Source organism: Blautia sp. TF10-30 (assembly GCF_003481245.1).
Taxonomy (GTDB): Bacteria; Bacillota; Clostridia; order Lachnospirales; family Lachnospiraceae; genus Fusicatenibacter; species Fusicatenibacter saccharivorans.
In genome coordinates this window covers 118,062-175,732 of sequence record NZ_QUKM01000002.1, presented here as the reverse complement: position 1 = coordinate 175,732, position 57,671 = coordinate 118,062, and the positions used below count along the sequence as shown (strand labels likewise).

Genomic DNA, 57,671 nt, shown 5'->3' with positions numbered 1-57,671 from the left:
GGCGTGAGTTGAAATCACAGTAGTCTGCTATCTGGTAGGCATGATGATGGTCGCCCTCCGTGAGGGCGTGAGTTGAAATGAGAAGCCCGCCTTATAGCCGATTTGAGATAATAGTCGCCCTCCGTGAGGGCGTGAGTTGAAATATCTGAAATGAAATTATCATGTACGCCAGTTTCGTCGCCCTCCGTGAGGGCGTGAGTTGAAATAAAAGTTACCCGGTCGCGAAACAGGTGGCGCGGATGTCGCCCTCCGTGAGGGCGTGAGTTGAAATAAGTTCACTTGAAAAAAGTGTCGGCGGAGTTAATGTCGCCCTCCGTGAGGGCGTGAGTTGAAATGGCTATGCAGGGCGGCAAAATGGTGTCTAAATCCTCGTCGCCCTCCGTGAGGGCGTGAGTTGAAATGCTGATGCATAAATCCTTGCCTGTTCCAGAAAGGTGTCGCCCTCCGTGAGGGCGTGAGTTGAAATATGATGAGGAACGGATCAAGGATCCTGAAACTGAAGTCGCCCTCCGTGAGGGCGTGAGTTGAAATTCGTCGCGGTTGTGCTTGCCCTGGGAAGCGTTGGTCGCCCTCCGTGAGGGCGTGAGTTGAAATATTTTGGCGTTGTTATAACCGTCAAGTTTTCCTTGTCGCCCTCCATGAGGGCGTGAGTTGAAATATGGAAGTCTGCGTCACTTCCGTTCCGACTGCAATGTCGCCCTCCGTGAGGGCGTGAGTTGAAATGCAGAATAACTCGGAGAATGAACTTGAGGTCATCGTCGCCCTCCGTGAGGGCGTGAGTTGAAATGCGTCAAATGCTCTGAACAAGCTGAACGTCAAAATGTCGCCCTCCGTGAGGGCGTGAGTTGAAATACAATTCTATATATATCGGAACGATACACGTACCGTCGCCCTCCGTGAGGGCGTGAGTTGAAATTAAAGAAAATGAACGAAAATTACTTTTCAGTAGCGTCGCCCTCCGTGAGGGCGTGAGTTGAAATATATTCGGCTTAACTCGCGTGTGCGCGATTGGGAGTCGCCCTCCGTGAGGGCGTGAGTTGAAATGATGTGGGATCGGGCTATGCGTTCCAGGACCAGGGGTCGCCCTCCGTGAGGGCGTGAGTTGAAATTTCAGTATCCGAAAATGGGTGGAATATGGCTGTGTCGCCCTCCGTGAGGGCGTGAGTTGAAATGTATAATCTGCATAATGGTTGGGGCTGCCGCTGTCGCCCTCCGTGAGGGCGTGAGTTGAAATGCGCTGTTCTGCGGTACATTCCGGGCAGTACCGCGTCGCCCTCCGTGAGGGCGTGAGTTGAAATAACCGGGAGTGGGCCGGAAAAGTAAAAGTGGCAGAGTCGCCCTCCGTGAGGGCGTGAGTTGAAATATATAAATTGATGAATAACTATGTGTATGAGATGTCGCCCTCCGTGAGGGCGTGAGTTGAAATGGCTAACCTATGCTTGATATAAATTTGAAACCACGTCGCCCTCCGTGAGGGCGTGAGTTGAAATAATGAGGGCGCAGCGCCAGTTTCCGATAAAAGAGTCGCCCTCCGTGAGGGCGTGAGTTGAAGTACGTAAAAAGGTGGGATAACGCAACCACCAGTTTTGTCGCCCTCCGTGAGTTGAATCTTCAAACATTGGCGGAATTATTTAGGGTATGATGTATCACACTTCGTGAGTTGAAATAACAGCAGTTATTCTGCAAGCAGAGGAGCGTTCTCTCAGGAGTGAAATGTGTTTGACACGAAAGGCAAACAATGTTAATCTATAACTAGCGTAAGTGATAACTAACCGCTCATGTATTCGCCAAGAACCATGGGCGGCTATTTTTCTATTTATTATTCGATAAGAAAGGAGGAAAATTATGAAGAGTCCATTTAAAATATTTTGGATCGTACTCGGCTTTCTGTGCCTGGGATTTGGCACCATCGGCATTGTGCTTCCGATTCTGCCGACAGTTCCATTCTATATGGCGACCCTGTTCTGCTTTGCGAAAAGTTCGGAGCGGCTGCACAGCTGGTTTATTGGAACTCAATTATATAAGAAGCATCTCGACAGCTTCGTACAGCATCGGGCGATGACGGTAGGAACGAAATGTAAAATTATCGGGATGGTAACGGTTGTGATGGCGATCGGCTTTTTTGCTATGAAGAATGTGCCGATCGGAAGAATCTGTATTGCTGTGGTATGGATGTGCCATATTTTGTATTTCTTCCTGCGGGTCAAAACCGTAAAAACAGAAGATCATATCCTAGGAGAAACAAAATGAACAAAGTAGAAAAAAAGCGGCAGAAAGAACAGTACGTCGTGGAAGAGATGATCCGCCTGTACTGCCGGAAGAACCATGGAAAAGAGGGGCATGCATCCGGCGGAATGTGTCCGGAATGTCAGAAATTAGCGGACTATGCAAAACAGCGGAGCCAGAAATGTCCCTTCATGGAACAGAAAACATTCTGCGCAAACTGCAAAGTACACTGCTACAAGCCGGAAATGCGGGAAAAGATCCGCGCCGTTATGCGGTTTTCGGGGCCGAGGATGCTGCTGTATCATCCGATTTTAGCTATCTGGCATTTGATTTGCAGCATGAGAGAGAAGCGAAAAGCAAAAGCATAAAAGAGAGGTACTTATGATTAAAACAAGACTGGTGGGGCTGCTGTCCCACGCGAAAAAGTATATCGTGTACACGATTCTGTGGCAGTGGGCGGCGCTTCTGTCGCAGGTGATCGCGGTATTTACGGTCGCCGATCTGCTGGAACGGGTCGTGTATGGTGCGGTAACGGCAGCGGCTGTGAAACGGACGATTTTTACACTGGCAATTGTTGTTGTGATCCGCTTTTTCTGCGAGCGGATGGGCGCGCGGTCGTCGTATCTTGCGTGTGTGGATGTGAAACGGATTCTGCGTGAGAAAATTTATGAGAAAATGCTGAAACTGGGGGCATCCTACAGCGAACAGGTATCATCCTCGGAGGTCGTACAGGTATCCACGGAAGGCGTGGAGCAGCTCGAAACCTATTTTGGAAAGTATCTTCCGCAGCTGTTCTACAGCCTGATTGCGCCGCTCACCTTGTTTGTGATCCTCTGCCGGGTGAGCATGAAAGCGAGCGTGATTCTTCTGATCTGTGTGCCGCTGATCCCGATTTCGATTGTGGTTGTGCAGAAGATTGCGAAGAAGCTGCTGAACAAATACTGGAGCATTTACACCGGCCTTGGCGATTCCTTCCTTGAAAATCTGCAGGGTCTGACGACATTAAAAATTTATCAGGCCGACCAGCAGAAAGCCGACGAGATGGATGTGGAATCCCAGAACTTCCGCCGGATCACGATGAAAGTTCTGACGATGCAGCTCAACTCAACGAGCGTGATGGACATCGTAGCATACGGCGGCGCGGCGGTTGGCATGGCGGTGGCGGTATCGGAATTTCTGAAAGGAAACCTCACCGTGTCCGGCACGCTCTGCATTGTGCTGCTGGCGAGTGAGTTTTTCCTGCCGCTGCGTCTGCTCGGATCGTTCTTCCACATTGCGATGAACGGCATGGCGGCGAGTGACAAGATTTTCAAAATCCTTGATCTGCCGGAGCCGCAGGCGGGAGAACGGACGCTGCCGGACGGACCGCTGGATGTTGTGTTGGAGGATGTGCATTTTTCCTATGAAGAAGACCGGGAAATCTTAAAAGGCATTGACCTTACACTCCCGGCGGGCAGTTTTGTATCGCTGGTCGGCGAATCCGGCTGCGGAAAGAGTACGATTGCGGGTATCCTTGCGGCAAAGAACCGTGGATATACAGGGCGCATCACCCTGGGCGGTGTGCCGCTCTCGGAAGTCGCTGAGACGGATCTGATGAAGCACGTTGTTCTGGTCCGCCACAACAGTTACTTATTTAAAGGAACCGTAGAAGAGAACCTGCGCATGGCGAAACCGGATGCGACGAAGGAGGAGATGGAGGCGGTTCTGCAGAAAGTCAATCTGCTGGGATTCTTACAGACACAGAACGGACTGCAGACAGAGCTTCTCGAAAAAGCGGGAAACCTCTCCGGCGGCCAGTGCCAGCGTCTTGTGATTGCGCGGGCGCTGCTTCGGAGCGACAGTGCGGTGTATATCTTTGATGAAGCCGCATCGAATATTGATGTCGAGAGTGAAGAGCTGATCATGAATGTGATTCATGAACTCGCAAAGACGAAAACGGTATTGCTGATTTCCCACCGCCTTGCGAACGTCGTACAGTCAGATCAGATTTATTTCCTGAAAAACGGTACCATCTGCGAGCGTGGAACGCATGCGGAACTGATGGAACAGAACGGCGCATACCGTCATCTGTACGACAGCCAGATGGTACTGGAAAACTATGGAAAGCAGGGGAATGCATGATGAACGAGAAGAAAAATACAGCAAAACGCAGAAGCGCCCTCCGGATTATGGGAAGCCTGATCGGGCTGGTGAAGCCATTGCTTCATATTATGATGGCGGCAATTATTCTTGGAACAATGGGATATTTATGTGCGATCTTCCTGACGATTCTGGCAGGACAGGTCATCATGCACGGCTTACTGACGGGCGTGGCAGGGACGAGCCTTTCGGTGCAAAACATGTGGCTTGTACATACCCCGGTAAAAACGATACTCACGGTGATGATCGTGATCGCGGTGCTGCGCGGCATTCTGCATTATGCGGAGCAGTACTGCAACCACTTTATTGCTTTTAAACTGCTGGCGATCATCCGCCATAAAGTGTTTGCAGCTTTGCGGAAGCTCTGCCCGGCGAAGCTGGAAGGACGGGACAAAGGAAATCTGATTTCGATTATCACAACCGATATCGAACTTCTGGAAGTATTCTATGCGCATACGATTTCCCCGATTGCGATTGCAGCATTAACTTCTCTGATTATGGTATGCTTCATTGGAAGATACCATGTTCTGACAGGGCTGCTTGCACTTACGGCGTATCTGACGGTCAGCGTTGTGATCCCGATGTGGAACGGAAAGCGCGGAAGCCAGAAAGGAATGGAGTTCCGGACAGGCTTTGGCGAGCTGAACAGCTTCGTGCTGGATTCCCTGCGTGGCCTCGACGAGACGATTCAGTACGGACAGGGCGAAAAACGGAAAGAGCAGATGTCAGGGCGGTCGAAAGAACTGGCTTCTGTGCAGGAAAACTTAAGCCGCATGGAAGGCTCCCAGCGGTCTGTCACCAACATGGTGATTCTTCTGGCATCGTTCGGCATGCTGGCACTGACGATCTATCTTTACACGAAAGGCGGGATCGGATTTGAGGGAGTCCTGACCTGCACAGTCGCGATGATGGGTTCCTTCGGCCCGGTCGTGGCGCTGTCCAGCCTGTCGAATAACCTGAATCAGACGCTGGCAAGCGGCGAGCGCGTGCTTTCCCTTCTCGAGGAAGCGCCGCTGGTGGAGGAAATTCCGGGAGATACGGCATTCGGCGGTGACCACGCATTTGCAGGAGCCGAGGCGCAGAATGTAACGTTTGCCTACGAAGACGAGACGATCCTGGATCAGTATTCGCTGAAACTGGAACCGGGAAAAATCACCGGCATCCACGGCGCGAGCGGTTCCGGAAAATCGACGATCTTAAAACTTCTGATGCGCTTCTGGGATGTCCAGACGGGGCGCGTTTCCGTGGACGGAGCCGATGTCCGCGAAATCCCGACGAAGCATCTGCGCGATATGGAAAGCTATGTGACGCAGGAGACACATCTGTTCCACGATTCGATTGCGAACAATATCGCTATTGCAAAACCCGGCGCGACGCGGGAAGAAATTATGGAGGCGGCGAAGAAGGCGTCCATACATGATTTCATCATGACACTGCCAAACGGCTACGACACCGAAGTCGGAGAACTCGGCGATACGCTGTCCGGCGGAGAAAAACAGCGGATCGGTATCGCGCGGGCATTCCTGCATGACGCATCCATGATCCTGCTGGACGAGCCGACATCGAATCTTGATTCCTTAAATGAAGGAATTATTCTGAAATCCCTGAAAGAATCGGCAGAAGAGAAAACCATTGTGCTCGTATCGCACAGAGTGTCCACGATGAACGTCGCGGATGTGGTATATGAAATGGAAAATGGCCGGATTTCCTGATTTTACAGCACTTGACAGAGAAAAGACGATGTGCTACACTAACAGTCGTTAAAGAAAAGACAATTAAATATCGATGTGTAAGGTGTCGGACATACGTGTCCGGTGAAAAGGGAAGCAGGTGTGAATCCTGCACGAACTCGTCACCGTATTTTGCAAGCAGGGGAATGATCCACTGGGAAACCGGGAAGGAGACCGATGCGCTGGAGTCAAATCCTGAAGCAATGAGCCGGGAGACCTGCCTTTCGCAGTACAGGAACGTTACGTTCGTGCCACGAGGAACTGGCAGTACAAAACAGGAAAGCGGACATTTGCCCCACAGCGGGTGAGATGGTTTTCTTTGTGATGAAAATACTGGAAGCCCCTCGTTGAAAAACGAAAGGGCTTCTTTCTATTTACGCGGGCAACGAGCCAAAGTCCGTGCTTGCACGAGACCTTAGCGACTGCCGCGATAACTTGAGAAACTCGCGGAGCGTGTTTCTCATAGTTTGAAATGTAAGACGTCCCCGATATTGGTTGTTGCAAAGATACCAGCAAATGGGAGGAAAACAAAAATGAAAAAGAAACTTGTAGTCGCTTTAATTTCAGCAGCTATGGTAACATCTATGCTCGGCGCATGCGGAAGCAGCAACGCATCCAGCAGCAGCGCAAGCAGCACAGCAACAAGCAGCGTAAGTGCATCTTCCGCATCTGAGGAAGACACCACAGCAGCAAGCAGCAGCGTAAGCGCATCTTCTGCATCTGAAGAGGTATCCGCAGATGCAGACCAGGAGGCAGCAGATAAAGTGGCAGCTTTGATTGACGCAATTTATGTACAGGAAAGAAATGATAACACCGACGAGCAGTGCAAAGAAGCAAAAGAGGCATGGGATGCCCTGACAGACGCGCAGAAGGAACTTGTAGAAGGAGAGAACGCAGATCCGGATTACTTCGGAAGAGACACAGGGGATGCTTCCAAGGATGATCCGTTAAACGGAGACGAGATCGGCGAGAATGAGCTTCTGGTTGTAAGCTTTGGTACTTCCTTCAACGACAGCCGTGCTGAGGATATCGGAGGCGTTGAGAAAGCTCTGCAGGCTGCATATCCGGACTGGTCCGTAAGACGTGCCTTCACTGCACAGATCATCATCAACCATGTACAGGCCCGCGATGACGAGAAGATCGACAACGTAGATCAGGCACTGGAAAGAGCTGTAAGCAATGGCGTGAAAAAACTGATTATTCAGCCGACTCATCTGATGCACGGCGCAGAGTACGACGAGCTGAAAGAAGCAGTAGATAGCTATAAAGATAAATTTGAGTCCGTAACCATCGCAGAGCCGCTGCTTGGCGAGGTTGGAAGTGACGCTACCGTAATCAACGAGGACAAACAGGCCGTTGCAGAAGCAATCACGGCACAGGCAGTAAAATCTGCAAATTATGACAGTCTGGATGCAGCAGCAGAGGACGGCACTGCTTTCGTATTTATGGGACATGGTACTTCCCACAATGCAAAAGTAACTTACAGCCAGATGCAGACACAGATGGATACTCTTGGATACAAAAACGTATTCATCGGAACCGTTGAGGGCGAGCCGGAAGAGACCGCCTGCGAGAATGTGATCGAGGCAGTAAAAGCAGCCGGATACAAGAAAGTAATTCTTCGTCCGCTGATGGTTGTTGCAGGTGATCACGCAAACAACGATATGGCAGGCGAGGATGAGGATTCCTGGAAGAGCCAGTTTGAGGCATCCGGTGCATTCGATGAGATCAACACTCAGATCGAAGGTCTTGGAAGAATTGATGCTGTTGAGCAGCTGTATGTACAGCACACCAAGGCAGCTATGGACGGCAACGGCGTTCAGGACGATGCTGAATAATTAGGGGTTGTATTCCGAACGTAAAATAGAGTAAAATAAGATCCGGCAGTACGGCTGAAGAGACTCAGTGTGCTGTCGGATTTTAAGTTGAGCGGATGAAAAAGATCCGCTTCAAGGTGATACAAGGAGGAATTTTATTATGAGAAAAAAATTGGCAGTTCTTTTTCTTGGAGCAGCACTGACTGTATCCATGCTCGGCGCATGTGGCGGAAAGGATGCAGCGTCATCTTCTGCATCTGCAGTATCTGCGTCTTCTGCGGCAGACGCATCTTCCGCTTCTGTACAGGATGCATCTAAGGCAGAGAGCAGTACATCCACATCAGATGTTTCAGCAGAAAGCGCATCGGCAGCGGAGACTGCAGGAGAAAGCAGCGCATCAGAGCTGGAAGACGGTACGTATACGGCAGACTTCAATACAGACAGCAATATGTTCCATGTCAATGAAGCAAAAGAAGGAAAGGGTGTCCTGACGGTAAAAGACGGAAAAATGACCATCCACGTCAGCCTGGTATCCAAAAACATTGTCAATGTCTTTGGGGGAACAAAAGAAGAAGCACAGGCAGACGGCGCAGAGCTGATCGAGCCGACCACAGATGAGGTAACGTATTCTGACGGAACCACAGATGAAGTGTACGGCTTTGATATCCCGGTAGAAAAACTGGACGAGGATTTCAATGTTGCGATCATTGGTAAAAAAGGAACCTGGTATGATCATGTAGTCAGCGTATCCAATCCGGTACCGCAGGAGTAATCCCGGAAGAAAACAAAAGATATCCACAGAAGGCGAACCATTTTGCACCGTCTGTCCACAGAAATTGTGGAAAGAGAGGGGAAAAGCGGTTCGCCTTTGTGGATATCTTTTCTTATTTTTCCGGAAACAGTTTGCGGAACAGAAAACGGATGAAGGGTCCGCAGTACATGAGCTGCCAGAAGAAGGCAACCGGGAAGTTTAAAAACGTGGTCTGGAGCCAGACAGCAACGAATTCCTTTCCGGCATTTTTAAACAGCAGCGTTGCAATAAAACTCATAATCGGACACATAATAGCAATAATCATAATGGAAATTGCCAGCGTGATTACGATCGGACGATCCTGCGGTGTTACCATGCAAAAAGCTAATTTGTGAGCCAGATGATCCACGAGGAAAAACTCGAGGATAAAAGCGGCCGGCCACATGATTATCATCTCGTGAAACGCCATCAGAAAGACCTGATTTGTCATTCCGCCGATGTTCATGGAAATGTTGTAGCAGATCATGGCATAGACCATCAGAAAGGACATCATGAGGGTAAATACAATGTTTTGAAATTTTGTTTTTGGCATCGATTGTTCTCCTTTTCTTTGCAATTTTGAAAAATGGGCGCAAAAAAGACACATGTGTTGTTCGTTAACCAAGCAATGCACTTGTGCCGTTTCCAATCTGATACCAATCTTTTCTGCAGTTTTTAATTTTGAACCGTCGATTATTATAACGTCTCCGGCGGCGTTTGGCAAGAGGAAATTGAGAAATTTTTAAAAAAGACAGATAAACAAGAAAATTCGATGCGTGCTGGAAGCACGGTTTGGCGAATGGTGCGGGGAACGGCACCGGCGGGAAAAAGAATGGATTGCGAAACGGGAGCGGGATTGCTACAATAGAACATAGTGAAAACAAAGAGAAAACGCAAAAGGAAATCAATATTATGTCAGAGATCAGAAAAATCGAAAACTTTGCGGAGCCGGAGCTCGACGTGTATGCGCGTCTTTCAGAACCGCAGTTATTGCACTATTATGAACCGCAGCCAGGCCTTTTTCTTGCGGAGAGTCCGCGTGTCATCGAGCGTGCGCTGGATGCCGGATATGAACCGGTTTCGTTCCTTGCCGGAAGCGCAGAGCTTGCCGCAAACGAAGCACTCTTTGCGCACTGCCCGAACGCGCCGGTCTATACAGCAGAGACGAAGGTGCTGGAACAGCTCACAGGCTTTGCCCTCACGCGCGGCATGCTCTGCGCGATGCACCGCCGCACGCTTCCGGCTATGGAGGAAATCTGCCGGAATGCCCGCCGCGTGGCGATTCTGGAAAATGTCGTGAACCCGACGAATGTCGGTGCGATTTTCCGTTCTGCCGCCGCGCTTGGCATCGATGCCGTGCTCCTCACATCAGGCTGCAGCAACCCGCTGTACCGCCGCGCCATCCGCGTGAGCATGGGAAATGTCTTCCAGGTCCCGTGGACCGTGCTGCCAGGCGGCAGTTACTGGCCGGAGCAGGGAATTGCTGCACTGCAGGAACTTGGATTTTATACCGTTGCGATGGCATTAAAAGAAGACTCCGTTCCGATGGATGATCCGTCGTTGAAAACGCATGAAAAGCTCGCCATTCTGCTCGGAACCGAGGGTGACGGACTGGCAAGTGATACGATCGCTGAAACAGATGCAACCGTGCTGATTCCGATGACACACGGTGTGGATTCACTGAACGTCGCTGCGGCGAGCGCTGTCGCATTCTGGGAGCTGGCGGGAAGAAGATAAAGATGTTCCGTCGGTACCGGAGATTACGGAATAAAAATAGGATCAGAGATAGATTTTCGGGATGCATATTTTGATGCATCCCTTTTTGAATTTACGGATTTTGAAATTCCTTCCGATACATCTGCGGCGTACATCCCACTTTGCTTCGGAACTGCCGGTTGAAGTTGGAAAGGTTGCGGAAACCATTGTCGTACGCGATTTCGGACACACTCCGCGTCGTACTGCGCAGCGCCTCGCAGGCGGCTTTGATCCGAAACTGTGTCAGATATTCAACGGCCCCGAGTCCGAAGGTCTGCTTAAAACAGCTCATAAAATAGCTTTTGCTCAAATGCGACAGCCTGGCAAGTTCCTCTATGGTAATCGGGTCGGCGAAGTGCTCCTGGATATAGGCGAGCACAGGCCGCAGGTTTTCAGCAGACGCAGGCATGGCGGGACGATCGGTGCAGAGTTCTGGCGATGCGGCGAGCAGATAGAAGAAGCGGAGCAGCTCACTTTTCAGCAGAAGATCGGAGACAGCAGAGTTTTCACGGATGCAGCGGAAAATCTGCTGGACGGATGCAGAAAGTGCAGCATAACTGGAATGTTCGGGTGAAATCGGTGCCTGGATGCGGCGCCGGGCGGAGAAAAACGGCTGCAGAATTTCCGTGTAGCTGCGGTCGTCATACCCGCCGATCAGCATATTCTTGTGGAAAACAATCGTATCATAAAACATCGACTCCTGCTCGGCGGGCAGAATGGCATGTACGAGGTTCGGCTGAATCAGAAAAATATCACCGGCATGCGCCGTAAGCAGACGGTCCTCATACTGAAAATACCCCGTTCCGCGTTTGATATAATTCAGCTCCATCTCCCCGTGCCAGTGCAGCGGTACGCCGGGAAAATAGTCGGGCATCCGGCAGTCATAATAACTGTAGGGAACCTGCATGGAGCCGTGCTGGCGTTTTTCTTTCGCAGCAGAAAGCATCATAAAATCCTCCTCCAAAAAGCATGTCCGTAAAATGCCGGAAATGGCAGAGCGCGGCATGCATAAAATCATAGAATAGTATTAGAATGAAATAGGAAATTACTGGTATTTCAGCGGATACAGTAGTAATATATCATATAGAAACACTTGCTGCAACGACGAAAATACAGCAGAAATAAGAGCGAAAGAGGAAAAGAAAAAATGTCAAAATGGTTAGATAACGCAGTATTTTATGAGATTTACCCGCAGTCCTTCAACGACACCAACGCCGACGGAATCGGAGATTTCCAGGGTATCATTGAAAAATTAGACTACATCAAGGAGCTGGGCTGCAACGCCATCTGGATCAACCCGTGCTTCCTGTCCCCATTCGGTGATGCAGGATACGATGTCGCAGATTACTGCCGCGTTGCACCGCGCTACGGAACGAATGAGGATCTGAAGAGAGTTTTCGAAGAAGCACACAAACGTGACATGCACGTTCTGCTCGACCTGGTTCCGGGCCATACATCTGTTGAGCATCCATGGTTCAAAGAATCCATGAAAGCAGACCGCAATGAATTTACAGACCGCTACGTATGGACCAATAACGTATGGGAAGCACCGGAAGGAATGGGAAGCCTGCGCGGCATTTCCGAGCGTGACGGCGCCTGCGCCATCAACTTCTTCTCCAACCAGCCGGCCCTGAACTACGGCTTTTATCAGCCGGATCCGGAAAAACCGTGGCAGCAGTCCTTTGATGATGAGGGACCGCAGGCAACGCTGGCAGCGATGGAAGATGTCATGAGATTCTGGCTGAACATGGGCTGCGACGGCTTCCGTGTCGATATGGCGGGCTCCCTGGTAAAGAACGATCAGGAAGGCAAAGGAACCATCCGCCTGTGGCAGCAGGTACGGAAATTCCTCGACGCCGAGTTCCCGGATGCAGCCATGGTATCCGAGTGGGGCGAGCCGGACAAATCCTTACAGGGCGGCTTCCACATGGACTTCCTGCTTCACTTTGGACCGTCCCATTACAACGATCTGTTCCGCTGCGATGAGCCATTCTTCTCCAAACGCGGAAAAGGAGATATCTCTGAGTTTGTAGAGACCTACAAAACCAACTACAATAAGACCGCACAGAAAGGCCTGATCTGCATCCCGTCCGGAAACCATGATATGGACCGTCTGGCACGCCGTCTGCAGGGGGATGAGCTGAAAATTGCTTTCGCTTTCCTTCTTTCCATGCCAGGTGCGCCGTTCATCTACTACGGTGATGAAATCGGTATGCGCTACGTCGAAGGCCTGAAATCCGTTGAGGGCGGATACAACCGCACCGGTTCCCGTTCTCCGATGCAGTGGGATGACAGCACCAACGCAGGATTTTCCAGCGCACCGGCCAGCGACCTCTACATCACCATGGATCCGGGCAAAGACCGTCCGACTGCAAAAGCACAGATGGCCGATCCGGATTCCCTGTACCACGAAGTTAAAAAACTCATCCAGATCCGCCAGAGCAGCAAAGCACTCTTAAGCCGCGGAACCATCGAGTTCGTTTATGCAGAGAAAAACCAGTATCCGCTGGCATACGTCCGTGAGGCTGAGGGTGAAAAAGTCCTCGTCATCATCAACCCATCCGACAAAGAGCAGTCCTTCCCATACAGTGCAGAGCTGAAGGATGCCCTCTACACGATCGGAGGAAAAGCAGAATCCAAAGACGGAACCATCACCATCCCGGCACAGTCCGCAGGATTCTATCATATCTGATCGAAAATAAAAATGACAGGGAGATCCAATCGAATTTTTTCGGAGGATCTCCCTGTTTTTAAATATGATACACTCTCAGCTCATGCAATGCCCTGGTCGCTGCAATATACTGCGCCTGCATCATTATCTCCCGTTTCTCGTCCTTCGGGAAAATCGAGAACACCTGATCAAACTCCAGCCCTTTCGCCAGATAAAATGTGGTAACCGTCAGTCCTTTCTTAAAACTGGAGCTGTCACGGTTCAGCCAAGAAAGCCGCTTCTCACAGTCAAAATCTTTTTCCGACAGAATCTCCCGCAAAATCAAATAAGCCCGTTCCGCCGTCTTCTCATCCGGGACAATCACCGCCGCCGTCTCATACGTTTTCTCATCTGGAAACAGCGTATCCACTGCCTCCCGCAGAGCCGCCTCAAGATCCGTGACATCCCGTTCCAACACCGGCATTCCGTGCCGTTCAAACAGCTCCAGATCCGTCACGCCAATGAGATTTGCCGCATACGACGCAATTTCCACCGTATTCCGGTAACTCTTCCGCATCTCAATCCGCCGCAGATCCTTCCCGAAAATCCCCGGTAAAAACTGCAGTACATCCTGCTGCTGATCCGCCATCGTCTGCACCCGGTCGCCGAGAATCGTCATCTTACAGGAAAACATCCGCCGGATAATCAGATACTGGAGCCGCGAATAATCCTGCATTTCATCAATCACCAGATGCTTAATATTCGACCGCTCCGCCTGCCGCGACAGGCGGTACTTCAGATACAGAACCGGATACACATCCTCATACCGCAGTTTCCGCTTCTCCAACGGCCGCCGCGGCAGCGTCTGATATCCCTCTTTCTTCAGAAAACGATTGTAGAGAACATAAAAATCCATCGTCTCATACATCTTCCGGAATTTTTCGATGAGCGGAATCCGCTCCTCCTCCGGCAGATCCCGGTTCAGCAGCGTCTCGATCTCGTCAATAAACGTCTCCGCCACCGCATCCATCCGCGAGAGCAGCGGAATATCCGCAAACTTGTCATAAAACAGCGTAATAATCTCCGATTCTGACTTCACAAACGACTTATACGAAACGTCTGAGAAATTCATCAGCTCGTCCTCAAGCTCCAGCGCAAATCCCTCCATCTGGTCCACAAACGCCTGCGACTGTTTTAAAGCAAACCGTTCTGCGGCTTTTGGATCCCGCATCTCCCGCTCAATCTGATCACAGCGGTCCTCACAGTCCGCCGCCGTGTCCTGTAATTTGCGGTAAGCAAAGAGATCAAAACTCATCTCCTGAATATTCTCCTCACCGAGCTCCGGCAGAATATGTGAAATATAATCCGAAAATACCCCGTTCGGCGATAAAATCAGAATATTCGAAGACTTCAGATTCTGTCTGTCATGATACAAAAGGTAGGCAATCCGATGCAGCGCCACCGATGTCTTGCCGCTTCCCGCCGCTCCCTGAATTACCAGAATCCGGTCCTTCGTATTGCGGATGATCGCATTCTGTTCCTTCTGAATTGTGCGGATAATATTCTTCAGCTGTACCTCGCCGTTGCTGCCAAGCTCCGCCTTTAAAATATCATCATCAATTTTCACATCACTTTCAAATCCGTAAATCATCTTTCCATCCCGGATCTTATACTGCCACTTGGAACAGATTTCCCCTGTCATCTCGCCGCCCGGCGCCAGATAGGAAGCCGGCCCGCGGTCAAAATCGTAGAAAAGACCGCTGACCGGGCTTCTCCAGTCGTAAATCAGCGGCAGCTCGCCCGGCCGCTCCGCAAAATTGCCGATGCCGATATAGAAAATTTCCGGCTCATCATCCCCGTCATAGCGGAAATCCACACGCCCGAAGAACGGAGAATCCAGCATTTTCCGGAAGCGGCTCCGCAGAAGAAGCTGCTCCTGATTCGCATTCACCTGATGCAGCAGCGCCTGCTGATTGTCGTAATCCTCATATCCGTACTGGTCCATCTCGGTATAGTTCTGCCAGTAATAATCGTGCATATTTTCAATTTCTTTCTGTCCGTCCAGCAGAGACTGACTAATCTCGGCAAGACGCGCCTGCAGCTTTTCCAGCACAAAAGAAAGATATTCCTGTCCGTTTTTCTGGTCTGTCATAAAAGGAAACCTCCTCTTAAAAATATAATGTCGAGTGCCGGAAAACCCGGCTGATTTTATCAGTATAGCAGACAGGCACGTTTCCTGCAATTCAAACATAAAATAAAGAAAAATCCCCTTTGAGGTGCCGCTTTTCTTGGAAACCTTTTTAAAACCACTGTCTGCACAGGAAGAAAAAAGCTGTCTGGATGCGTATCAGAGGGGCGATACAAAAGCCAGAGACATTCTGGTCGAGCGGAATCTGCGCCTGGTCGCGCACGTTGTGAAAAAGTATCAGGGCCTGCCCGATGATCTCGACGATCTGATTTCCATTGGAACGATCGGCCTCATCAAGGCGGTGATGACATATGATTCGAAAAAAGGAAACCGGCTGGCCGCATACGCCGCCCGCTGTATTGATAATGAGCTGCTGATGTATCTTCGGAGCAAAAAGAAAACGGCACGGGAGATTTCCCTCTACGAGCCGATCGGAACCGACAAGGAGGGAAATGAGATCCATCTGCTCGACATCGTGGAGGGCGGCGGGGAGGATATCGCGGAACAGTACAACCGGAAAGAGGACGCGGTGCGGCTGTATTGTTATCTGGATTCGGAATTAAAAGAGCAGGAAAAACAGGTGCTTCTTCTCCGGTACGGCCTTGGCGGAAAAGCAGAATACACACAGAAACAGGTCGCTGCCCGGCTCGGCATCAGCCGTTCGTACGTGTCGCGGATCGAGAAGAATGCAATTGAAAAGTTGCGGTTACGGTTTGCCGCTTCGTAAATGCTTGACATTTCAAACGGACTGCTTCTATAATAAAGGGTAAGGAAATCAGGTGCAGAAAAGGTTTCCTTATCCTTACTTTTTCGAATAAAAATCAAAGATAATATCTTCCCGGTGTTCTTGCCGGACATTTTCCCAAAATGAAAAATAAATAGGAACTATACGACCTGCTACTGAAAGAAAAGGAGGTTTTCTTTGTATTGCAGTGTATTATCAGCCACCGTCTCGGGCATGGAGATGATTCCGGTGCAGGTGGAGGCGGATGTCAGTGACGGCATGCCGCAGTTTACGATGGTCGGCTACGTGAGTGCCCAGGTAAAGGAGGCGCAGGACCGCGTGCGGACAGCCCTCAAAAACATGGGAATTTCCCTGCCTCCGAAACGAATTACGATTAATTTATCCCCGGCGGACGTCCGAAAAGAAGGATCGCGTTTCGATCTTCCGATTGCAGCGGGCGTTCTGATGACGCTCGGCCGGATTCCGCCCGGGTCACTCCGGAAAACGATGGTGCTCGGCGAACTCGGCCTTGACGGCCATGTGCAGGAGATCAGCGGTGTGTTTCCGGCAGCGGCGAAGGCGCGGGAGCTTGGATGCACAACGCTTCTTGTTCCGGCCGGAAATGCCGCGGAAGGGGGTCTGGTCGGCGGGCTTCACGTCGTTGGAATCCAGAATTTACAGGAGCTTTTGAACTACTGCTGTGAAGGGAAAATGCCGTCGCTTCCGTCTATAGAAAATCAAAAGAAGGAGGACGGAAAAGAGCCGGACTTTTCCGAAGTGCAGGGCCAGACGGCGGCGCGGCGGGCGGCGCTCATCGCTGCGGCCGGATTTCACAATCTGCTGATGCTGGGGCCGCCGGGCAGCGGAAAATCCATGATTGCAAGGCGGATTCCGACGATCATGCCTCCGATGTCTGAGGAGGAGCAGATGGAAGTAACGCGGATCTACAGCATCGCCGGAATGCTTGCCAAAGGAGAGGGTGTCCGCCGGGAGCGGCCCTTCCGTGCTCCGCATCACACGATGTCGCCGCAGGCTCTTGCAGGCGGCGGAAAACAGCCGTCCCCGGGCGAAATTACGCTGGCACACCGCGGTGTTCTCTTCCTTGATGAACTCCCGGAGATGACGCGCACAACCATTGAGATCCTGCGCCAGCCGCTCGAGGAGCACCGGATTGTGATTTCCCGTGTCAGCGGAAACTATGTGTTTCCGGCGTCATTTCTGATGGTGGCGGCAATGAACCCCTGCCCCTGCGGCTTTTACCCCGACTTATCGCGCTGTACCTGCGCACCCGGCGACATCAGCCGGTATCTCTCGAGAGTCAGCCAGCCGTTCCTCGACCGCATGGATCTCTGCGTGCAGGTGGAAGCACTTTCCTACGAGGATCTGCACGGCGAGGAGCGGTGCGAATCCTCGGCCAGGATGCGGGAAAAAGCGACGGCAGCGGCGCAAATTCAGGCGGCGCGCTACCGGCAGGAGTCGATTCATTTCAATAGCGAACTGAAAGCAGGCCAGATCGAGAAATACTGTATCCTGGAAAAGGCAGCGGAAGAGCTTTTAGAGGATGCCTTCCGCCGCCTGCGCCTCAGCGCGCGTTCCTACCACGGGATTATCCGCACCGCGCGGACAATTGCGGATCTGGACGGGGCGGTCAAAATCGGCGTGCCGCATATCAGCGAGGCGATCTGCTTTCGGAGCGCCGACAAAAGTATATGGAGGATCTGACGTATGGCGATGGAAATCTTTACAGTCGGCCGCGGGCAGGAGGGCTATCCGGAGCGGCTTATGCCGTTCGCGGACATGCCGTCCCGCCTTTTCGTGCGGGGCGCGCTGCCGGTGGATGAGCAGAAAACAGCGGCGATTGTGGGCGCGCGGATGTGTACGGCGTACGGAAAGAGCCAGGCGGCCTTTTTCGCGCAGGTGCTGGCGGCAAACGGCGTGGCGGTGATCAGCGGACTGGCGTGTGGAATCGACGCGGCGGCGCACGAGGGGGCACTGCGCGGAAAGGGAAAGACGTTTGCCGTGCTTGGCTGCGGCGTGGATATCTGCTATCCGAAACAGAATTACCCGCTGATGCGGCGGATGCTGGAGAACGGAGGCGGTGTCTTAAGCGAATTTCCGCCGGGCGCAGAGCCGCTTCCGTGGCATTTCCCGATCCGCAACCGCGTGATCAGTGCGCTGGCAGATGTCGTTCTGGTAATTGAGGCAAAAGAGAAGAGCGGCTCGCTCATTACGGCGGACTACGCGCTGGAGCAGGGAAAAACGGTATTTGCCCTGCCCGGACGGACAACGGATGCGACAAGCCGCGGCTGCAACCGCCTGATCGCGCAGGGAGCGGAAATTGCGATTTCACCCGAAACGATTCTCGAGGAGCTGGGCGTGAAAAAGGCCGGAACAAAAAGAGCCGCACCGCGTCCGCGCTATGGAAAAGAGGCGGAAATGGTTCTGAAAACACTCGCGGCAGAACCGCAGAATCTTGCACAGCTTGCCGGCAGCACCGGAATCCCGCTGCAGGAGCTGACCGGCATTCTGCTGGCACTCGAAATTGACGGCATTATTGCGGAAAATCCGCCGGGCGTGTACATGGCGTTATCGTAAAAGGGACGAGGAAAAGAAAGGTTTTGTGATATTCCGCCCGGTGCACAATTATAATAGAAGAAAAAGAAAAAAGGGGGCTCTTCTGCGCCGCGTGCATGTCTGAAAAAGGAAAAAGAAAAGAAAAAAATCAGGAAAAATCGTTAAAAAATTGAAAAAATCCTGTTATTTTGTCGGGAAACATCGAAAAATGGTACATTTTAAAAATGGAAAACACTTGCAAGAAAAAACTTTTTGGTGTATAGTCAGTGGAAGTTACGACTAATTTAGGAATTATTCTGGAATTTGTAATGATGCAGAACTATGCGATATGAAAAACGCAATATAGATCTGGACAGTTATAAAAATATGTATTCAGGAGGCATCAGAGGTGGCAAAATATCTTGTAATAGTGGAATCACCGGCAAAAGTCAAGACGGTGAAAAAGTATCTCGGGGCAAATTACGAAGTTGCAGCATCTATGGGCCATGTGCGCGATCTGCCGAAAAGCCGGCTTGGAATTGATGTAGAACATGACTTTGAACCAAAATATATCACCATCCGCGGAAAAGGAGAGCTTCTGGCATCTCTTCGAAAAGCCGCAAAAAAAGCAGATAAAGTTTATCTCGCAACTGACCCTGACCGCGAGGGAGAGGCAATTTCCTGGCATCTGTCGATTGCGCTGAATCTCGATGAGAACAAGATGCGCCGCATCACTTTCAACGAGATCACAAAATCAGCAGTCAAAGCGTCGATCAAACAGGCACGCGACATCGATATGAACCTGGTGGACGAGCAGCAGGCGCGCCGCTGCCTCGACCGTATGGTAGGTTATGAAATCAGCCCATTGTTATGGAAGAAAATCAAACGCGGACTTTCCGCCGGCCGTGTGCAGTCCGTTGCACTGCGCATCATCGGCGACCGCGAGGATGAGATCAATGCGTTCATTCCGAAAGAATACTGGACACTGGAAGCAGATCTGAAAATTCCGGGCGAGAAGAAACCGCTCGTCGCAAAATTCCACGGCAAAGGCAGTGAAAAGATGGCGATCGAGACGAAAGAGCAGCTCGATGAAATCTTAAAGGGACTGGAAAATGAGACCTTTACCGTATCCGAAGTGAAAAAAGGAGAGCGTTCCAAGAAAGCACCGCTTCCGTTCACCACGAGTACCCTGCAGCAGGAAGCATCGAAGGTGCTGAACTTCTCCACGCAGAAGACGATGCGTCTGGCGCAGCAGCTCTACGAGGGCGTGGAAGTAAAAGGAAAGGGAACGATCGCTTTGATTTCCTATCTGCGTACCGATTCTACACGAATCAGCGAGGAGGCCGATGCGGCAGCACGTTCCTTTATCCAGGAGCAGTACGGCACAAAATATACCGCAAGCGGGGACACGACGGAGAATAAAAACAGCAAGGCACAGGATGCGCACGAGGCCATCCGTCCGACCGATGTGACGAATACACCGGTAATGGTAAAAGAATCCCTGCCAAGAGATCTGTTCCGCCTGTATCAGCTGATCTGGAAACGCTTTGTGGCAAGCCGCATGCAGCCGGCCGTCTATGAGACAATTTCCGCACGGATCAATGCAGGAGAGTATCTCTTTACAGCAGCTTCCTCCCGTCTGGCATTTGATGGTTTCATGTCCGTTTACACCGATCCGGATGAGGAAAAGAAAGAGAAAAACGCCGCTGTCCGGAGCCTGGAGGCAGGAACGGAGCTGGCACTGGAAAAGATGGATCCGCAGCAGCACTTCACACAGCCGCCGGCACACTACACCGAGGCATCCCTTGTCAAAATGCTTGAGGAACTCGGCATCGGCCGTCCAAGTACGTATGCGCCGACCATCACAACGATCATCAACCGCCGTTACGTGGCAAAGGAGAACAAGAACCTTTACATGACAGAGCTCGGCGAGGTGGTCAACAACATGATGAAAGAGGCATTCCCGAGCATCGTGGATGTCAACTTTACGGCAACGATGGAAGCTCTGCTCGACAGGGTTGGAGATGGCAGTGTTCCGTGGAAGACAGTAGTCGAGAACTTCTGGCCGGATCTCTATGAGGCGGTCACAGAGGCAGAAAAGAACCTCGAAGAAGTTAAGGTAGAGGATGAGGTGACGGATGTCATCTGCGAGAACTGCGGCCGCAACATGGTGGTCAAATACGGCCCGCACGGAAAATTCCTCGCCTGCCCGGGATTCCCGGACTGCAAGAACACGAAGCCGTATCTGGAAAAGATCGGTGTTCCGTGTCCGAAGTGCGGAAAAGAAGTGATCCTGCGCAAGACGAAAAAAGGACGGAAATATTATGGATGCGAAAACAATCCGGAATGCGATTTCATGTCCTGGCAGAAACCGTCTGCCAAGAAATGCCCGCAGTGCGGCGGCTATATGCTGGAAAAAGGCAATAAGCTGGTCTGCGCGGACGAGCAGTGCGGCTATGTAGAAGCACGCGAAAAGAAAGACGAAGACTGAGAATGACAAAGCGGTCTGTACTGGTGAAAAACTGGTGCAGGCCGTTTTTTTTGCTTATCGAGGCGGAAAAACAGGAAGATCCGAAAAAATTTAGCATGAATTTTTATAAAATTTATAGTTTTCTGAAAAATATATTGATTTCCGGAAAACTACATGATAGAATGAGCTTAGTTTTAAGGGTTGTCTGAAAAAGGCATCAGTGTGCATTTTTTTCGGCGGATACGCCAAAAAAATGCAGAAAATAAAGAAAGGAGAAGAACATGAGCGTACAACTGCTGGATAAAACCAGAAAAATCAACAAACTGCTTCATAACAATCACTCCACGAAGGTCGTGTTCAACGATATCTGTGAAGTCCTGATGGAAACGTTAAGTTCCAATATCCTGGTGATCAGTAAAAAAGGAAAAGTGCTGGGCATCAGCCTTTGCCCGGGCGTGGAAGAAATTACGGAGCTGATCGAGGATAAGGTGGGCGGTTATGTCGATGCCGCATTAAACGAGCGTCTCCTCGGCGTACTCTCCACAAAAGAGAACGTCAATTTACAGACCCTCGGCTTTGAGCGGCCTGGTGTAGAGCGCTACACCGCAATTATCTGCCCGATCGAGATCGCCGGAGAACGCCTTGGTACCGTATTTATGTACCGCTGCACCCCGCAGTACGATATCGACGATATCATCGTCAGTGAGTACGGCACAACCGTTGTCGGACTGGAAATGATGCGTTCCGTCAACGAGGAAAATGTGGAGGAAAACCGCAAGGTTCAGGTGGTTAAATCCGCATTCAACACGTTGTCCTTCTCCGAACTGGAAGCCATCATCCATATCTTTGATGAACTGAACGGGGATGAGGGCATTCTGGTTGCAAGCAAAATTGCAGACCGCGTCGGCATCACAAGATCCGTCATTGTAAATGCCCTCCGCAAATTCGAGAGCGCAGGCGTCATCGAGTCCCGTTCCAGCGGTATGAAGGGAACGTATATCAAGGTATTAAATGATTATATCTTTGATGAACTCGACGAGATCAAAGCAAGAAAGAACCTGAAAGGAAAGGGCGATGCCCATCCGGACGAGGCGAAAAAATAAAAAAGTGGAATGTAGAAAAGAATCGGAGCCGTTTAAGAATGGCGCCGTTTCTTTTTGTGCAAAAAAGCATTCGTGGAGCGGAAAAAAATGGTATCATTCCAGTTTTTAGGAATAAACTATAATTAGATTCTAAAGAGAGTATAAAATATGAAAAAGTTGCCAAAATAAGAAAAAACGAGAAAATAAGAGAAATTAAGAGCTATCACGAGAAAAAAAAAGAGAATTACAAAATTCATACATTTGCGAAATGAGGTGGAAAACACTATAGTAAGAACCATCAAGTAGCACTCGAATGAACTGAGTGCTAATAAATAAAACTGAATGAAATCTTGAAGGAGGAAACATAAATGAAGTTAGTACCTTTAGGTGACAGAGTTGTATTAAAAGAGTTAAAAGCAGAGGAAACCACAAAATCCGGTATCGTACTTCCGGGACAGGCACAGGAGAAACCGCAGCAGGCTGAGGTTATCGCAGTAGGACCTGGAAAAGTAGAAGACGGCAAAGAAGTAAAAATGGAAGTTGCAGTCGGAGATCAGGTAATCTATTCCAAATATGCAGGAACCAACGTCAAACTGGAAGACGAAGAGTACATCATCGTAAAACAGGATGACATTCTGGCAGTTGTAAAATAAAGAATAATCAAGTAAAAATCAGGAGGCATGACAATCATGGCAAAAGAGATTAAATATGGAGCAGAGGCAAGAAACGCTCTTCAGAATGGTGTAAACCAGCTTGCAGATACCGTACGTGTAACCCTTGGACCGAAAGGAAGAAACGTTGTTCTGGACAAACAGTACGGCGCTCCGCTCATCACAAACGATGGTGTTACGATTGCAAAAGAGATCGAGCTGGCAGACGGCTTTGAAAACATGGGCGCACAGCTCATCAAAGAAGTTGCTGCAAAGACCAACGACGTAGCAGGTGACGGTACCACAACCGCAACCGTTCTGGCACAGGCTATGGTAAACGAAGGAATGAAAAACCTGGCAGCAGGCGCTAACCCGATCGTTCTTCGTAAGGGAATGAAGAAAGCAACCGATAAAGCTGTTCAGATCCTTGCAGAGATGAGCCAGCCGGTAGCAGGCAAAGAGCAGATTGCAAAAGTTGCAGCTGTTTCTTCCGGAAGCGAAGAAGTAGGCCAGATGGTAGCTGACGCTATGGAAAAAGTTTCCAAAGACGGCGTTATCACCATCGAGGAGTCCAAGACCATGCAGAACGAGCTGGAGCTGGTAGAAGGTATGCAGTTCGACCGTGGATATATCTCCGCTTACATGTGCACCGATATGGAGAAAATGGAAGCCGTTCTCGACAATCCATATATCCTGATTACCGATAAGAAACTGTCCAACATTCAGGAAGTTCTTCCGCTGCTGGAGCAGATCGTACAGAGCGGCGCAAGACTGCTGATCATCGCTGAGGACGTAGAGGGCGAGGCTCTCCAGACACTCGTGATCAACAAACTGCGCGGAACCTTCAACGTAGTAGCTGTCAAAGCACCGGGATACGGCGACAGAAGAAAAGCAATGCTCGAGGATATCGCAATCCTGACCGGCGGCCAGGTGATCTCCGAGGAAGTTGGTCTGGAATTAAAAGACGCTACTCTGGAAATGCTCGGACGTGCAAAATCTGTTAAAGTTCAGAAAGAGAACACCGTTATCGTTGACGGTGCCGGCGCAAAAGATGCCATCGCAGCAAGAATCGGCCAGATCAGATCCCAGATCGAGGAGACCACTTCTGAGTTCGATAAAGAGAAACTGCAGGAGAGACTGGCAAAAATGGCAGGCGGCGTAGCTGTGATCCGTGTAGGTGCAGCAACCGAGACCGAGATGAAAGAAGAAAAACTCCGTATGGAGGATGCTTTAAATGCAACGAGAGCAGCCGTAGAAGAGGGTATCATCGCAGGCGGCGGTTCTGCATACATCCATGTAACAACACAGCTTGCAGAGCTGATTGACAGCTTGGACGGCGACGAGAAGATCGGTGCAAGAATCGTACAGAAAGCACTTGAGGCTCCTCTGTTCCACATCGTAACAAACGCAGGTCTGGAAGGCGCTGTTGTTATCAACAAAGTAAAAGAGTCCAAAGTAGGTGTTGGATTTGATGCATACAACGAAGAGTATGTAGACATGATCCAGGCTGGTATCCTTGATCCGGTTAAGGTTACCAGAAGCGCACTGCAGAACGCTACCAGCGTTTCCGCAACCCTGCTGACCACCGAGTCCGTAGTTTCCACCATCAAAGAGCCGGCTCCGGCTATGCCGGCAGGCGCAGACGGCGGAATGGGAATGATGTAATTTCCGGGATAAAAATGTCTGGTAAAACAAAATAAGAAAACCGGCTGGCAAAGACCGTAGCGGAACATGGGTTCCGAAGTCCTGTCTTTGCCGGCCGATTTTTTAGTGGAAAGTTTTTCTTCCATTTCGCATGGCCCTGAATCGTTACAAAAAATTTCAGAAAGTTTTCATGCTTTCGCCGGGCGGCGTATATGGACGCTTCCGGCGTTTTATGCTATACTGATTTGTAGGATGTTGAGGGAAATACAACAAAGGAGAAGAAACACACATGGCAAGTCGTTATGAATCCGACATGACAAGGAAGGAGAAGATGCAGCTCGAAAAAGAGAAGCTGTCGAAAATGAATTTTAAAGAGAAACTGGCCTATATCTGGGAATACTACAAGGCTGTCATTTTCGGCATCATCGCTGTTATCTTCATCATCGGCACGATTGTGAATATCCATGAAAATGCGAAGTATTATGACCTCGTGAGCATTGCCGTAGTGGATTACGCAGGACTGCAGGATGTAAGTCCGATCGAGGAGGACCTAAAAGAAGCGCTCGGAACCGGAGATAAGTACGAAAAGGTAAGCATCGATACAAGCTACAGCTTCGGTGAAAAACTGGAAAACGCGGATTACAACACGCTGATGAAATTCACAGCCGTGATTGCCGCACAGAGCATGGATGTTCTGATCTGTTCACAGGCCGTGTACGACAACTACAGCAAAGACGATTATTTTCTGGATCTGTCCACACTGTTTGACGAAGCGACGTGTGAGAAGTACGGGATAAAGGCGGGAGATACCTGCCTCGACATTTCCAAATTGAAAAAGTACCAGGATATGGGCCTTACGTACTATGAGCCGTGTTATCTGACCGTGTTGGTCAATACAAAGAACGCGGACAATGTAGCAAAACTGATCGAATATCTTGAGGAGGATGGAGTAAATGAGTGATCTGTACACAGAAGTGCTGGTGAAAAAACAGCAGACAGGAAAAGACAAGGCGATCAAAGGAGTTCTGATCTTCTTTACCGTTCTTTTTGCAGCCGCAGGAATTATGATGAATCCGCTGATTCTGCTTCTTGCGCTGGTTCTTGGAATCGTAGACTATATTTTTATCCCGAAGCTTTCGGTAGAGTTTGAGTATCTGTACGTCAACGGCGAGCTGGACATCGACCGCATCTATTCGCAGTCAAGAAGAAAAAGAGCCGCAAGCTATGAGCTTTCCAACATGGAAATCCTGGCGCCGTACCAGTCCCATCAGCTTGATTCCTACAAAAACAACCAGAGTATCAAACGTTACAACTATTCCTCCGGCATCGAAGGACAGGGCCACAAACCGTACGCATTCGTCATCTCCAAGGACAATGCCATGCAGATGGTGATCTTCGAGCCGGACGAAGTGATGTTAAAAGATATCCGCAACCGTGCACCAAGAAAAGTATTTATGGATTGACAGCTTTTTTGTTTTATGTTAAATTAGGTGATAAATCAAAAAGACTTAAGAAGAAAGGAAGAAATGAAAATGGGTACAATTATTGGTGATGGTATTACCTTCGATGATGTGCTTCTGGTTCCGCAGTATTCTGAAGTAACCCCAAACATGGTAGATCTGACTACGCATCTGACCAAGAAGATCAAGCTGAACATCCCGATGATGAGCGCCGGCATGGATACGGTTACAGAACACCGTATGGCAATTGCCATGGCACGTCAGGGAGGAATCGGTATTATTCACAAGAATATGTCGATTGAGCAGCAGGCAGAAGAAGTAGACAAAGTAAAACGTTCTGAGAACGGTGTTATCACCGATCCGTTCTATCTGTCTCCGGAGCACACCCTGGAAGATGCCAATAATCTGATGGCAAAATTCCGTATTTCCGGTGTCCCGATTACCGAGAACGGAAAACTGGTTGGTATTATTACAAACCGTGATCTGAAGTTTGAAACTGATTTCACCAAGAAAATCAAAGAGTCCATGACCAGCGAAAACCTGATCACTGCAAAAGTAGGCGTTACGCTGGACGAGGCAAAAGCAATCCTTGCAAAATCCAGAAAAGAAAAACTTCCGATTGTCGATGACGATTTCAACCTCAAAGGTCTGATCACCATCAAAGATATCGAGAAAACCATCAAGTACCCATTGTCCGCCAAGGATGAGCAGGGACGTCTGCTCTGCGGTGCCGCAGTCGGCATCACGGCAAACGTGCTCGATCGTGTCGATGCGCTGGTAAAAGCACACGTAGACGTGATCGTCATCGACTCCGCTCACGGACATTCCGCAAATATCTTCAAAACACTTCGTCTCATCAAAGAGCATTATCCGGATCTGCAGGTAATCGCCGGAAACGTGGCAACCGCAGAGGCAACAAGAGACCTGATCGCAGCCGGAGCAGACGCTGTTAAAGTCGGTATCGGACCTGGTTCTATCTGTACGACCCGTGTCGTTGCAGGTATCGGTGTACCGCAGGTCACAGCCGTTATGGACTGCTATGAGGAAGCAAAGAAGACCGGAACTCCGATCATCGCCGACGGCGGTATCAAGTACTCCGGAGACATGACAAAGGCTATCGCAGCCGGTGCCAATGTCTGCATGATGGGAAGCATCTTCGCAGGATGCGATGAGAGCCCGGGAGATTTCGAACTGTTCCAGGGAAGAAAATACAAAGTATACCGTGGAATGGGATCCATCGCAGCCATGGAGAACGGAAGTAAAGACCGTTACTTCCAGACCGGCGCCAAGAAACTGGTTCCGGAAGGTGTGGAAGGCCGTGTGGCATACAAGGGTCTTGTAGAGGATACCGTATTCCAGCTGATCGGCGGACTTCGTTCCGGCATGGGCTACTGTGGAGCAAAAGATGTTGAGACCTTAAAGGAGACCGGAAAATTTGTGAAGATTTCCGCAGCATCCTTAAAAGAGTCCCATCCGCATGATATCCACATCACCAAAGAGGCTCCGAACTACAGCGTGGACGATAAATAAGAATAAAAAGTCGCAAAAGGCAGAAGGGGGAAAGGGCAGAAACTTTTCAGCTTCTGCCTTTTCAAATGAGGGGGCGCTTATTTGCAGCGGGGAGAGAACATATGGCACAGAAGAGACGGGGAAAAATGACAAGAAAACAGAGGCAGCGCCAGCTTCACCGCAGAATGTTTCTGACGGGAGTTCTGGTGGTGCTGATCTGCGTCGGCATTTACAGCGGCATCCGCCGTGTGGCAAAAACGGCAAGTGATATCACGGCCGTTGACTATTCCGGTTCTGATTATGAGGACAACGATATCACCGACTGGACCGGCGCTCCGCCGATTGATGTGGAGCTTCTGACGCCGAACAGCTGGTCCAGGCCGCAGACGAGGCTGAAAAAGGTGGACGGCATCGTTATTCACTACACGGCAAACCCGGGAAGCACGGCGATGCAGAACCGTGATTACTTTGAAAACCTGCCTGAGACGCAGGAGGCGCAGGCCAGCAGCCATTTCGTCGTCGGCATCGAGGGAGAAGTCGTTCAGTGTATCCCGACGAGTGAATGGTCGTATGCATCGAACCAGCGTAATTTCGATACGATCTCGATTGAATGCTGCCACCCGGATGACAGCGGTGAATTTACCGATGAGACATACAATTCTGTGGTCCAGCTCGCCGGTTTCTTATGCAAGCGGTTCAATCTGACTTCGGACGATGTGATCCGTCACTATGATGTAACCGAAAAGCTCTGCCCTCTGTACTACGTGGAGCATGAGGATGCCTGGATTCAGATGAAGGCAGATATTCAGGCGTATGCGGATTCACTTTCCTAAGAGCTGTTTTTAAGAAAAATGAAAAAATCCCCGTTGGGAAAATCAGTTTCAGGAGAAATGATTTTTCCAACGGGGATTTTTCTGTTATCCAATATTTTTAGTAATAGTAACGCCGTCTGCGCCGCTTTCTTTTTTTCGTATTTCCGCCGAGTGCAATCCAGCAGAACAGCCGTACAAACGTGATGCCGAAGAGAACGCCGATGCTGTCGATGCCGACGTCCTTTACCGACGGGCCGCGGTTGGCGACCATCGTCTGGTGGAACTCATCGCTCGCGGCAAAGGCGACACAGAGGATGCCGGCAAGAAATGTGAGCGCGAAGCCGCGCAGGCCGTAGACGTAGAGCGGAAGCGAAACACAGATTGCAAGCAGACAGTACTCTGTCATATGAGCCAGCTTCCGCACCGGGTACTGATACTCGTCAGCCAGTTCCTGGATCTTCTCATCATCCCATCCGCGGTCCATGACGTGGTCGATCGTGATGAAAATGCCGCGTGCCACCTTTTCACTGAGATGTGAGGATTCCGTTCCGTTCTGGGAAGAGAAGGAGAAAATCATCGACATCATCAGAATCGCCGGGATGAAGGAAAACGGTTTTAACAGTGCAATTACAATTCGATTCATAAAATACCTCCAGTAAAACAAAGCAGGTCAGATCGGAAACTTTTTATGCGGTATGCTCGCGGATTCTGGCAATCGCAGAAAAGATCAGGAATGCCAGCAGGTTCACGATTACGACCGTCGCTCCGGCAGGGGAGGACAGGAAAAACGAGAGGGACATGCCAAGAAGGAAGCATACCACGGAAAGAACCGCGGAGCAGATTACCACGCTCTGGAAGGTATGGCAGAGACGCATCGAGGTCAGTGCCGGGAAAATCAGCAGGCTGGAGATCAGAAGTGCGCCCATCATGCGCATGCCGAGCACGGTTGTGATAGCGGTTAAGAATGCCAGCAGCATGTTGTAAACCTCTGCGCGGACACCGGTTGCTTTGGCAAATGTCTCGTCGAAAGTGACGGCAAAAATACGGTTGTAATACAGGACGAACAGGAGCAGCACGACGATGGAGAGCACCACGGAGAGAACGACGTCCTCATCACTCATCGCAAGGATGCTTCCGAACATGTAGTTGTTGACATCGGTGTTCATGCCGCTCGACCACGAAACCGTGATGACACCGATCGCAAGCGCAGAGCTTGAAATCAGGCCGATGGCGGCGTCGCCTTTGATCTTGCTGGATTCGTTCATGCGGAGCAGCAGAAAGGCGGCAAGCACGACGACAGGGATTGTGAAGGCAAGCGGAGCAAAACCGAGTGCCGTTGCAATCGCAAGAGAGCCGAATCCGACATGGGAGAGGCCGTCGCCGATCATGGAGTAGCGCTTTAACACGAGGCTGACGCCAAGCAGTGCGGCGCACAACGAGACGAGAATACCGACCACAAGGGCACGCTGCATAAACGGATAAGAAAGCATTTTCAGCAGATTCGAAATCATAAGTCGGCACCTCCTAAAAACTGTTTTCCAGCCTCGGTTTTCAGATACTCGTTCGTCGGGCCGAAGAAGACCTGCTTCTGGTCGAGCTGGAGAATGTGCGTTGCGTCCGGCAGAATATTGCGGATATCGTGGGAAACCATGATGATCGTAACGTTCTGCTCGCGGTTGATGCGGCGGATGAGCTGGTACATTTCGTTTGTCATGACCGGGTCAAGGCCAGTGACCGGCTCGTCGAGGAGCAGCAGTTTCTTTGTGGCGCAAAGCGCACGAGCGAGAAGCACACGCTGCTGCTGGCCGCCGGAGAGATCACGGTAGCATCGTTTCTTTAATGGAAGGAGGTCGAGAAGCTCCATATTGCGGAGCGCGTCCTCTTTGTCTGCCTTTGTGTAAAACGGCGGGAAATGCGGGTGGTTCTGCCGGCCGGACAGCACGACTTCCCAGACGCTCGCCGGGAAATCCTTTTGTGCGGCGGTCTGCTGCGGCAGATAGCCGATTTCGCTTGGATGAAGCCCGTCGCCGGTTGTGATCGAGCCGGTGGACGGATTTTTTAAGTGAAGCAGTCCCTTGATCAGAGTACTTTTTCCGGAACCGTTCTCGCCCACAATACAGAGGTAGGAGCCGGCTTCCAGGGCAAAGTTGACATCGGTCAGGACCGGGATGCCCTCGTAGGAGAAGGTGACATCACTGCAGGTAAGTAGAGCCATTTAGTTTAAAGCCTCCTTTAATGCGGAAACGTTCTGTTCCATGAGGGAGAGATACGTAGCGCCGCTTTCGAAATCATCTTTGGATACATTGTGACAGGAATGAAGCAGCAGCTTTTTCGCGCCGGTCGCCTCACAGATGGAGTCCGTCATTTGTTCATTGGACAGCTCGGTGTGGAAAACGACGGGAATCTGTTCTTCCTTGATTTTATCAATTAAAAAAGAAAGGGTTTTGGCACTTGCCTCGGATTCCGAGGAGCAGCCGGGAAACGCCGCGTAGTAGTCGAGGCCGTAGGTGTCCGCAAAGTAGCGGAACGGGAAACGGTCGCCGAAAACAATGGTATGGCGGCTTGCAATTGCGGTGACATCGGAAAATTCCTCATCGAGGGAGGCAAGCGAAGCAAGATACGAGGCGGTGTTTGCCTGGTATTCATCCGCATGCTCCGGGTCGAGGCGGCAGAGGGAATCGCAGAGTTTCTGGACAATCCGCATCGCATTTTTCGGCGAAGTCCAGACGTGCTCGTCCTGTTCGCCGTGGGATTCGTGCGCATGATCATGGGAAGATTCGGCGTCGTGTGCGTCTTCGTGATCCGCATCCTCGTCCTCATGGTCGTGTGCATGGCCGTGGGTCTCCATTCCCTCGACCGTTTCCTCGGCAACGGTGTCGACGCAGTCCATCAGCGTCACCACCTCTTTGTTCGAGGTATCGACAGAATCGAGAATCGTTTCGACCCAGGCATCGGAATCGCCGCCGACGTAGACGAAGAGATCACATTCGGAAACCGTAATCATATCGCCCGGTGTCGGTTCAAACGAGTGACTTTCCGCACCCGGGGAAAGCAGCATGTGGAGATCGAGATGATCGCCGCCGATGGCGCGCAGAAAATCATACTGCGGAAAAATCGTAGCCACGGCGGAGAGTTTCGTGTTCTCCTGGGAATCCGCCGTCTCTTTTGAGGATCCCGCACAGCCCGTCAGAAGAAGGAGGGCAGGAAGGAGGAGAAGGCGTAACGTTTTTTTTGAAAAAAATGTCATGATACTCCTTTCTGAAAGAAAACACGGAGGCATTCGAAAAAGCTCCGTATCAGACTGTTTCGTGACAAATGCCGCAGGAGTGGGAAGCGGCAGACGGGAACAAATGTCCCCGAAAAAAGATCAGTTATCATCATATAGCAGGGAGGATTCATTTGTCAAGGAAAGGAAAACCAGTTATAGAAAAGAGGGAAAAAAACTGCCTTTCCCTGTAAAAAAGAAAGGCAGTTTTGAGAAAATTTCTTGATTTTAGGATACCCGGCGGAACTGTGCCTGGTAGAGCTGGTAGTACGCGCCCTGTTTTGCCATCAGTTCGTCGTGGGTTCCCTGCTCGAAAATCTTTCCGTGGTCGATCACGAAAATCCGGTCCGCATTTTTAATAGTAGAAAGACGGTGCGCAATGATGAACGAGGTACGGCCCTTCAACAGGCTTTCGATTCCCTGCTGCACCTGAATTTCTGTCTGTGTGTCGATGCTGGACGTCGCCTCGTCGAGAATCAGAATCCGCGGATCGGACACCATCGTTCTGGCAAAGGCGAGAAGCTGGCGCTGGCCGTTGGAAAGACGGGCACCGCGCTCGCTGATCTCGGTGTCGTAGCCGTCCGGCAGTTCTATGATAAAGTCATGGGCATGCACGGCCTTTGCGGCGGCAATGATTTCTTCCTCCGTGGCATCGAGCTTTCCATACGCAATGTTGTCGCGGATCGTGCCGGAGAAGAGAAAGTTGTCCTGGGTCATAACGCCCATCTGGGCACGCAGGCTGTTGATGGAGACATCCGTCAGGCTGTAGCCGTCGACGCGGACCGTTCCAGAAGTAATATTGTAAAAACGGCTGATCAGATTGACAATGGTCGTCTTTCCAGCGCCGGTCGGGCCGACGAGTGCGATCGTCTCACCGGGAGCCGCTGTAAAGCTGACATCCTTTAAAACCAGCGTGTCCGGATCATCGGAGTAGGCAAAGCTGACGTGGTCGAACGTTACTTCTCCTTTGATCGGCGGCAGTTCTGTGACGCCAGGCTTGTCGGCAACCTCCGCCGGTGTGTCGAGGATCTCAAAGATTCGCTCCGCAGCGGAAAGGTTCGTGATCAGCTTGTTGTAAAAACCGGCCAGGTTCTGGATCGGATCCCAGAACATCGTCAGATACATCGCAAACGCCGTGAACGTACCGATCGGAACGGCATCCACGCCGAGTACGGAAATACCGATAAAATACAGAAGAAACGTTCCGATGCCCCATGTCACTTCGATCACAGCGGAAAAACCATCCGCCAGGCGGACCGCATGGATGAAGGAGTTCTGATGCTCAAGAAGAAGCCGGTCAAACTCGCCCTGCGATTCCTGCTCTGCGGTAAAGCTCTTGATGATGCGGATACCGGAGAAGTCCTCGTGGATATACGCCGTAACATTGGAAGATTTTTTTCGGAACGTCTGCCATCTCTTGTGTGCGACGATCTGAATAAAATACATGCCGATAGCGATCAGCGGCAGCACGAGAATCGCACTTAAGGAGAGCCAGATGTTTTTGATCATCATGATCACCAGAATGGCGATGATCGTGAGAATGTTTGGAATCAGCTTTGTGACACCGTCGTTCAGCACATCCTTTAACGAGTTGACATCGCCGATGATGCGCGCCAGGATCTTTCCGGCCGGGCGGGTATCGAAAAAGCTGAAGCTTAAGGTCTGGATATGCGTGTAGAGCTCGTCACGGATTTCCAGAAGAATGTTGTTGGTAATGCGCGCCATCAGAAGCATCCGCAGGCGGACACCGGCCGCGTAAACCAGGTTGATCACAACCATGAATACGCAGAGGGCAACAAGCCCACGCCAGTCTTTCTGCGCAATATTGACGTCGATGGCGTACTCCAGGAGCAGCGGGTTCACAGTGGAAATCGCGATGGTAACGGCGAGAACCACGAGAACGACGGCAACCTGGCGTTTATAATTTTTTAAGTAGGAGAAGAGGCGGCGGATGGTCGCGCTCTTTAAGACCTCTTTCTGCTCTTCATCTACTTTACTGGAATTGATAGCCATAATCGTATTGTTCCTCTCTTAACGGGTAAGTAAATACAGAAGTTGTCGGGTAACAGATTAAATTGAATTAAGCATTGGCAGGAAGTGCCTGCTCGAGGGCTGCCTTTGCTTTATGGTAATCACCGTACTGAGCCTCCCAGGTGGAGTAGTACAGGCCTTTCTGTGCCATCAGACTCTCATGCGTGCCGCGCTCGGCGATGCGTCCGTGATCGAGATACAGGATCTCATCGGCATTCTGCACTGAAGAAATGCGGTGGGCAATGATGATCTTGGAAACATCTTTTTTCTCGGCGAGATGGCTCTGGATCTCGTATTCGGTCTCCATATCGAGCGCCGAGGTGGAATCATCCAGTACGAGGATCGGAGCCTGTTTTGCCAGGGCGCGTGCGATGGAAAGACGCTGCTTCTGACCGCCGGAAAGTCCCATGCCGCGCTCGCCGATGACCGTTTCGTACTGATCGGAAAGGTGATCGACGAACTCGGAAGCACACGCAGCGGAGACGGCGTTATGTACCTCTTCGGATTTCATTGTGCTGCGGCTGCCGAGGCGGACATTCTCAGAAATCGTGTCTGAGAACAGGAAGACGTCCTGCATGACGACGGAAGAAGTATCGCGCACGGTGCGCAGCGGCAGGGTGCGGATGTCGTGGCCGTCGAGACAGATGGAACCGTCGGTGACATCGTAAAAACGCTCGAGCAGATTGACGATGGTTGTTTTTCCGGAACCCGTCATACCCATGATGCCGAGTGTGTGGCCCTGCTTTAAGGTAAAGTCGATATCCTGCAGAATCGGTGTGTCATGCAGGGAGAAATCGACGTGATGGAATTCCAGGTCACCCGGAAGTTTTGAAAGCTCCACCGGATTTTCCGGTTCTGCGATCTGCGGCTCCTCTGCGAGAATTTTGTTCAGCTTCTTGTTGGAAGCAATCGCAGAAGCGAAGCAGTTGCCGAGCCAGCCGACGTTTTCGATCGGCCAGGTGATCTTGGAGGTGTACTCCATAAAGGCCGTTAAAACACCGAGCGTAATGCGTCCGTGGATGACACCGTAGCCGCCCGCGAGAAGGACGAGCACGCGCATCAGCTTCGTAAGAAACGAGATGGCGGGATCGTATTTCATCAGGACGCGCGCCTGATCCATGTTGAGATCGCAGTATTTCTGATTGTGTTTCCGGAATTTTTTGATCTCATACGGTTCCCGTGCAAAGGATTTGACGGTGCGGACACCGGCGAGATTTTCCTGTGCAACGGTATTCATGACGGCGTTTTCCTCGCTGATCGCATCGTAGACACGGTCGAGTTCTTTTTCGAGGCGGATTGCGATGCCTGCGACGAAAGGAAGGATCGCCACGGAGACGAGTGTCAGCGGCAGATCCAGTTTGACCATACTGACCATTGCCATCATGATACAGATCAGGCCTTCTAAGATCAGCATGCCGGCAAAGCCGAGGATATCCCAGATCCGGTCGACGTCATCGCGCACGCGGGCGAGGAGTTCGCCGGTATTGTTTTTGTCAAAGTATTCCACCGAAAGCCGCTGGACGTGGCGGAACAGGTTGTCCCTCATCTGGCTGGCGACGCGGACGCTGCTGACATCGAATAAAAATTCTTTGATGTACTGAAACAGGGCTTTTGCGGCACCGATCAGAAGAAAGGCGGCAAGGTATTTCCAGAGCAGTTCCATTTTGTGACTGACCAGCACGTCATCCACGATGTGCAGCGTGACAAGCGGCGCGAGCATATCGAGAAAGACACTTAAGGCCATGGAACCAAAAGCGAAAACGTAGTAGTACCAGTTCTGGAGCAGGTACTTACCGATTGGATTTTTCTTCATGAATGTTAAAACCTCCTCATTGATGTCGTTTGGGTGTCTGGCAGAACATAGGCTTTCAAAAGCTCCGTAAGTGTGGGAACGGAACAACGGGAAACGAAAGCGAAGGCTGCGTTTGTATATAAAAGAAGGGAATCGATGCGGTAAGAAGACCGCGGAATCTGCCTGCCGGAAACGGAGCGAAGCCGGAAAGAACGGTTTCGTACTGTTTATAGCAATAAAAAAAGCCGCAGTATCGACGTACCGCGCCTTCTGTGCGAAATAGCAGGCATAAAGAATGCATAGAGATTTGTTATGCAGAGTTAATGCTTACAAAGAATTTCGAAAGAAGGGCAGCCACCTGGTTTGATCGCCATACGAAGTTTATTCTGTTTTACGCTGGATGCATAAATAAGATTGATCATAAGTGGTGTTCTCCTTTCATGATTTTTTCTGCCGCATCTGATCGAACACGACAGCTTATGGTTCTAAGCTACTCCTGTTTTCTGGATTTGTCAATTGTTATTTTCAAAAATTAAAAAATAAAAGCTGCAAAAGGTATGAAAATTGCGAATTTGGGTAGCTGTTTCGGGGAATATGCGATATAATAAACGAGAGTATAAGCGGAAAAATCACAAGCTAACATGTGAAACGAGGGGACAAAAAGATGGAAAAAATAATTGCAGGCCTGGTGCAGATGGATTCCGGGCCGGATATGAATGAAAATATGCGTATGGCCGAGCAGTATGTGCGGGAGGCGGCGGAACAAGGAGCGAAGCTGATTCTTTTCCCGGAGACCGCAGAATACACGGGAGCAGACATGCCGGGCCACGCAAGTGCAGTGCCGGGCTACGTAAGCCGCCGGTTTTCCAGCCTTGCCAAACGGTACGGTGTCTATCTGCACTGCGGCAGCATGACGGTACGGCGCCATCCGGGGCGTCCGTCCAACACGTCGTTTCTGTTCGGACCAGATGGAGAAACGATTGCAGAATACAGCAAAATACATATGTTTGACGTAAATATTCCGGGCAGTGTCTCCTGCGAAGAATCACGCGAGATCTGCCCGGGAAATGAAATTGTTCTTGCGGACACGGCGCTTGGCCTGTTCGGCATGAGCATCTGCTACGATATCCGCTTTCCGGAACAGTACCGGCTGATGGCATCCTCCGGAGCAGATGCATTTCTGATAGCGGCGGATTTTACGAAAGCAACGGGAGAGCGCCACTGGGAAGCACTGCTGCGCACGCGCGCCATTGAAAACGGATGCTACGTGCTCGCCGCCAACCAGTGCGGCCAGAAAGCGCGGTTTGAGGCGTACGGCCATTCCATGATCATTGCGCCGGACGGCGAAATTCTTGCGGAGGCAGATGATACCCCGCAGGTACTCATCGCAGAGCTGGATCCGGAAGTGCTGGAGCGGACAAGAAATGAAATCCCGTCTCTGGAAAACAGGAGAGACGATCTTTACCGTGTAAGCTCGGGAAACGTACGGATTTATGAAGAATAAAAATGCAGGGAGGAAATAAGAAGATGGATCAGTTTATACAGTATACCCCGACGGAAGTCGTGTTCGGAAAAGAGACCGAAAACCAGGCAGGCGCTGAGGTAAAGAAATGGGGCGGCACAAAGGTGCTCGTCGTTTACGGAGGCGGAAGTGCAAAACGGAGCGGTCTTCTGGAACGAGTGGAAGCATCTCTTGCAAAAGAGGGCCTTGCCTTTGAAGAGCTTGGCGGCGTAAAACCAAACCCGAGACTTGCCCTTGCCGAGGAGGGTGTGAAAAAAGCAGTGGAAATGCAGGCAGACTTTATTCTTGCCGTCGGCGGCGGAAGCTCGATTGACACCGCAAAAGCCGTTGCGCATGGAGCTGCAAATCCGGCGGAGGCACTCTGGGATATCTGGACGAAAAAAGTACCGCTGACAAAATCTCTCCCGGTAGGAGCGGTTCTGACGATACCGGCAGCCGGAAGCGAGATGAGCGATTCAGCCGTTCTGACAAACGAGGCAATCGGCAAAAAGGCCGGCATCAACACGCCGTTCAACCGCTGCAAATTTGCCATCATGAATCCGGAGCTGGCAGCAACCCTGCCGAAATACCAGATTGCCTGCGGCGTAACCGACATCATGATGCACACGATGGAGCGCTATTTCATTCCGGAGAGCCAGTGCGAGATGACGGACGAGATCGCAGAGGGACTCCTCCGTACCGTAATCAAAAACGGACCGAAGGTTCTGGAAAACCCATCCGATTACAATGCGATGGCGGAAATCATGTGGTGCGGAAGCCTGTCACACAATGGACTGACGGAGTGCGGACGCGGCAAAGATTTTTCGGTACATAAATTCGGCCATGCGTTAAGTGCAAAATACGATGTAGCACACGGCGCATCCCTGGCGGCAGTCTGGGGTGCCTGGGCGAAATACCAGTACGATGAGGAGACGGTTCTCTGGCGGTTTGCACGGTTTGCAGAAAAAGTCTGGGGCATCACAGAGGGAAGCGATCACAAACGGGCAACGGAAGGCATTGAGCGCACAGTAGCGTTCTTCCATTCGCTCGGCATGCCGACCTCCCTGCATGAGCTTGATATCCCGAACCCGTCGGATGAGGATCTGCGTGCCCTTTCCATGGATGCAACACAGCAGGACACTGTAAAACTGTCCCGCATCCGCAAGCTGGGCGCACAGGAAGTATATGAGATTTACCAGATGGCGCGATAAAAGGAGGAAAACCAGATGGCAAAAAAGAAAATCGCAGCACTGCTGATCGCAGCGGCCGTTGCGGCGGGAGGCTGGGCGCTTCCGGCAAGGGTAAGCGCAGCAGAAAATGACGGCACGGCCGTAACCTGGCAGCAGGATGAGACGGAAAGTTCCGAGCAGAATTCGGATGAGGAAGCGGCAGCGCAGGAGCAGAGCGGTACTTCGGAAAACGAGATGCCGGCTGTTACGATTCCAGGTGAGGACAACGAACAGGAGCCGGAAGAGAAACTTCCTGCCGGCTGGGTGAAACAGGAGGACGGAAGCTGGAAATACAGAAAAGAGGACGGCACGATGGCCGCCAGCGAGTGGATCACCCATCTGAACCGGAGATATTATCTGAATGCAGACGAAATCATGTGCACGGGTCTTTCGATGGTCAACGGAAAGCTCTATTATTTTGAGAGCTGGGGCGGAGCCGGATACAAAGGCTGGAAAAAAGTCGGCGGGGCATGGTACTATCTGAACGAGGACGGAAGCGTCAAAACGAATGAATGGTTCGTTCACGACAAGAGAACATACCATGTAGATGAAAACGGTGTGATGAGCACCGGACTGCAGAAGATTGACGGAACGCTCTACTACTTCGAGAGCTGGGGCGGAGCCGGATTCCAGGGCTGGAAAAAAGTCGGCGGAACATGGTACTATCTGAATGAGGACGGAAGTCTCAGAACGAATCAGTGGTTTGTGCATGATAAAAGAACGTACCATGTAGACGCAGACGGTGTGATGAGTACCGGCTGGCAGACGATTGACGGCGTTGATTATTACTTTGAAAGCTGGGGCGGCATGCGCGTGAACGCCTGGGCGGCCAAGGGCAGTGACTGGTATTACATGGACAGCAACGGAACCCCAAAAGGGGAAGGCTGGCTGCTGTATGACAAGAACTGGTATTATCTGAGGCAGGACGGCAAAATGATGCACAGTGAATGGCTGTGGTATGATAATAACTGGTATTACCTGCAGAGCTGGGGCGGCATGTATAAGAGCCAGTGGGTAACGATCAAAGGCGCAACGTATTACTTCCGGAGCTGGGGCGGTATTTACAAGAACGGCTGGCAGGAAGTGGACGGAAAAACGTATTACTTCCGAAGCTGGGGCGGCATCTATAAGGATACCTACATCGACGGCTATTACGTTGATAAAAACGGTGTCCGCCGGAACAGCAAAAATATCTGCGTGGCAATCGACGCAGGACACCAGAGAAGAGGAAACAGCGAGAAAGAGCCGATCGGACCGGGATCATCGACCTATAAGGCGAAGGTTGCTTCCGGAACATGCGGTGTGGCAACCGGCATCAATGAGTATGAGCTGAACCTTGCGGTATCCTTAAAGGTACGCGATATCCTTGAGGAGCGCGGCTACGATGTTTACATGATCCGCGAGACGCACGACGTCAATATCAGCAATTCCGAGCGTGCAAAACTTGCCGCGCAGAACGGAGCAGACATTCTCGTGCGTGTACACGCGAACGGCGATTCGAACCAGTCGGTTTACGGAGCACTTACGATGGCACCGAGCAGCAGAAATACGTATCTTTCCGGTGATGTGGTCAGCAAGAGCCAGAAGCTCTCCCAGAAGATGATCGCAGCATTCTGCAAAGACACCGGTGCGAAGAACCGCGATGTGATTTACACCGATTCCATGAGCGGCATCAACTGGAGTACCATTCCGGTCACGATCATTGAGCTTGGCTTCATGAGCAATCCTTCCGAGGACCGTTTGATGGCAACCGAGGATTACCGAAACAAGATGGCACAGGGAATTGCGGACGGAATCGACGCATATTACGAATAAACAAAGGGATCTGCCTGAAATGGGCGGGTCCTTTTTGCATGCAAAAAAAGAAAGCGGAGCGAGTCCGCTTTCTTTTGGGAATCCATAGGATCAGATCTTATTTGTTGTTGTTTTTCTCCAGCTCCTGCATTTTCATCGCACGAACCTTCAGCGGCAGACCGAACAGTGTGATGAATCCGTCTGCATCGTGGTGATCGTAGAGATCGCCGGTGGTGAAGGAAGCAAGAGACTCATTGTACAGGCTGTACGGAGAAGACTCGCCGGCTTTGATGATGTTGCCTTTGAACAGTTTGAATTTTACTTCGCCTGTTACATATTTCTGGGTGACATCAACGAATGCCTGGATTGCCTCGCGCAGAGGAGTGTACCATTTTCCTTCGTAAACAACCTCAGCAAGCAGGTTTCCGAGATCTTTCTTTGTTTTCAGGGTCTCACGGTCGAGAATCAGCTCCTCTAACTGCTCATGTGCAGCCATCAGGATGGTTCCGCCAGGAGTCTCATAAACACCGCGGGATTTCATGCCGACAACACGGTTCTCAACGATATCAACAATACCGATGCCGTGTTTTCCGCCCAGCTTGTTCAGCTCGGTGATGATTTCAGAAACTTTCATTTCTTTTCCGTTTAAGGTCTTCGGAACGCCGGCCTCAAAGGTCATGGTTACGTACTCGCCTTCGTCCGGAGCTTTTTCCGGAGGAGTGGTCAGTACGAGAAGATCGTCGTAGTTCGGCTCGTTGGACGGATCCTCAAGCTCAAGTCCCTCATGGCTGATGTGCCACAGGTTACGGTCACGGCTGTAGCTGTGGTTTGCATCAAACGGAAGGTCGATGCCGTGTGCTTTACAGTAAGCCAGCTCGTCTTCACGGGACTGCATGGTCCATACATCGGTCATTCTCCAAGGAGCGATTACTTTGATATCCGGAGCAAGGGCTTTGATGCCGAGCTCGAAACGGATCTGGTCATTTCCTTTACCGGTAGCGCCGTGGCAGATGGCAACAGCACCTTCTTTTCTTGCGATCTCAACGAGTTTCTTTGCGATAACCGGACGTGCCATGGAAGTACCGAGCAGGTATTTGTTCTCATAAACAGCGCCTGCTTTTACGCACGGCATGATGAAGTCTTCACTGAACTCGTCGATAACGTTTTCGATATATAATTTGGAAGCGCCGGAAAGTTTTGCTCTCTCATCGAGGCCAACCAGCTCGTTTCCCTGGCCGCAGTCGATGCAGCAGCAGATTACTTCGTAGTCAAAGGTCTCTTTCAGCCACGGAATAATGGCAGTAGTATCAAGTCCGCCGGAATAGGCAAGTACAACTTTTTCTTTCATAATGTAAGATCCTCCTTGGATTTCTCGTGCACCTATATGCGCGGTGCATCGTCAATGACTAAAATATACATCATACGACAGGATTATGCAAGCTTTTTTTCAGAAATTCAAAAAAAACTTGCATAATATACATTTGAGGTGTATACTTATGCAATCGACGGTATATGACAGCAGAAAACAAAGATTTTTCATTGAAAAAAGAAAATAATTGAGCTATCATAAAGAGAAAAGAAAAAATGTCCGGCAAGACAAGAAAACGGGCGAAAGAAAAAAGGAGAAAAAGGTATGATCAGAGCAGGAATTATCGGTTCTACAGGATATGCAGGAGGCGAGCTGGTGCGTATTCTCCTGGGACACAAAGATGTGGAGATTAAATGGTATGGTTCCAGAAGCTATATCGATAAGAAATATGCGTCGGTTTACCAGAATATGTTTCAGTTAGTAGACGATGTCTGCAAGGACGACAACATGGAGCAGCTTGCAAAGGAAGTAGACGTCATTTTTACAGCAACTCCGCAGGGACTCTGTGCTTCCCTGGTAAATGATGAAATTCTTTCGAAAGTAAAGGTCATCGACCTGAGCGCCGATTTCCGTATTAAAGATGTAAAAACGTATGAAGAGTGGTACAAGATCGAGCATAAATCCCCGCAGTATATCGACGAGGCGGTTTACGGACTGTGCGAGATCAACCGTGAGAAAGTAAAACAAGCGCGCATCGTGGCAAACCCGGGATGCTATCCGACCTGCTCAACTCTTTCGATTTATCCTTTATTAAAGGAAGATCTGATTGATGGAAACACCATCATTATTGATGCAAAATCAGGAACTTCCGGAGCAGGAAGAGGAGCGAAAGTGGACAACCTCTACTGTGAGGTCAATGAAAACATCAAGGCATACGGCGTTGCCGGCCACCGCCACACACCAGAGATCGAGGAGCAGCTTTCCTATGCAGCCGGCTACCCGATCACCCTGAACTTCACCCCGCATCTTGTTCCGATGAACCGCGGCATTCTCGTAACGGCATATGCATCCCTGAAAAAAGATGTGACTTACGAAGAGGTTAAAGCCGTTTATGATAAGTATTATGCCAACGAGCAGTTTGTACGTGTTCTCGATAAGGATGTCTGCCCGCAGACGAAATGGGTCGAGGGAAGCAACTATGTGGATGTCAACTTCAAGATCGATCCGAGAACGAAACGAATCATCATGATGGGTGCGATGGACAACCTGGTCAAAGGCGCAGCAGGACAGGCGGTACAGAATATGAACCTGATGTTCGGCCTGCCGGAAAACGAAGGCCTGTGCATGCCGCCGATGTTCCCGTAAAAAAGACAGAAGCAGACAACAGACGGAATTTACGAAAAGTGAGGATAAAAGAATGAAAAAGATTGAAGGAGGCATCACTGCTGCAAAAGGTTTTCAGGCAGCAGGCGGCGCAGCAGGAATTAAAAAACAGGGCGTAAAGGATATGGCACTTGTCTACAGCGAGGTACCGTGCGTAGCAGCAGGAACCTTTACTACAAACATCGTAAAAGCAGCTCCGGTCAAATGGGACCAGGAGATTGTATACAACCATCCAACCGCACAGGCAATCGTCTGCAACAGCGGAATCGCCAATGCATGCACCGGCGAGGAGGGCTATGGCTACTGCAGAAAAACCGCAGAGGCAGCATCGGCTGCACTTTCCATTCCAGAGGACTCCGTTCTCGTTGCATCGACCGGTGTTATCGGAAAACAGATCCCGATCGATAAGATCGCAGCCGGCGTGGAAATGCTGAAACCGCAGCTTGCAGCTACAAGAGAAGCCGCAGCTATAGCAGCACAGGCGATCATGACAACCGACACCGAGCCGAAGGAAGTTGCTGTTCAGATCGAAATCGGCGGAAAAACCGTAACGATCGGCAGTATGTGCAAGGGCTCCGGCATGATCCATCCGAATATGTGCACCATGCTGAGCTTTGTGGCAACCGATGCCAATATTTCGAAAGAGATGCTGCAGAAAGCACTGAGCGAAGTCGTACCGGACACCTACAACATGGTTTCCGTAGACGGTGATACTTCCACAAACGATACCGTTCTCCTTCTGGCAAACGGTCTTGCCGGAAACCCGGAAATTACGGAAGAAAACGAGGATTACAAGATTTTCAAAGAAGCACTCTTTGAAGTCAATAAAACACAGGCGATGCACATCGCAGGCGACGGCGAGGGCGCAACCGCACTGTTCGAAGTGACGATTCAGGGAGCCGAGAGCAAAGAGCAGGCCGTGACACTGGCAAAATCCGTCATCACATCGAGTCTGACGAAAGCGGCAATCTTCGGCCATGACGCCAACTGGGGAAGAATCCTCTGCGCGATGGGTTACTCCGGAGCAAAATTCGATCCGGAAAATGTAGATCTCTACTTTGAGAGCGCAGCCGGAAAACTGCAGATTATCACGAAAGGTGTTGCCGTTGACTACAGCGAGGAGGAGGCAACGAAGATCCTCTCCGAGCCGAAAGTAACTGCGATCGCCGACATCCACATGGGAGAGGCGGCAGCAACGGCATGGGGCTGCGACCTGACCTATGACTATGTAAAAATTAATGCGGATTACCGTTCTTAAAAACATTCGGATGAAATTCTGAGGGAATACAACGAAAACGTGCCGGGAAATCGTATTTTCGGTACAGCAGAACCAGGAATCAAAAGAGGAGAGCGAGGAAAAAATCATGGTAAATCAGATGTATCTGGACAAAGCAAATGTGCTGATCGAGGCACTTCCTTATATTCAGCGGTTCAACCGCAAAATCATTGTCATCAAATACGGCGGAAGCGCGATGGTGGATGAAGAGTTAAAGAGAAACGTCATCCAGGACGTGGTTCTTCTGAAACTGGTCGGCTTCAAACCGATCATCGTACACGGCGGCGGAAAGGAAATCAGCCGCTGGGTCGGAAAAGTCGGCATGGAACCGAAATTCGTCAACGGCCTTCGTGTAACGGATGCCGATACGATGGAAGTGGCAGAGATGGTGCTGAACAAGGTCAACAAAGAGCTTGTCACCATGATTCAGTCACTCGGAGTTAATGCTGTCGGCATCAGTGGAAAAGACGGCGGTCTCTTAAACGTAGAGAAAAAGCTGTCCAAGGGAGAAGACATCGGCTTCGTTGGAAATATCAAAAATGTAAACCCGAAAGTGCTGTACGATCTTCTGGATAACGATTTCCTGCCGGTAGTCTGCCCGGTCGGCATGGACGATGATTTCAACACCTATAACATCAATGCAGACGACGCAGCCTGCGCGATCGCAGAGGCGTTAAATGCGGAAAAACTGGCATTCCTGACCGATATCGAGGGTGTCTACAAAGATCCGAAGGATCCGGAGAGCCTGATTTCCGAGCTCCACGTACAGGAAGCAAGAGATCTCATCACAAACGGAAATGTCGGCGGCGGCATGATTCCAAAACTGCAGGGCTGCATCGATGCGATCGGGAACGGCGTATCGAGAGTCCACATCATGGACGGAAGAATCCCGCACTGCCTGCTGCTTGAGATCTTTACGAACAAAGGAATTGGTACGGCTATTTTAGGGGAAAACAAGGAGAAATTCAATCATGAAGACGAATGAGTATATGGAACAGACCGAGCAGTACGTGCTTCACACCTATAACCGGTTCCCGCTTGTGATCGACCACGGCGAGGGCGTTCATCTGTATGACACCGACGGAAAAGCATATCTGGACTTTGCGGCAGGTATCGCGGTATATGCGCTCGGCTACAGCAATGACGATTATAAAAAAGCAGTGAAAGACCAGGTGGACAAAGTCATCCATGTTTCCAACCTGTTCTACAATGTTCCGATGGGCTCCGCGGCGGAAAAGCTGGCGAAGGCATCCGGCATGGATAAAGTATTCTTTACGAACAGCGGTACGGAGTCGATCGAGGGAGCCATCAAAGTAGCGAGAAAATACGCTTACTTAAAAGATGGCAGCAACGATCACGAGATCATCGCGATGAACCATTCCTTCCATGGAAGAAGCCTTGGAGCGCTTTCTGTAACAGGAAATACGCATTATCAGGATCCGTTCAAACCGCTGATCGGCGGCATTAAATTTGCGGATTTTAATGATCTGGAGAGCGTAAAGGCACAGATTACCGACAAGACATGTGCGATCATCATGGAGACTGTACAGGGCGAGGGCGGTATCTATCCGGCAACGAAAGAATTTTTACAGGGCGTGCGCGATCTGTGTGACGAGCACGACATCCTGCTGATTCTCGACGAGATCCAGTGCGGTATGGGAAGAACGGGAAAACTGTTCGCATGGCAGGATTACGGCGTACAGCCGGATGTCATGACGTGTGCAAAAGCACTTGGCTGCGGCGTTCCGGTCGGCGCCTTCGTGCTGAATAAAAAGACGGCAGAGCATTCGCTCGTTCCGGGAGACCACGGAACGACATACGGCGGAAACCCGCTGGCCTGCGCGGCTGTCAATGCTGTATTTGAATGCTATGAGAAACAGCATGTCGTAGAGCATGTAGCAGAGACGGCTCCGTATCTGGAGAAAAAGCTGGACGAGCTGGTGGAAAAATATGACTGCCTCGCAGCACGCCGTGGAAAAGGCTTTATGCAGGGCCTTGTCGTAACGGGACGTCCGGTCGGAGAAGTCATCAACCGCGCGATTGAGAACGGACTTCTTGTGATTTCCGCCGGAAGCGACGTTCTTCGTATGGTACCGCCGCTTGTGATTACGAAAGATGACATCGATGAGATGATTGAAAAACTGGAGAAAGCATTACAGTAATGTGAAATAGACAGCCGTCTGGTTTCCTAGGCAGGAGACCGGTCGGCTGTTTTCCTGCTGTCCCTGAGTTCTGTATAAAAACGGGGAAAAAAGGAATAGTATAAAATGTACTCTCGGGGCCTTTCTGCACTTGCTTTTACGGCCGATTTTCCGCCAGCTGCACCCAAATTTCATCAACGTACGCACCGCGTACGCCTCAGAAATTTGGGTGCAGCTGACAAAAAATCTTCTCGTAAAATCAAGCGCAGAAAGACTCCGAGAGTACATAAAAAAACAGCAGGAGGAAAAATCAATGGCGGGAATTTTAACAGCGCTGCTTTCCGGCGCACTGATGAGTATTCAGGGCGTTTTCAACACAGAGGTGACGAAACAGACGAGCACATGGCTGGCGGCCGGCTGGGTGCAGATCAGTGCGTTTGCCGTCTGTCTTGCGGCATGGTGCATCACCGGGAGGGAGCCGATCGGGGATCTGTTCCGCGTAAAGCCGTGGTATCTGCTGCTCGGCGGGGCAATTGGCGCGTTTATCACGATCACGGTTATCTGGAGTATGGCAGGGCTCGGCCCGGCGAAGGCGGCGATGCTGATCGTCATTTCCCAGCTCGCAGCGGCGTGGCTGATTGAACTGTTCGGCCTTTTCGGTATGGAAAAAACGGATTTCACCGTGCGCAAGCTGCTCGGCATGGCAGTGGCAGTTGTGGGAATTGTAGTGTTTCAGTGGGAATAACGATTAAGATTTCTACTTGTATTTTTATGGTTTCTTCGATACAATAGAAACGTAGTTATGCGTACACAAGGGACCCTTGCGCGTCAGATGTGAAGCGGAAGGGAGTACACAGTATGAAATTGAAAAAACAGCAGGACAGAGGCAGAAAACATGCAAAAATACTGGCGGCGATGCTGGTTTTTTTGCTCTGCGGATGCAACCACAGGGATACAGAATACAAACTGTCAGATAGCACAGGCGGGAGCACGGCGGAAACCGTTTTCGGGAATCAGAAGGAAGTGGATGAGGAGCAGACGGTTTCCGAAAAAAGCGCCGGAGAAACCACAGGCATTCCGGAAAAACGTGAGGCACAGGAGGCAGCACCGGAAGAAACAGTGCAGGTTTATATCTGCGGTGCGGTCGCTTCCCCCGGTGTCTACACGCTGCCGGGCGGAAGCCGCGTAGTGCAGGCTGTGGAATCGGCAGGCGGATTTCTGCCGGATGCTGAAGAAAAAATCCTCAATCTTGCACGGAAAATCGAAGACGGAGAGCAGATCACCGTCTGGACGCGCGAGGAGGCAGAAAACATGGAAATCACGGAAACGCCGCAGCAGAATACGGGCGGCACGGAGCAGGCTTCCGGTTCCGGCAAAGTCAACCTGAACACGGCCGGAAAAGAAGAACTGATGACACTCTCCGGCATCGGAGAGAGCCGTGCGGATGCCATCATCGCCTACCGCGAAGCAAACGGCCCGTTTGGTTCGATTGAGGAGATTATGAACATTGAGGGCATCAAGGGAAAGATGTTTGAAAAGATAAGGGGTTCTATCGAGGTTTAGAACAAGAAGGAGAAGAAATGGCAAAGAAAGTTCTTGTAGTTGATGATGAAAAACTGATCGTAAAAGGAATCCGCTTCAGCCTGGAGCAGGACGGCATGGAGGTTGACTGCGCATACGACGGCGAGGAAGCACTCTCCATGGCAAAAGAAAAAGAATACGATATGATCCTTCTGGATCTGATGCTGCCAAAGCTGGACGGATTGTCCGTCTGCCAGCAGATCCGTGAATTTTCCAACGTTCCGATCGTCATGCTGACCGCAAAGGGCGAGGACATGGACAAAATCCTGGGACTGGAATACGGCGCAGATGATTACATCACAAAGCCGTTCAACATTCTGGAAGTAAAAGCACGCATCAAGGCCATCATGCGCCGTGCGGCCCGCCAGGAGCCAAAAGAAGAGAAAGCAAAAGTCGTACAGGTGAAAGACCTGCGGATCGACTGCGAGAGCAGAAGAGTCTTCATCGGAGACCGCGAGATCAATCTGACTGCGAAGGAGTTCGATGTGCTCGAGCTTCTCGTCTTCAATCCGAACAAGGTGTACAGCAGAGAGAACCTGCTGAATATTGTCTGGGGCTATGAGTACCCGGGCGACGTGCGCACCGTAGATGTACATATCCGCCGTCTGCGCGAAAAGATTGAGAAAAATCCAAGTGAACCGAAGTACGTTCACACAAAGTGGGGAGTTGGTTACTATTTCCAGGCTTAAAAACAAAGAAAAATGGAAGTTTCTGCGGAGTCTGCGCTTCCGCATCACGGTGATTCTTGTGATCATCGGCATTGTACCGTGTGTGATCCTTGAGAAGAGCATCGTAAACAGCTATGAGGACCGTGCGGTATCGGTGCGCAGCATTACCGTAAAAAATCAGTGCGATATTATCTGCAACCAGCTCATCCAGCAGAATTACATGGAAGATCCTGGATCGGATGTCATCAACGGACAGCTCAGTATGCTGACAAATATCTACGGCGGCAGAATCCTGATTATCGACCAGGATTTCCGCGTCATCAAAGATACGTACGATATGGACCGCGGAAAGACGATTATCTCGCAGGAGGTCATCCAGAGCTTTCAGGGCAAGGAGACGAGCCAGTACGACCGGAAAAACAGCTATCTGGAAATGACGGTGCGGATTCAGAATACCGAGACGAAGGAGACGCTCGGCGTTATGCTCGTCAGCATTTCGACGGATGAGATCCGTGCGAATATGAAAATTCTGGAGACGAAGGGAATGACGATTCTTTCGATCATTGCGCTTCTCGTGCTGGTTTTTGGCTATCTGCTCGCGGGCATTCTGATGAAGCCGTTCCAGAAGGTCACCCGTTCCATCGAGGACATCACCGACGGCTATCTCGACGAAAGCATTTCTGTTCCGGATTACCTCGAGACAGAGCTGATCACGGACGCATTCAACAAGATGCTGACCCGCGTCCGCACGCTCGACGATTCCCGCCAGGAATTTGTTTCGAACGTCTCGCATGAGTTAAAGACGCCGCTTGCGTCCATGAAGGTTCTGGCGGATTCGCTGAACGGGCAGGAGGGCGTTCCGGTGGAACTTTATCAGGAGTTCATGCAGGATATTACCTCGGAGATCGACCGCGAAAACCAGATTATTACCGACCTTTTGTCGCTGGTCAAGATGGATAAAAAGGTGGCAGACCTCAATATCACCCAGGTCAATATCAACGAGCTGTTAGAGCAGCTGCTGAAGCGGCTTCATCCGATTGCCGCACAGAAAAATGTGGAGCTCATTCTCGACAGCTTCCGCCCGGTCAATGCGGAGGTGGATGCGACGAAGCTCTCGCTGGCGTTCTCGAACCTGATCGAAAACGGCATCAAATACAACAACGAGAATGGATGGGTGCGTGTATCCTTAAATGCGGATCACAAATATTTCTACGTGACGGTGGCAGACTCCGGCATCGGCATCCCGGAGGAGTCGATTGCGCATATCTTCGAGCGTTTCTACCGCGTGGACAAGTCCCACTCGCGGGAAATCGGCGGAACCGGCCTTGGCCTTGCGATTGCGCGGAGCGCGATTGTCATGCACCGGGGAGCGATCCGTGTATACAGCAAAGAAAACGAGGGAACGACATTTTCCGTGCGGATTCCTCTGAATTACGTGATGTAGGAGGTGGCGCACATGAAACGGATACTTGGCGTACTGCTGGCCGGCGTGCTGCTTCTTAGCGGCTGCGGGCAGTGGCAGAAGAGCCAGAAGGAGTCGGCGTATCACCTGTACTGCCTGGACAAAACCGGCACAACACTGGTGCAGGAGCCGTATGAACCAAAAGAAGGAACGGATCAGAAACTGATCAAGGAGCTGGTTGACGCGCTGCAGGAGAAACCTGCCAAGGACGGAAACCAGGCACTTCTTTCCAATGGGATTTCCATCAAGACGTATACGCTGGAGAACGGGCTCCTTACGCTGAACTTAAGTGGAGAGTACGGAGAGCTTGCGCGGCCGCAGGAGGTTTTGGTGCGTGCAGGACTGGTGCGTACCTTTGTGCAGGTTCCGGAGGTGGAGCGCGTGACGCTTCTGATTGACGGGGATCCGTTAAAGGATTCCAAAGGACGCGAGATCGGAACGATGACGGCGGACAGCTTTCTGGAAAATTCCGGAAGGGAAATTTATCAGTATCAGTATGCGACGCTGACACTGTATTTTGCAAATGAAGCAGGCGATCATCTTGTGAAAGAGACGCGGCGGGTGCCGTACAGCACGAACATTCCGCTGGAACGTGTCGTGGTGGAGCAGCTGATGAAGGGACCGAAAGAAGACGGCCACTATGCAGTGCTGCCGGATACGATGAATGTCTTAAGTGTCACGACATCCGATCGGATTGCCTATGTGAATTTTGACAAATCTTTTAAGGATTCTGCGCTTTCGAGTGTGGCGGAGCAGATTCCGATTTACGCGGTGGTGGATTCCATCACGGCGAACTGTAAGGTGGATAAGGTGCAGTTTTCCATCAACGGAGAGAGCGATGTAACCTTCCGTGAAACGATGAAACTCAATCAGTTCTACGAGGAAGACCTGTCTTATCTGGAGGAAAAAGATACATGAGAAAACGGCCCATGTGCCTGGCGTGTCTTGGATTCATGCTGGTGCTTGTGCTGCTGCGGATTGCGGGCGTGCCTCTTGGCACGCCTTTTTCTGACCCCAAATACGAAAACAAAGCGCAGCAGGGCAGGAAGGTGTGGATTGCAGGGACAATTGAAACGTATGAGAAAAAGAGCAGCAACAACGGGTATGTGCTGCGTGGGGAGGGAAGCAAAGGGAAAATTTATCTGCTCGCAAAGCGGGGAGATCTGCCGGTCGGAGCCGCTGTGCGGGTGTACGGAACTGTAAAAAAGCCGGAAAGCCCGCGCAATCCGGGGATGTTTGATGAGAAAACATATTATGAGGGAAAAGGCTGTGCGTTCTACGTGATTTCGGAACGGGAGGAAGTTGTGGATGTCGGGCGGTGGAATCTCGGCGAAGCGCTCCGGCTGGAGCGGGAGCGGTGCTGTGCCGTTTTAAAAGAAATGATGCCGGAGGAGGAGGCAGGTGTGCTTTCTGCGATGCTGCTCGGGGAACGGTCGGAACTCACGGAGGAGACGTATCTGGCGTATCAGCAGAGCGGTCTGCTGCACCTGATTTCCGTTTCCGGCATGCATCTGATGCTGCTCGGCATGGCACTCCGACGGCTGCTGATGGCGCTGCATCTGCCGAAAACTCCCGCATCTCTGGCAGCGGCCGCCGGTATGGTGCTGTATGGCATGTTTACCGGCAGCGGAACGGCGACCGTGCGTGCAGTGGTGATGTTTGCGGTGCGGATGGGAGCTGTCGCAGTGGGAAGGACGTATGATTCCTTAAGTGCGCTCTCTCTTGCGGCAATTCTGATGCTGGCGGAAAACCCCTCGTATCTGGAGCAGAGCGGGTTCTGGCTTTCGTTTGGAGCAGTAACAGCCATTTCCGGGGTTTATCCGGTTCTGGCGGGGGAGAAGGCGGAACGGAAGAGACGCGGGGAAAAAACGGGGTTGGAAAAGCTTGCGGCGAAAGGAAAAGAGGCTGCGATGGTGTACCTTTCCCTGCAGCTTGTCATGATCCCGCTGCAGGCGTGGTATTTTTATGAGATTCCGCTCTTTGCGTTTCTGCCGAATCTGTTTGCAGGAGCTGTCATGACGGCGGTGCTGCTGACGGGTGCTGCGGGGCTTCTGGCGGGACTGGCAAGCGTGAAAGCGGGAAGTGTTGTTCTGCTTCCGACGCGGTTCCTGCTCACACTTCTGCGGCAGATGACAGCGGCGGTCGCACAGATTCCGGGAAATGTGTGGATCTGCGGTCAGCCGGAAAAATGGCAGATGGCAGGATATGGAATCATTCTGACCGGTCTGCTGGTGATACTGTATGTGCGAAAACGAAAACGGGAGATGAATCCGGATGGGGCAAAACGAAAAGGTGCGCAGGCACGAAAGCGGGAGCGGATGCTCTTTGGTATTACCATGTTTTTTGCCTGTGTTCTGCTTTTTTACCGTCCCCGGGAAACGTTTTCCATTACAGCGCTGGACGTCGGCCAGGGCGATTCGCTGGTGGTGGAGAGCGGCCGTTTTGTGATGCTGAATGACGGCGGGAGCAGCAGTGCGTCTGCGGTCGGGGAAAAAAGGATTCTCCCATATCTGAAACAGCGCGGCATTGCCGCTCTTGATGCCGTTGTTGTCACGCACCCGGACGCAGATCACACGAACGGAATCCTCGAACTGCTGGAGCTGATCGGGGAGCAGAAAACGGCGCTTCGCATCCGCCATCTGTTCCTGCCTGTGTGGATGAAAGGAAGCGAAAAAGAAAATCCTTTTATTTTAGCCGCACAAAAAGCGGGAATTATGGTAGAATATCTAAAAAAGGGAGACGAGATCCGTGCAGGAGAACTCACCGTATCGGTACTTCATCCGGGAGCGGGCGAAGACTATACGGGAGAGGAAAACGCCGGAAGTGTTGTATTACAGCTTTCCTGCGGTGCCTGCCGCGCACTTCTGACGGGAGATCTGGAGGGAAGCGGAGAAGAAGAGATCCTGGGGGCGGCAGAGCGGTGCCAGATTTTAAAGGTGGCGCACCACGGCTCGAGAAATTCAACGAGCGAGGCATTTCTGAACCGCATACAGCCGCAGATCAGCCTGATTTCCTGCGCGTGGCCGGGACGGTACGGCCATCCGCACCGGGAGCTGCTGGAGCGGCTTCGTGCCTGCAAAAGCCATATCTACGGAACACCGGTGGATGGAGCCGTGACAGTACAGCTGAAGCGTGACCGCCTGGCGGTTCACGGATACCGGTCGGATGTGGAATTTCCCGTCTCCTGAATGGTCAAAAGCTCCGGCTGCTGCGGCACTGCGCAAACGTGCTTCTGCCGGAACAAAAGAAAGAGGATGGAATGAAAAGCATTTTAGAAGATATCAAAACGCAGAATTTTAAGCAGGCCTACCTGCTCTACGGAGAAGAAGCCTATCTGAAGCATCAGTATAAAAACAAGCTGAAAAACGCACTGCTGCCGGAGGACGACACGATGAATTTCTCCCGCTTTGAGGGAAGAGGAACCGAGATTCCCAAAGTGATTGACCTTGCGGAGACGATGCCGTTTTTTGCGGACCGCCGTGTGATTCTGCTGGAAAATACAGGATTTTTCAAAAACAAAGCCGACGCGCTGGCAGACTACATGGGATCCCTGCCGGATTATCTGGTGCTGATCTTCGTGGAGGAGGAAGTCGATAAGCGGAACCGTATGTACAAGGCGGTGCAGAAGCAGGGAAGAGCAGTGGAATTTGCTCGTCAGGACGAAAAGACGCTGATGACCTGGGTACTCGGCATGATGAAAAAAGAGGGAAAAAAGATCACGCGCCAGGATATGGAAGATTTTCTGGAAAAGACGGGCACGGATATGGGAAATATCTCGCAGGAGCTGGAAAAACTGCTCAGCTATACGATGGGAAGAGATGTGATCACGCGGGCGGATATCGAGGCAGTCTGCACAACGCAGATTACGAACCGGATTTTCGAGATGATCCGCGCGGTAACGGAGAAGAAGCAGCGGAAAGCGCTCGATCTGTATCAGGATCTGCTGGCTTTAAAGGAGCCGCCGATGCGGATTCTCTTTCTGCTGGCACGCCAGTTCAATCTGCTGCTGCAGGTCAAAGAGCTGCTGGCAGAGCACTGCGATCAGGCGACGATCGCAAAACGGACGGGACTGCAGAGCTTCGTTGTGCGGAACTATATTCCCATGTCGCGCCAGTATGCGGCGGAGGAATTAAAAGCGGCGGTCAATGACTGCGTGCAGATGGAAGAGGACGTGAAGACGGGAAAAATTTCCGATCTGCTGAGCGTGGAGCTGCTGATTACGAAATACAGCAGGGCGGCGTAAGAGCAGAGTTTTCTAAAAAGAACAAGGCGTATCGGCCAGTTTTCCTGTACCGGTACGCCTTGTTCTGTGTTTATCAAAAGATCTGTCGCGGCGCACTCTTTTGGTAAGCATAAAAAAAGAACCCAGCCACATGACGGTATGACTAAGTTCTCTTTGTTTTATATCTTGATTATGCGATTGAGTTTACAGCTTTGCTCAGATTGGATACTTTTCTGGCAGCGTTGTTTTTATGATAAACGCCTTTAGAAGCAGCCTTGTCGATGGTAGAGATCGCATTTACTAATGCAGCAGCAGCAGCCTCTTTATCGTTTGCAGCAACAGCAGCATCTACTTTTTTCATAGAAGTCTTAACTGCAGAACGGATTGCTTTGTTGCGGTCTGCCTTTGTCTGATTTACCAGGATTCTTTTCTTTGCGGATTTAATGTTAGCCAAACTGTACACCTCCAATATTTTTAAAATTAATGTGATTTAAGGGATGTTATTCAATGGAACAGACACGGGCGCTCCACTGAAACATGCTTTATTATCCTATAATATTTCGCATGGTTTGTCAATACATATTTTTGGAAAAATTGCAAAAACTACAACAAAAATACAGGAGAAGGAGAAAAGTATGATAGGAAAGTATAGGATGCGGACAGACCTGGCGATGGAGAATCAGGAAAAATTTGAGAGGGACCATGTGGAGATCTCCGGGGTCGAGATTGAGAAGAAGAAAAGAAAGGCGGAAATTCAGACAACCATTGTGAAAATCACATCGGAGCAGGGTGCAAAAATGATGGGAAAGCCGAAAGGGACGTATGTGACGATCGAAGCGCCGCTGCTTTTGACGGCAGACGAGGAGGAGAGCCGGAAAGCGGCGGAGGAGTTTTCCCACTGTCTGATGGAAATGGTGCCGGAAGCGTGCGGATCCGTTCTTGTGGCCGGCCTCGGCAACCGCGGCATCACGCCGGATGCGCTCGGGCCGGAGACGGTGGAGCAGCTTAACGTTACGCGCCATCTGGTGCGCACCTACGGAAAGAAGGGCCGGGAAGTGAGTGCCCTTGCTCCCGGCGTTATGGCACAGACGGGCATGGAGGCAGTGGAAATCCTGCGCGGAACGGCAGAACAGACCCATCCAGATGTGATTCTCGCCGTGGATGCCCTTGCCGCATGCAGTATTCACCGGCTGAACTGTACGATCCAGCTTGCCGACACCGGAATCTGGCCGGGCTCGGGCGTCGGAAACCACCGCAATGCCTTAAATCAGGAGACGCTCGGCGTGCCGGTCATCGGAATCGGTGTGCCGACCGTTGTAGGGGCAGGAACGATCGTCCACGATGCCGTCGCAGGCGTTCTGGAATCGCTGGAGGAGTCCGAGATGGATGAATTTCTGGGAGAAGTCATTTCACCGGCGCTCGAAAGCCTTTACGTGACGACAAAAGAGATCGACGAGATGGTCCGCCGCCTGGCCGGGGTTCTTGCGGCAGGTATGAATCAGGCATTTTCCGGGGAACTGTAACATATCATGAATATGGTGATAATATGTGGAATGCCAGGCGAAATGGACGATGGTTCGGATGGGGATGTCTTTTCCTGTCCTGCAGTATACTGCTGTTCCGCAGTGCAGCGGTTCTCCGGAAAAATCATTTCTTAGAGGGGAAAGTTCTGCTGCAGCGGGCGGCAGCACAGGCGGAGCAGTTATCCGTGGATGTGATGATGCCGCTTCTTTTTTATGACGGAAAAGAGGACGGAAGGGGATGGATGGAAAATCTCCTCGCGGCAGTGCGGGATCAGATACCGGCGCTTCGGGAGGGAAGCACGGCAGAAAATACGCTGTCTGCCGGGACAGAAACAGCGGAAACGGATACGGCGAAGCAGGATTCGTTTCCGGGACCGGGAGCAGAAAGAGGGCAGACAGAATCGAAGGAGCAGGGAACTGAGGAAGATCAAAAGGATGGAACTCAAAAAGATGGAATGGAAATCACGGAGCCGGAGCAGACGGAAACAGGAATCACAGAACCGGCAGCCGGAGAGTCGGCATCAACGGCAGAACCCGAAGCGCCGCAGTCTGTCCAGGAGGAGACCATCGAAACCGGCGGCGCACCGCGTGAGATTCTCTACCCGGAGGCCGACACGATTCAGGAGACAATTTCCCCTGACCTTCTTGCTGACCCGCAGGCGCTCCTGAACCGCTTCTTCGTTGTCGATCCCAACACTTCGGTCCTGCCGGGCGAGATCGACGGCAGCACCCTGCTCGGAAAAGACCTGACCCTGCCGGAAAATGCCGAAGGCCCGCAGATTCTGATCTATCATACCCATTCGCAGGAAACCTTCGCCGATTCCCGTCCGGGAGAAAGAGCGGACACGGTAATCGGCCTCGGTGATGATCTGCAGGAGCTTCTGGAAAAGCAGTACGGATACGAAGTGCTTCATATTACAGAGGCATTTGACATGAAAGAAGGCTGTCTCGAGCGGAGCCGCGCCTACAACTACGCGGAGCCGGTCATCGCAGCGGCGCTGGAAGAACACCCGTCCATTCAGGTCGTGATCGACCTGCACCGGGACGGGGTCAATGGTTCAAAACGTCTTGTGACAGAAATCAACGGAAAGCCGACCGCGCAGATCATGTTTTTCAACGGCCTTTCCCGCACGAAAGAAAGCGGCGAACTGACAAGCCTGCCCAATCCGTATCAGGCGGAAAACCTTGCATTTTCCTTTCAGATGGAGTATGAGGCAAAACAGTATTATCCCGGCTTTTCGCGCTGTATCTATTTAAAAGGCTACCGCTACAACCTCCATCTCCGCCCGAGATCTGTTCTTCTCGAGGTTGGTGCGCAGACGAATACGGTCGAGGAGGTGAAAAATGCAATGGGGCCGTTTGCGGATATCCTGCATAAGGTTCTGTCGGGCAAAAGTCCGGCATCAGGCGGATAAATTTATCTTGCTTTTTTGAGTGGAATTTCGTATCATACAAAATAGACATGAGATAAAATTGATATTTAACCCGTGAAAAAGCAGGAGGAAAAAACTTGTCAGGAATAGATCAGAGTAAAATTCGTAATTTTTGTATTATTGCCCATATCGACCATGGAAAATCAACCCTTGCGGACCGTATTATTCAGAAAACAGGCCTTTTGACCGAGCGTGAGATGCAGGATCAGGTGCTGGACAATATGGATCTGGAGCGTGAGCGCGGCATCACGATCAAGGCACAGGCAGTCCGTACCGTATACAAAGCGGCCGACGGCGAGGAGTACATTTTAAACATGATTGACACCCCGGGCCATGTTGACTTCAACTATGAGGTTTCCCGAAGCCTTGCCGCATGCGACGGCGCGCTGCTCGTTGTCGATGCATCGCAGGGTATCGAGGCGCAGACCCTTGCCAACGTCTACCTCGCCCTTGACCATGACCTGGATGTGTTCCCTGTCATCAACAAAGTAGACCTTCCAAGCGCCGAGCCGGACCGTGTAATTGCAGAGATCGAGGATGTCATCGGACTGGAAGCGCAGGATGCTCCGCGGATTTCCGCAAAAACCGGCTTGAACGTGGACGAGGTGCTCGAGCAGATCGTACAGAAAATTCCGGCACCGGAAGGTGATCCGACGGAACCGTTAAAAGCACTGATTTTCGACTCCGTCTACGATGCATACCGCGGCGTCATCATTTCCTGCCGTGTGATGGAAGGAAGCGTGAAAAAAGGAACGAGAATCCGCATGATGGCGACAGGCGCTGTCGAGGAAGTTGTCGAGGTCGGCTACTTCGGCGCAGGCCGTCTGATCCCGTGCGACGAGCTCTCCGCCGGAATGGTAGG

Annotated in this window: 48 protein-coding genes, 1 CRISPR repeat array and 1 riboswitch (2 of these 50 cut by a window edge); of the genes, 37 read left to right on the top strand and 11 right to left on the bottom strand. The window is 51.1% G+C overall.

The genetic code is table 11. The features are described from left to right. Positions 1–1,553: a CRISPR direct-repeat array (repeat unit 30 nt; unit sequence GTCGCCCTCCGTGAGGGCGTGAGTTGAAAT); it reaches 1,553 nt to the left of the window's first position. A 292-nt stretch (positions 1,554–1,845) separates the two neighbouring features. The 6 genes from DXD02_RS03250 (at position 1,846) to DXD02_RS03225 (ending at position 8,684) form a co-directional block, all read left to right on the top strand. Further along, positions 1,846–2,250 carry a YbaN family protein gene (locus DXD02_RS03250; RefSeq protein ID WP_055227396.1) on the top strand — a complete coding sequence of 135 codons (405 nt, stop codon included), beginning with the start codon at positions 1,846–1,848 and terminating at the stop codon, positions 2,248–2,250. Then, positions 2,247–2,594, top strand: coding sequence for a nitrous oxide-stimulated promoter family protein (locus DXD02_RS03245; protein WP_022462170.1), 348 nt, complete (start codon positions 2,247–2,249; stop codon positions 2,592–2,594). Before DXD02_RS03250 ends, DXD02_RS03245 begins: the two co-directional genes overlap by 4 nt. Positions 2,595–2,607: 13 nt before the next feature. Beyond that, on the top strand, positions 2,608–4,347 hold the full coding sequence (locus tag DXD02_RS03240; protein ID WP_118666376.1) for an ABC transporter ATP-binding protein/permease: 1,740 nt from the start codon (positions 2,608–2,610) through the stop codon (positions 4,345–4,347). Beyond that, complete coding sequence (locus tag DXD02_RS03235; RefSeq protein WP_118666425.1) at positions 4,347–6,077, top strand: amino acid ABC transporter ATP-binding/permease protein; 1,731 nt, start codon at positions 4,347–4,349, stop codon at positions 6,075–6,077. Before DXD02_RS03240 ends, DXD02_RS03235 begins: the two co-directional genes overlap by 1 nt. Positions 6,078–6,140: 63 nt before the next feature. Then, positions 6,141–6,334, top strand: a riboswitch (cobalamin riboswitch). Positions 6,335–6,628: 294 nt separating this feature from the next. Then, positions 6,629–7,933, top strand: a complete 1,305-nt coding sequence (locus tag DXD02_RS03230; RefSeq protein WP_117761012.1) for a sirohydrochlorin cobaltochelatase — start codon at positions 6,629–6,631, stop codon at positions 7,931–7,933. 139 nt (positions 7,934–8,072) lie between these two features. Beyond that, on the top strand, positions 8,073–8,684 hold the full coding sequence (locus DXD02_RS03225) for a hypothetical protein (protein ID WP_118666375.1): 612 nt from the start codon (positions 8,073–8,075) through the stop codon (positions 8,682–8,684). 112 nt (positions 8,685–8,796) lie between these two features. Here DXD02_RS03225 and DXD02_RS03220 read toward each other — a convergent pair whose 3' ends face one another. Further along, the gene (locus tag DXD02_RS03220; RefSeq protein ID WP_118666374.1) at positions 8,797–9,255 is read right to left on the bottom strand and encodes a DUF2798 domain-containing protein; all 459 of its coding nucleotides are present in this window, start codon (positions 9,253–9,255) and stop codon (positions 8,797–8,799) included. A gap of 359 nt (positions 9,256–9,614) precedes the next feature. Here DXD02_RS03220 and DXD02_RS03215 point away from each other — a divergent pair, with 359 nt between their 5' ends. Beyond that, positions 9,615–10,439: a TrmH family RNA methyltransferase gene (locus tag DXD02_RS03215; protein WP_118666373.1), complete on the top strand. Its 825-nt coding sequence runs from the start codon at positions 9,615–9,617 to the stop codon at positions 10,437–10,439. A 91-nt stretch (positions 10,440–10,530) separates the two neighbouring features. Here DXD02_RS03215 and DXD02_RS03210 read toward each other — a convergent pair whose 3' ends face one another. Further along, positions 10,531–11,406, bottom strand: a complete 876-nt coding sequence (locus DXD02_RS03210) for an AraC family transcriptional regulator (RefSeq protein ID WP_158580110.1) — start codon at positions 11,404–11,406, stop codon at positions 10,531–10,533. 198 nt (positions 11,407–11,604) lie between these two features. On the opposite strand from DXD02_RS03210, the gene DXD02_RS03205 reads away from it, so the two are divergent. Next, a complete protein-coding gene (locus DXD02_RS03205) occupies positions 11,605–13,149 on the top strand; it encodes an alpha-amylase family glycosyl hydrolase (protein ID WP_117761016.1) in 1,545 nt (514 codons plus the stop codon). 58 nt (positions 13,150–13,207) lie between these two features. Here the strand turns inward: DXD02_RS03205 and DXD02_RS03200 are convergent, their stop codons facing one another. After that, positions 13,208–15,259, bottom strand: a complete 2,052-nt coding sequence (locus tag DXD02_RS03200; protein WP_118666371.1) for a HelD family protein — start codon at positions 15,257–15,259, stop codon at positions 13,208–13,210. A 136-nt stretch (positions 15,260–15,395) separates the two neighbouring features. Between DXD02_RS03200 and sigK the strand changes: the two genes are divergently transcribed. The 11 genes from sigK (at position 15,396) to DXD02_RS03140 (ending at position 28,220) form a co-directional block, all read left to right on the top strand. Further along, on the top strand, positions 15,396–16,022 hold the full coding sequence (gene sigK, locus DXD02_RS03195) for an RNA polymerase sporulation sigma factor SigK (RefSeq protein WP_118666424.1): 627 nt from the start codon (positions 15,396–15,398) through the stop codon (positions 16,020–16,022). A 195-nt stretch (positions 16,023–16,217) separates the two neighbouring features. Next, positions 16,218–17,741, top strand: coding sequence for a YifB family Mg chelatase-like AAA ATPase (locus tag DXD02_RS03190; protein ID WP_117509525.1), 1,524 nt, complete (start codon positions 16,218–16,220; stop codon positions 17,739–17,741). Between the two features lie 3 nt (positions 17,742–17,744). Beyond that, complete coding sequence (dprA, locus tag DXD02_RS03185) at positions 17,745–18,614, top strand: DNA-processing protein DprA (protein ID WP_118659228.1); 870 nt, start codon at positions 17,745–17,747, stop codon at positions 18,612–18,614. A gap of 367 nt (positions 18,615–18,981) precedes the next feature. After that, positions 18,982–21,063, top strand: coding sequence for a type I DNA topoisomerase (gene topA / locus DXD02_RS03180; protein ID WP_055227381.1), 2,082 nt, complete (start codon positions 18,982–18,984; stop codon positions 21,061–21,063). A 260-nt stretch (positions 21,064–21,323) separates the two neighbouring features. Next, positions 21,324–22,145, top strand: a complete 822-nt coding sequence (codY, locus tag DXD02_RS03170; RefSeq protein ID WP_022462184.1) for a GTP-sensing pleiotropic transcriptional regulator CodY — start codon at positions 21,324–21,326, stop codon at positions 22,143–22,145. A 347-nt stretch (positions 22,146–22,492) separates the two neighbouring features. Next, positions 22,493–22,777: a co-chaperone GroES gene (gene groES / locus DXD02_RS03165; protein ID WP_022462185.1), complete on the top strand. Its 285-nt coding sequence runs from the start codon at positions 22,493–22,495 to the stop codon at positions 22,775–22,777. Positions 22,778–22,813: 36 nt separating this feature from the next. Then, complete coding sequence (gene groL / locus DXD02_RS03160) at positions 22,814–24,439, top strand: chaperonin GroEL (protein ID WP_022462186.1); 1,626 nt, start codon at positions 22,814–22,816, stop codon at positions 24,437–24,439. A 268-nt stretch (positions 24,440–24,707) separates the two neighbouring features. Beyond that, positions 24,708–25,379 carry a hypothetical protein gene (locus tag DXD02_RS03155; protein ID WP_118659227.1) on the top strand — a complete coding sequence of 224 codons (672 nt, stop codon included), beginning with the start codon at positions 24,708–24,710 and terminating at the stop codon, positions 25,377–25,379. Then, a complete protein-coding gene (locus DXD02_RS03150) occupies positions 25,372–25,881 on the top strand; it encodes a DUF6106 family protein (protein WP_055227377.1) in 510 nt (169 codons plus the stop codon). Before DXD02_RS03155 ends, DXD02_RS03150 begins: the two co-directional genes overlap by 8 nt. Positions 25,882–25,950: 69 nt before the next feature. Continuing rightward, positions 25,951–27,408: an IMP dehydrogenase gene (gene guaB / locus DXD02_RS03145; RefSeq protein WP_117509520.1), complete on the top strand. Its 1,458-nt coding sequence runs from the start codon at positions 25,951–25,953 to the stop codon at positions 27,406–27,408. Positions 27,409–27,509: 101 nt separating this feature from the next. Next, on the top strand, positions 27,510–28,220 hold the full coding sequence (locus tag DXD02_RS03140; RefSeq protein ID WP_022462190.1) for a peptidoglycan recognition protein family protein: 711 nt from the start codon (positions 27,510–27,512) through the stop codon (positions 28,218–28,220). Positions 28,221–28,317: 97 nt separating this feature from the next. Here DXD02_RS03140 and DXD02_RS03135 read toward each other — a convergent pair whose 3' ends face one another. From DXD02_RS03135 to DXD02_RS03120, 4 genes are read right to left on the bottom strand one after another with little or no spacing between them, the layout of a single operon-like run. Beyond that, the gene (locus DXD02_RS03135; protein WP_118659225.1) at positions 28,318–28,842 is read right to left on the bottom strand and encodes a VanZ family protein; all 525 of its coding nucleotides are present in this window, start codon (positions 28,840–28,842) and stop codon (positions 28,318–28,320) included. 43 nt (positions 28,843–28,885) lie between these two features. After that, positions 28,886–29,710: a metal ABC transporter permease gene (locus DXD02_RS03130; RefSeq protein ID WP_117801495.1), complete on the bottom strand. Its 825-nt coding sequence runs from the start codon at positions 29,708–29,710 to the stop codon at positions 28,886–28,888. Continuing rightward, on the bottom strand, positions 29,707–30,414 hold the full coding sequence (locus tag DXD02_RS03125) for a metal ABC transporter ATP-binding protein (RefSeq protein WP_117804114.1): 708 nt from the start codon (positions 30,412–30,414) through the stop codon (positions 29,707–29,709). Before DXD02_RS03125 ends, DXD02_RS03130 begins: the two co-directional genes overlap by 4 nt. Beyond that, positions 30,415–31,323, bottom strand: a complete 909-nt coding sequence (locus DXD02_RS03120) for a metal ABC transporter substrate-binding protein (RefSeq protein WP_243106389.1) — start codon at positions 31,321–31,323, stop codon at positions 30,415–30,417. 13 nt (positions 31,324–31,336) lie between these two features. On the opposite strand from DXD02_RS03120, the gene DXD02_RS15560 reads away from it, so the two are divergent. Beyond that, positions 31,337–31,690, top strand: a complete 354-nt coding sequence (locus DXD02_RS15560; protein ID WP_173815799.1) for a hypothetical protein — start codon at positions 31,337–31,339, stop codon at positions 31,688–31,690. Between the two features lie 2 nt (positions 31,691–31,692). Here the strand turns inward: DXD02_RS15560 and DXD02_RS03110 are convergent, their stop codons facing one another. Further along, positions 31,693–33,477 carry an ABC transporter ATP-binding protein gene (locus DXD02_RS03110; protein ID WP_117509516.1) on the bottom strand — a complete coding sequence of 595 codons (1,785 nt, stop codon included), beginning with the start codon at positions 33,475–33,477 and terminating at the stop codon, positions 31,693–31,695. 67 nt (positions 33,478–33,544) lie between these two features. Further along, complete coding sequence (locus tag DXD02_RS03105) at positions 33,545–35,308, bottom strand: ABC transporter ATP-binding protein (protein ID WP_055218593.1); 1,764 nt, start codon at positions 35,306–35,308, stop codon at positions 33,545–33,547. A gap of 643 nt (positions 35,309–35,951) precedes the next feature. Between DXD02_RS03105 and DXD02_RS03100 the strand changes: the two genes are divergently transcribed. From DXD02_RS03100 to DXD02_RS03090, 3 genes are read left to right on the top strand one after another with little or no spacing between them, the layout of a single operon-like run. Further along, the gene (locus DXD02_RS03100) at positions 35,952–36,791 is read left to right on the top strand and encodes a carbon-nitrogen hydrolase family protein (RefSeq protein WP_118666369.1); all 840 of its coding nucleotides are present in this window, start codon (positions 35,952–35,954) and stop codon (positions 36,789–36,791) included. Positions 36,792–36,814: 23 nt separating this feature from the next. After that, positions 36,815–37,999 (top strand): iron-containing alcohol dehydrogenase, encoded by a 1,185-nt coding sequence (locus DXD02_RS03095; protein WP_117509611.1) that lies wholly within the window; start codon positions 36,815–36,817, stop codon positions 37,997–37,999. A 15-nt stretch (positions 38,000–38,014) separates the two neighbouring features. Further along, positions 38,015–39,832, top strand: coding sequence for an N-acetylmuramoyl-L-alanine amidase (locus tag DXD02_RS03090; protein ID WP_118666368.1), 1,818 nt, complete (start codon positions 38,015–38,017; stop codon positions 39,830–39,832). 97 nt (positions 39,833–39,929) lie between these two features. On the opposite strand, the gene DXD02_RS03085 is transcribed toward DXD02_RS03090, so the two are convergent. Then, positions 39,930–41,162: an argininosuccinate synthase gene (locus DXD02_RS03085; RefSeq protein WP_055218598.1), complete on the bottom strand. Its 1,233-nt coding sequence runs from the start codon at positions 41,160–41,162 to the stop codon at positions 39,930–39,932. 282 nt (positions 41,163–41,444) lie between these two features. Here DXD02_RS03085 and argC point away from each other — a divergent pair, with 282 nt between their 5' ends. The 11 genes from argC (at position 41,445) to holA (ending at position 53,874) form a co-directional block, all read left to right on the top strand. Beyond that, positions 41,445–42,485 (top strand): N-acetyl-gamma-glutamyl-phosphate reductase, encoded by a 1,041-nt coding sequence (argC, locus tag DXD02_RS03080; RefSeq protein ID WP_022462202.1) that lies wholly within the window; start codon positions 41,445–41,447, stop codon positions 42,483–42,485. A 52-nt stretch (positions 42,486–42,537) separates the two neighbouring features. Further along, positions 42,538–43,761: a bifunctional glutamate N-acetyltransferase/amino-acid acetyltransferase ArgJ gene (argJ, locus tag DXD02_RS03075; RefSeq protein ID WP_118666367.1), complete on the top strand. Its 1,224-nt coding sequence runs from the start codon at positions 42,538–42,540 to the stop codon at positions 43,759–43,761. 106 nt (positions 43,762–43,867) lie between these two features. Next, positions 43,868–44,764: an acetylglutamate kinase gene (gene argB / locus DXD02_RS03070; RefSeq protein WP_118600769.1), complete on the top strand. Its 897-nt coding sequence runs from the start codon at positions 43,868–43,870 to the stop codon at positions 44,762–44,764. After that, a complete protein-coding gene (locus DXD02_RS03065; RefSeq protein ID WP_022462205.1) occupies positions 44,751–45,941 on the top strand; it encodes an aspartate aminotransferase family protein in 1,191 nt (396 codons plus the stop codon). The genes argB and DXD02_RS03065 overlap by 14 nt, the downstream gene beginning before the upstream one ends. A gap of 292 nt (positions 45,942–46,233) precedes the next feature. Then, entirely contained in the window at positions 46,234–46,665 is a 432-nt protein-coding gene (locus tag DXD02_RS03060) for a DMT family transporter (RefSeq protein WP_055218605.1), read from the top strand. A gap of 113 nt (positions 46,666–46,778) precedes the next feature. Beyond that, entirely contained in the window at positions 46,779–47,483 is a 705-nt protein-coding gene (locus tag DXD02_RS03055; protein WP_118666366.1) for a helix-hairpin-helix domain-containing protein, read from the top strand. Positions 47,484–47,500: 17 nt separating this feature from the next. After that, positions 47,501–48,190, top strand: coding sequence for a response regulator transcription factor (locus tag DXD02_RS03050; protein ID WP_022462209.1), 690 nt, complete (start codon positions 47,501–47,503; stop codon positions 48,188–48,190). Next, positions 48,135–49,613, top strand: a complete 1,479-nt coding sequence (locus DXD02_RS03045; protein ID WP_022462210.1) for a sensor histidine kinase — start codon at positions 48,135–48,137, stop codon at positions 49,611–49,613. The genes DXD02_RS03050 and DXD02_RS03045 overlap by 56 nt, the downstream gene beginning before the upstream one ends. Before the next feature lie 12 nt (positions 49,614–49,625). Then, complete coding sequence (locus DXD02_RS03040; protein ID WP_055227346.1) at positions 49,626–50,549, top strand: GerMN domain-containing protein; 924 nt, start codon at positions 49,626–49,628, stop codon at positions 50,547–50,549. Further along, positions 50,546–52,819: a DNA internalization-related competence protein ComEC/Rec2 gene (locus DXD02_RS03035; protein ID WP_118666365.1), complete on the top strand. Its 2,274-nt coding sequence runs from the start codon at positions 50,546–50,548 to the stop codon at positions 52,817–52,819. Before DXD02_RS03040 ends, DXD02_RS03035 begins: the two co-directional genes overlap by 4 nt. Before the next feature lie 71 nt (positions 52,820–52,890). Next, positions 52,891–53,874 (top strand): DNA polymerase III subunit delta, encoded by a 984-nt coding sequence (holA, locus tag DXD02_RS03030; protein WP_118595083.1) that lies wholly within the window; start codon positions 52,891–52,893, stop codon positions 53,872–53,874. 169 nt (positions 53,875–54,043) lie between these two features. On the opposite strand, the gene rpsT is transcribed toward holA, so the two are convergent. After that, the gene (gene rpsT / locus DXD02_RS03025) at positions 54,044–54,307 is read right to left on the bottom strand and encodes a 30S ribosomal protein S20 (protein WP_022462214.1); all 264 of its coding nucleotides are present in this window, start codon (positions 54,305–54,307) and stop codon (positions 54,044–54,046) included. 181 nt (positions 54,308–54,488) lie between these two features. Here rpsT and gpr point away from each other — a divergent pair, with 181 nt between their 5' ends. The 3 genes from gpr to lepA form a co-directional block, all read left to right on the top strand. After that, positions 54,489–55,376: a GPR endopeptidase gene (gene gpr, locus DXD02_RS03020; RefSeq protein ID WP_055218620.1), complete on the top strand. Its 888-nt coding sequence runs from the start codon at positions 54,489–54,491 to the stop codon at positions 55,374–55,376. A 23-nt stretch (positions 55,377–55,399) separates the two neighbouring features. Then, the gene (locus tag DXD02_RS03015) at positions 55,400–56,791 is read left to right on the top strand and encodes a stage II sporulation protein P (protein ID WP_243108238.1); all 1,392 of its coding nucleotides are present in this window, start codon (positions 55,400–55,402) and stop codon (positions 56,789–56,791) included. 95 nt (positions 56,792–56,886) lie between these two features. Then, positions 56,887–57,671, top strand: the 5' portion of a protein-coding gene (gene lepA, locus DXD02_RS03010) for a translation elongation factor 4 (RefSeq protein WP_022462217.1). The gene runs 1,030 nt beyond the window's last position; 785 of the gene's 1,815 nt are visible here — the first part of the coding sequence; the start codon lies at positions 56,887–56,889; its stop codon lies beyond the right edge, outside the window.

Bases quoted from the DNA above. Each gene is read 5' to 3' on its own strand.
- DXD02_RS03015 (WP_243108238.1), top strand. From the start codon at position 55,400: ATGTGGAATGCCAGGCGAAATGGACGATGGTTCGGATGGGGATGTCTT.
- DXD02_RS03225 (WP_118666375.1), top strand. From the start codon at position 8,073: ATGAGAAAAAAATTGGCAGTTCTTTTTCTTGGAGCAGCACTGACTGTA.
- DXD02_RS03050 (WP_022462209.1), top strand. From the start codon at position 47,501: ATGGCAAAGAAAGTTCTTGTAGTTGATGATGAAAAACTGATCGTAAAA.
- DXD02_RS03100 (WP_118666369.1), top strand. From the start codon at position 35,952: ATGGAAAAAATAATTGCAGGCCTGGTGCAGATGGATTCCGGGCCGGAT.
- DXD02_RS03245 (WP_022462170.1), top strand. From the start codon at position 2,247: ATGAACAAAGTAGAAAAAAAGCGGCAGAAAGAACAGTACGTCGTGGAA.
- DXD02_RS03230 (WP_117761012.1), top strand. From the start codon at position 6,629: ATGAAAAAGAAACTTGTAGTCGCTTTAATTTCAGCAGCTATGGTAACA.
- DXD02_RS03250 (WP_055227396.1), top strand. From the start codon at position 1,846: ATGAAGAGTCCATTTAAAATATTTTGGATCGTACTCGGCTTTCTGTGC.
- DXD02_RS03130 (WP_117801495.1), bottom strand. From the start codon at position 29,710: ATGATTTCGAATCTGCTGAAAATGCTTTCTTATCCGTTTATGCAGCGT.
- DXD02_RS03095 (WP_117509611.1), top strand. From the start codon at position 36,815: ATGGATCAGTTTATACAGTATACCCCGACGGAAGTCGTGTTCGGAAAA.
- groL (WP_022462186.1), top strand. From the start codon at position 22,814: ATGGCAAAAGAGATTAAATATGGAGCAGAGGCAAGAAACGCTCTTCAG.
- DXD02_RS03065 (WP_022462205.1), top strand. From the start codon at position 44,751: ATGAAGACGAATGAGTATATGGAACAGACCGAGCAGTACGTGCTTCAC.
- dprA (WP_118659228.1), top strand. From the start codon at position 17,745: ATGGCGATGGAAATCTTTACAGTCGGCCGCGGGCAGGAGGGCTATCCG.
- DXD02_RS03215 (WP_118666373.1), top strand. From the start codon at position 9,615: ATGTCAGAGATCAGAAAAATCGAAAACTTTGCGGAGCCGGAGCTCGAC.
- DXD02_RS03235 (WP_118666425.1), top strand. From the start codon at position 4,347: ATGAACGAGAAGAAAAATACAGCAAAACGCAGAAGCGCCCTCCGGATT.
- DXD02_RS03035 (WP_118666365.1), top strand. From the start codon at position 50,546: ATGAGAAAACGGCCCATGTGCCTGGCGTGTCTTGGATTCATGCTGGTG.
- groES (WP_022462185.1), top strand. From the start codon at position 22,493: ATGAAGTTAGTACCTTTAGGTGACAGAGTTGTATTAAAAGAGTTAAAA.
- DXD02_RS03090 (WP_118666368.1), top strand. From the start codon at position 38,015: ATGGCAAAAAAGAAAATCGCAGCACTGCTGATCGCAGCGGCCGTTGCG.
- DXD02_RS03110 (WP_117509516.1), bottom strand. From the start codon at position 33,477: ATGGCTATCAATTCCAGTAAAGTAGATGAAGAGCAGAAAGAGGTCTTA.
- argC (WP_022462202.1), top strand. From the start codon at position 41,445: ATGATCAGAGCAGGAATTATCGGTTCTACAGGATATGCAGGAGGCGAG.
- DXD02_RS03150 (WP_055227377.1), top strand. From the start codon at position 25,372: ATGAGTGATCTGTACACAGAAGTGCTGGTGAAAAAACAGCAGACAGGA.
- DXD02_RS03210 (WP_158580110.1), bottom strand. From the start codon at position 11,406: ATGATGCTTTCTGCTGCGAAAGAAAAACGCCAGCACGGCTCCATGCAG.
- DXD02_RS03040 (WP_055227346.1), top strand. From the start codon at position 49,626: ATGAAACGGATACTTGGCGTACTGCTGGCCGGCGTGCTGCTTCTTAGC.
- DXD02_RS03240 (WP_118666376.1), top strand. From the start codon at position 2,608: ATGATTAAAACAAGACTGGTGGGGCTGCTGTCCCACGCGAAAAAGTAT.
- DXD02_RS03135 (WP_118659225.1), bottom strand. From the start codon at position 28,842: ATGAATCGAATTGTAATTGCACTGTTAAAACCGTTTTCCTTCATCCCG.
- DXD02_RS03055 (WP_118666366.1), top strand. From the start codon at position 46,779: ATGAAATTGAAAAAACAGCAGGACAGAGGCAGAAAACATGCAAAAATA.
- DXD02_RS03060 (WP_055218605.1), top strand. From the start codon at position 46,234: ATGGCGGGAATTTTAACAGCGCTGCTTTCCGGCGCACTGATGAGTATT.
- holA (WP_118595083.1), top strand. From the start codon at position 52,891: ATGAAAAGCATTTTAGAAGATATCAAAACGCAGAATTTTAAGCAGGCC.
- DXD02_RS03105 (WP_055218593.1), bottom strand. From the start codon at position 35,308: ATGAAGAAAAATCCAATCGGTAAGTACCTGCTCCAGAACTGGTACTAC.
- gpr (WP_055218620.1), top strand. From the start codon at position 54,489: ATGATAGGAAAGTATAGGATGCGGACAGACCTGGCGATGGAGAATCAG.
- DXD02_RS03220 (WP_118666374.1), bottom strand. From the start codon at position 9,255: ATGCCAAAAACAAAATTTCAAAACATTGTATTTACCCTCATGATGTCC.
- DXD02_RS03140 (WP_022462190.1), top strand. From the start codon at position 27,510: ATGGCACAGAAGAGACGGGGAAAAATGACAAGAAAACAGAGGCAGCGC.
- argJ (WP_118666367.1), top strand. From the start codon at position 42,538: ATGAAAAAGATTGAAGGAGGCATCACTGCTGCAAAAGGTTTTCAGGCA.
- argB (WP_118600769.1), top strand. From the start codon at position 43,868: ATGGTAAATCAGATGTATCTGGACAAAGCAAATGTGCTGATCGAGGCA.
- DXD02_RS03125 (WP_117804114.1), bottom strand. From the start codon at position 30,414: ATGGCTCTACTTACCTGCAGTGATGTCACCTTCTCCTACGAGGGCATC.
- codY (WP_022462184.1), top strand. From the start codon at position 21,324: ATGAGCGTACAACTGCTGGATAAAACCAGAAAAATCAACAAACTGCTT.
- DXD02_RS03205 (WP_117761016.1), top strand. From the start codon at position 11,605: ATGTCAAAATGGTTAGATAACGCAGTATTTTATGAGATTTACCCGCAG.
- DXD02_RS03200 (WP_118666371.1), bottom strand. From the start codon at position 15,259: ATGACAGACCAGAAAAACGGACAGGAATATCTTTCTTTTGTGCTGGAA.
- guaB (WP_117509520.1), top strand. From the start codon at position 25,951: ATGGGTACAATTATTGGTGATGGTATTACCTTCGATGATGTGCTTCTG.
- DXD02_RS03155 (WP_118659227.1), top strand. From the start codon at position 24,708: ATGGCAAGTCGTTATGAATCCGACATGACAAGGAAGGAGAAGATGCAG.